Source organism: Pseudomonas sp. GW821-FHT07G10 (assembly GCF_059418545.1).
Map to the genome: position 1 here is coordinate 1 of NZ_JBWKQB010000034.1, position 55,667 is coordinate 55,667.

Below are 55,667 nucleotides of genomic sequence, written 5' to 3' on the forward strand. Positions count from 1 at the left end.
TCACGGTTGACTGTGGTTCGCACCTTCAGTCTGGCACTCAAGATGCCGAAGTGAGGAGGAGTCCATCCCATTGCTTTGGGTCGGTTGCAGCCAATCGCGAGCGGCAGCTATCAGCCAAAAGCAGTCGCTCGCTTTAAGGACAAATCAACGCCTGTCAGATAAATTCGCACCCCTGGGTTTCGTAAATAACTTTTAGCCTTACATCAATGGAATTGTATAGCTCACGATCAGGCGATTCTGGTCCTGGTCGCGGGCGATATCACTTCGGGACATCGCGTTCCGCCAGCCGAAACCGACGTTCTTCAACGCACCGCTCTGGATCACATAGTCCAGAGAGATATCGCGCTCCCATTCGCTTGCGTCCTTGCCGCTGGCAGTCTGAATATTGTCGCCCTTGAGGTACATCACCGATGCCTTCAAGCCTGGAGCACCCAGAGCAGCGAAGTCGTAGGCATACTGCGCGAACGCGGTCCGCTCACCCGCCTGGATGAAGGTCTGAATGGTGCGGTCGGTGTAAAGATAAAGACTGGCACCTGCCTCTCCTTTATCGACCAGGCCACCCTGATTGAGTTGCGCAAAGTTGCTGTTATCGGAAACGCTCTGATAGCCCGCCGTAATCGCATGGCCGCCCAACGAATAAATGAACGCCGCGCTCCAGGTATCGTTGTCGATTTCACCGGTACCGCCTTTGGTGAAACCGCTGAACTTAAACCCACTGGCGCGACCGGCCGCACTGCTGTTCTTGCCATCGGACGTGGTCTTGAAATAACGCAGGTCGGTTTTCAGCGAACCGTATTCACCGAGCGGCAACACATGCAGCAAACCAGCGAAGTGCTGTTGGTAATAGTCTTCGAGATTGGCGTAGTAATACTGAGCGGTCAGATCCTTCGTTAGTTTGTAATCGCCACCGGCAAAGGTAAATTTATTGCTTTCCTGCGTGCCGCCCGCAACGGCCAGACCTGCACTATCGCTGGAAGCACGCCCGGTGGCGTGTTCAAGTCGGCCGGCGGTGAAGGTCAGGTTATCGATTTCATTGCTGGTGACTTGCCCGCCCTCGAAGGTTTGAGGCAACAGACGGCCATCGTTGGAGACCAGTATCGGCAATTTCGGTTGTAAGGTGCCGTAACGCAGTTCGGTCTTCGAGAAACGCATCTTGGCGGTCGCACCGACACGACCCCATTGGTCCACGGCCTTGTCGCCGTCGCTGGGAAACATCGAGCCGCCGACATGACGACCCGTGCCGCTGTCGAGCTTCAATCCCAGCAGGCCAATAGCATCCACGCCGAACCCCACGGTGCCGTCGGTAAACCCGGATTGATAATTGAGCATGAAGGCCTGCCCCCACTCTTCGGTCTTCGAAGGCGCGGCGGCACCGTCGCGGTTATCGTTGTTGAAGTAGAAGTTGCGCAAGCCCAACTGGGCTTTGCTGTCTTTAATGAAATCAGCAGAGGCCAACGGGCTCATGGCAATACCTAGGCTGCCGGTCAAAAAACTTAATACTTGAAACGTGGCTTTCATCGGGACGAACTCCAGCGCGGGACCTATGTTCCGGGCACATTGAAAAGACAGCAGAAAGCATCCGGCCAATCAGCGAATTGACCAGTGCGCTAAACAATCATCGAGAAAAACTTCACCAACACACAGAAAGAGATAGTCGTTACGACCTCCGAAGAAACCCGGCAGAAAAGCGCCTTGAAAGTCCCTGTGTGATCAGTCGATCAATCCATGAGCGTCATAAAACGGATACGGCCCCGGATATTCACCGAACACCGCGTTATGGGTGATCAACCCCTGTTGCGCATGCCAGCGATGCAAGAGATACCCGGCCGGCTCCAGATTGAAATGCGCCGGGGCGGTTTGCTGTAGATCCAGCACGATTTGATGCGAGGTACCGGGGCACACACAACTCAGGCTGCCACCGAAACGCCGTTGCATCGGCCGGTGCAAATGCCCGCACAGCAAGCGCTCCACCTGCGGGTGACGGGCGATGAGCTGCTCCAGCGCCGCCGCATTGATGAACGGCTCGCGGTCCATATGGCCGATACCGCTGATAAACGGTGGGTGATGCAGAACCAATAGCGTCGGTACATCGGGACGACATGCCAGTTGTTCATCGAGCCAGAGCAACTGGCTGTCCAGCAACTGACCGCCATGGGCGCCAGGGATCGTCGTGTCCAGACCGATCAGGCGCACCGGATACTCCTCAACCACCCAATCCAGTGGTGCGCTGGCCGACATCGGCAAGTAAGCATGATCGGCAAATGCCGCCAGCAAATGCTCGCGATTGTCGTGGTTGCCGGGCACGAGGTAGCAAGGCATTTGCAGGCGCGCCAGTTCGGGATGCAGCACGGCATATTCAGCAGGACGACCGAAGTCCACCAGGTCGCCACTGATCACCACGATGTCGGGACGCGGATGGCTGGCATTCAAATGATCGACAGCACGACGCAACGCGCCAAGGGTATCGACGACGCCATAAGTCAGTCTTTGACCGGCTTTAAGGTGCAGATCGCTGATCTGCGCAATGAGAAACGGACAGTTCAAAATAAGTTCTCTGAAAACAACAGCATCACGAATGCAGGGTGAACAGGGCTTGCGGCTCTATGGCCAGGGCAATCAGGGCGCCGGGCGCGTGAATGACGTCGTCGGTGCTGTCCACCAACAACGGCTGTGCGGCGTCGACGTCCACCAACAGGCGGCTTTGGGCGCCCTGGAAAAACTGACCCACCAGACGTCCGCGCAGATGGCCTTGACTGTCCATCACCCGCAAATGTTCGGGGCGGCAATACACCGTGGCGGGCAGATTGGCGCCATGCCATGGGAGTTCGCCGCCGCTGACTTTCAAGCCATGGGTCGTGCGCTCGATCACCGAAAACGCATTGAGGTTGCCAACGAAACCGGCGACAAAAGCGTTGGCCGGCTGCTGATAGATTTCCCGCGGGCTGGCCAATTGCGCGATGCGGCCGTGCTCCATGACCAAGATGCGATTCCCCAGCGCCATGGCTTCTCCCTGGTCGTGGGTGACGAACACCGCGGTGATTCCCAAACCGCGTAGCAACTGATCCAGCTCGCTGCGCAAGCGTTCACGCAACTGTGCGTCCAGCGCCGCCAGCGGTTCGTCGAGCAGCAACACCCGCGGCCGGGGTGCCAGCGCGCGGGCCAGTGCGACACGCTGGCGCTGGCCGCCGGACAACTCGTGAATGCTGCGCTTGCCGTGATCGTGCAGGCCGACCAGCTCGAGCAACTCCGAGCAACGCTTGTTGCGTTCAGCGGGCGACAGGCCGCGAATTTTCAGGCCATAAACGATGTTGCCGGCCACATCCAGATTTGGAAACAGCGCGTAGTTCTGGAACACCATGCCCACGTCGCGACGCTCGATGGGCAGACGTGTGACCTCGCGGTCGCCAAAAAATATATGACCCGCGTCCGGGCGTTCCAGACCGGCGATCAGGCGCAAGGTGGTGGTTTTGCCGCAACCGGACGGGCCGAGAATCGCCAAGGTTTCCCCGGCTTCGATGGTCAGATTCAGATCATGCACAGCAACGGTGCCGTCAGAGAACGCCTTGCGGCAACCCTCCAGGCGAATAGTGGTTCCGGTCATCGACTCTCTCCACGGGAAAGACGGGCGCTGATGGTCTGCAACGCAATGAGCAGCGGCACGATCATCAACAGGAATATGAGGGTATAGGCGCTGGCGACTTCCAGCCTGGCCGAGGCATAGCTGTCGGCCAAGCCTACCGGCAATGTCTTGGTCATCGGGGTGTGAAGCATCCAGGTCAGGTTGAACTCGCCCAACGACAGGGTGACGACCATCAACGCCCCGGCGAGAATCCCCGCCCGGCAGTTGGGCACCACCACGCTGAAGAAACGCCGGATCGGCCCGGCGCCAAGGCTGGCCGCCGCTTCCTCCAGCGTTGGCAGGTGCTGACGTTGCATCACTGCCATCACCGGGCGCACCAGAAATGGCAGCGTGAACAGCACATGGCCGACGAGAATGAACACCCAGCTGCTACGAAACTCACCGAACTGACCATAGGTGAGCAGCAACGCCAAAGCGCTGGCCAGACCTGGCATCGCCACGGGCAGTACCATCAGCTCTTCGAACGCGCGGCTGAAGCGATTGTTCATCCGCACCAGCGCGTAAGCCGCCGGTACACCAATCACGCAGACACATAGCGCGCAGGCCGCTGCCAGTTGCAGGGATAGCCAGACGGTTGGTGAGTAGGTCTGCCAAACCTGTATCAGCCAGTCGAATGTAAGTCCGCTGGACAGGCCCACGAAATAATTGCGCGTCAGCCCGGCCAGCAGCGACATCAGCACGGGCACCAACATGAAGGCGCAAACCAGCAAGGTAAAAGCCAGTTGCCCGACAAACAGCGTTGAGCGTTTCACAAGACAGTCCCCGATTGTTTGACCAGCCGCCGGGCCAGCAACAGTACGGCCCAGGTCACCGCACCCAACACCACCGACAGTGCAGCGGCCACGGCGAAGTTGGCGTAATTGGTGAACACGTTGTAGATCGCCACCGGGGTCACGTTCAGCCGAGTGCCCAAGGTGAAGGCCGTACCGAATGCGCCCATGGAGGTCGCGAAACAGATAGCCCCACATGAGACCAATGCCGGCGCCAGGCCGGGCACTATGACATCGCAGACCACTCGCCAATGACCCGCCCCCAGTGAATGGGCTGCTTCTTCCAGGCTACGATCCAGGCTTTCGCAAGCCGCCATCACCGTGAGGATCACCCGCGGAATCGAGAAGTACAGATAGCCGATGAACAACCCTGTCAACGAGTAGGCAAAAATCCAGCGCTCCCCCGCCAGCTCGAGGCCAAGCGTGGCGAACAACCCCTGACGACCGGCCAGCAGAATCACCAGAAAGCCGACCACCACGCCGGGAAACGCCAATGGGAAGGTCAACAAGGCGACCAGTGCCGAGCGGCCGAAGAAGCGCTGGCGAGCCAGAAACACACCACTGATGCCGCCCACCAGCAGCGCCGCAAGGGTCACCACGAGGGCAAGAATGCAGGTCTGCGCCAGACTGCCCAGATATTGCGCGCTGGTCAGCACCTGCCAATAACCGCTGTCGCTGCCGTCGCGGCTTTGTCCACCCAGCACGATCAGGTGCGCCAGCGGCAATAACCAGAACGCGAACAGCACCGCTGCTGCCGGCGCCAGCGCCCAGGCAGCGGTCGGCCGCAAACGCGGCACGATGGCCCGACCCGACCTGCCTTCCTGAGCTTTTACTTGCGAAGCCGTCACTTACTTGACCTCACTCAGATAACGCGCGGAGAAGGCTTCCTGCACCGCCGCCATGTGTTCGTAATTGACTACGCCGGCCCGGGCATAGTCGCTGTCCGGCAGGAACTGCGCGGCGACGTTGGCAGGCATCTTCATCGCCCGCACTGGTCGCAGGTACGCTTTGGCCCACAGCGCCTGGCCTTGATCGGACAAGACAAAATCCAACACCTTCTCGGCGTTGGCCCGATGCGGGGCGTTGCCGACCATGCTCATCACGTAAGGCACGCTGATGCTGCCTTCCTTGGGAATCACGAACGCGACGTTGGCGTTGTCCTTGTAGCGAGCGCGATAAGCGTTGAAGTCGTAATCGACCAGAATCGGCAACTCGCCGGACAGCACCCGCGCATAAGCCGTCTGCTTGGGCACGATGGGCGAGTTTTTCGCCAGTTTTTGGAAGTAATCAATGGCGGGTGCGAAGTTATCCAGGGTGCCACCCATGGCCTGGTTGATGGCCACGGCAGAGACGTAACCCACGAAGGCGCTGGACGGATCAAGATAACCAACCATGCCTTTGTATTGGGGTTTGAGCAGGTCGGCCCAGCTTTGTGGAACCGGCAGGCCACCCAGCGCATCGACGTTGACCATGATGCCCAGGGTGCCGGAGTGAATCGCAAACCAGTGCCCCTCAGGGTCCTTCAAGCCCGCTGGAATCTGGTCCCAACCCTTCGGCTTATAAGTGCCGACCACCCCGGCTTTTTGCGCCTGCAAACCGAACGTCACGCCGTAATACACCACGTCAGCCACCGGTGCGGCTTGTTCGGCTACCAGTTGCGCCAATGACTGGCCGGAATTCTTATTGTCCAGCGGGACCTGCACGCCGGTGGTGTCGGCAATCGCCTTGAGCTGTGCGCCCCAGTCCGCCCATTCCGGAGGGCAGTTGTAGCAAATCGCCGTTTCGGCGGCTTGGGCCAGGCTGGCCACGCCGTATAGCAACAACGCCGCCAGGGTTTTACTGAAGCGGATCATCAAGCGTCTCCTCGTAGGGTTGAGTACTTTCGCCCGGCCGGATAAGGCAAGGCAGGCAATGGGAAACCGGTGCGGCGCCAGCGATCTGCGCCAGTAATTGATCGATCACGGTGCAGGCCAGCGCCTCGATGGGTTGAACGACGCTGCACAGCGTCGGGTGCATCTGAGTGCCGAGGGCGATGCCGTCAAAGCCAATGACCGAGAGCTGCCCAGGCACGTTCCAGCCGTTGCGCCGCAGTTCCGCGATCAGACTGATCGCCAGCAAGTCGTTGGAGCAGACCAGCGCACTGGGTGCCTGCGGGCCGTGCAGTAACGGCTCGATGGCGGCGAAGTCAGCCTGGGTATGGGCGGGCATTTCGATCACCGGCAGGCTGTCGAGGCCGGCCTCACGCATAGCGTCGCAATAACCGGCGTAACGCAGGCGAGAGCGGTCGGACTGCAAGGCTGGACCGGCGACCATGCCGATCTGCAAGTGTCCTGTTTCCAGCAGATAACGGGTGGCGAGCGCCATGCCTGCGCGGTTATCCACCGATACGGCGCTGTAGTCAGGATTGTCGGGCTGGTGATAGGCCAGCACAAAAGGCGTGTCTTCGCTGGCAAGGCTTTGCAGCACGCGGCTGCTCTCGGCGTCGGTCACGGTGAGGACCAGACCATCGACCCTCTGCCGCAACAACTCCTCAACCACCGCGCTTTCGCGCTCGCTGCTGTAGTCGGTAGTTGCCAGCAACAGGTTGTAACCGTGTAAGCGTGCAGCCTGCTCCATCGCCTGAAACTGCTCGGCGAACACCGGGTTGAGCAGATTGGGCACCACCACACCGATCAGGTTGGTGGTTTGCAAGCGTAGTTGGCGGCCGAGGCGATTAGGCCGAAAACCCAGCTGACGCGCAGCGGCGAATACTTGCTCTCGGGTGGCCGGACGCACCACTTCGGGGGAGGCAAAGGTTCGCGCGGCGGTCGCCCGCGAAACACCTGCCAGCCGTGCAACCTCTTTCAAATCAGTCATTGTCACTCGCTTGAGATCGATCTCATTTGCGAGAACAGTACTCAGGAAACATGGCATTCCCGCGATGAGTAGATGACGTTTAGATGTCAGAAACGACGTTCATAGACTGAGCAGCATGGTTGATGCCCGAACTTCGTGCCTGTCTTCGACCACCGGCACACTTATTCGAGCGATCATGCTGCGTTGAAAACATGCTCGTGCGCGAGTCCGATCGGAATGCTCATTTACAACCAGTAAAGTCGAGCGCGACCCCGGCCGTTCCTCGCCTGTCTTCGCCTTGCCTGATCGCCGCTCGGCGACTTTTCATACAAACCCTGGACCGGGCTCAAGCCAGCAGCTCGGTGATCCATCGGGCCTGCCGAGCGACGTCCTGAACCTTCTCCTCGGGCACGGCCTGCCGCGCCCGGGCGAAGTTTGCCAGGGTCTGCTGTTTCTGGCTCAGCATCCGCTGCCACTTGACCAGGAACGCCGGGCTGCGTGCCTGCATCTGCAGCGGGCCGAAGTACAACTCCTCGGCGGTGTACATCACCGGCCCGGCGCGCTCGGCGACGATGATTTCGTAGTCGAAGCGATTTTCCCGCAGCACTTCCTCGCAGAGGATGCGGTAACCATTTTCCATCAGCCATTGGCGCAGTGGCTGCTCGCCGCCGTTGGGCTGCAGAATCAGGCGCTCCTGTCCGTTCAGGCGCGCCTTGCCGCTGTCGAGGATGTCGCGGATCGTCTCGCCGCCCATGCCGCAGATGCTGATCGCCGTGATCCCGTCTCCCGGCTCGATCGCCGCCAGGCCATTGGCCAGGCGCACGGTGATCCGCAGGTCTTGGCCGCTCTCGCGCACGGTGCGTTTGGCCGAGTGGAACGGCGTCAATGCCACCTCGCCGGCCACCGCCGCCGCGATGGCACCACGGCGCATCAACGCCACCGGCAGGTAGCCGTGATCCGAGCCGATATCGGCCAGGCGCGCACCTGCTGGCACATGCCCCGCCACGCGCTCCAGGCGCATGGACAATGTCTGTTCGTTCAACTGCAGCCCCTTTTCACCACGAACGTCCGGCACCTATGGCCGGATTGGGGCGTGATTCTGTCGAGCAACGCTGTGCATTTCAAATATATGCGACCAGGGCCATGGCTCGACCCGTACCTGCCGCTTGCGTATCGGCCCAAAGCGAACCCTGGTTATTGGCCGCTTTTGGCCGACCTTTGCGGAGCCTGAGAGGCTGCAAAGGGTCGATTGCTGCCCTTGGCGAGAGGCAGGAAACGGCCATCTCCAGTCGTTCCTCTGCGCGCTCAGACGGACAGTCAAGCGTCGGCTCCGCCCGGATAGCGGACTTTCAGTCGTCACTCGAACTCGCGTCGCCATCGTCTGAATCGGCGAACATTCCAGTCTTACTGACTACGGGCAGCGACTTCTGACAGGTTACGTTGCTCGCTCTTTGCAAGGATCTCGCGAAGGCGGGCGATATTGATAGAGCCACTTGCTAAGTCGATGATGACATTGTGGTCGAGCGTGAGCTTCATAACTCGGACCTACCTCCGACTGGATTCTGAGAACCGAAGGATACGCACTCACCCACGGTGTGCCGATTGAGCTGGCCATGCTTGCATGGCGACGTCTGCGATCGCCTTCAGCTTTTGCGGGCCGCCTCCGTCTCGTGCCTGGACGGCCATTCCGCGGGTCACGGCGCTGTAGAAGGCAGCAAGTGCGGGCACGTCGGTGTCAGGCGGTAAGTCGCCGTCTTCGACCCCCTTGCGCAACCGCTGCGCCATCATCTCTTCAGCGTTTGCGCGGTGCTTGGCCATCGTCTCACGAATAGAAGCGAATTCGGGGGGCAGCTGAGTGCCGGCCAGAGAGATCATGCAGCCCGATGGGTGGTTGTTTCGAGTGAATTCCACGACGGTAGCATCGAGAAGCTTCTTGAATGCTTCTCGCGTGTCGGCCGTGCCGAACAGTCTGCCAGCAAACCAGACTTCGGACATGCTCAAGTATGCTTCAGTCGCTTCCTTGTAGAGCTGCTCCTTGCTGCCGAACGAGTTATAGAAGCTCGAGGGGCTGATCCCCATGGCCTGGATCAACTGGTCGAAGGAGGTTCCTTCGTATCCCTGCTCCCAGAAGAGCTTCATGGCTCGGCTCAGAGCTTCCGTACGATCAAAGGTTGAGGGCCTGCCGCGGCTGCGCCGGGGTTGCGTATCTTTTTTTGTAGTCATGGTTCCAAAAATACTTGACATGCTGTAGAGACGAACCGACTCTACCATAATGGAGCGATCGCTCCAATAATCAAATCCTTGCGGAAGGAGTCTATGATGCAGCGAATTGTTCACGCCAACCATGGCGAGCCCGCCGAGGTGCTCACGCTGGAAGCATTTTCCGATGCTCCTTCTCTTGTGAGCGGAGCGGCGCTTGTGCGTGTGTCCGCCGCACCGGTTCATCCGGGCGACTTGCTGGGCGTCTCCGCTTCCCCCGCCTTCGGGGCGGCTCCCCTCATCCCGAGGGGAGGTCGAGTGCCCGGCGTCGAAGGTGTAGGGGTGGTGGAAGCGCTGGCCGCTGACATCGACCCTTCACACCGGATTCAGGTCGGCACACGTGTGGCCTTCTTTCCCGTCAACGGCGCCTGGAGCTCCAGGATCGCCGCGCCTGTCCAGTCGCTGATACCCGTGCCCGATGAAGTGAGCGATGAGGTCGCAGCGCAGATGTTGGTCAACACGTTGACTGCACGCCTTGCGATGCGGGCTGGTCACAACGCGTTGCCTGAAGACAAGCGCGAAGATGTCACGGTTATTCAGACGGCTGCCAATTCCGCCGTCGGAAAGCTGCTCACTCATCTGCTCGTCGAAGTGGGCGTCAATCCGATCCTGCTCGTAGGCTCCAGGGCGAGCGCGCAAGCGCTTAAAGCTGCTCGCCCCAACCTTTCTGTCATCGTCACGGAGAACCAGGGCTGGAAGGACGAGCTTCGCGATGCGCTTGCGAACAAGCCCGTCTACGTGGCGTTCGATGGCGTCGGCGGCGCGCTATTGCCCGACGTAGCGAGCTTCCTCGCTCGCGGCGGAACGATCATTAGCTACGGCTCCCTGGGCGGCGCTACGACGGACATTCGTTCCATCGCCCCTCGAGCGCTGACCATCAAGGGTGTGTCGTTGTTCAGTTGGCAATTCGAACCTGCGGCGGTGCACGATGCAGACGTGGCCAAGGCGCTCGAGCTCGCACGCAACTTCCCGAGCCTTTTCCCCGTAGCGGAACGATATCAGGCGAGCGACTACCTGGGAGCGCTCGAACATACGTACCGCAGGGGAAGGGCCGGCATGGTGCTGCTCGCGTTCTAGCGCTACGCGTCCTGCGTAATGTGAGGCGCTCCTCGTCATGAGGGGCGGCTTGGTAGCGTTCACCCCGGTTTTTGCACGATTTCGAAATGAGCCCCGAGAGCCGAAGTATTGCCTCTCGGCTTTCCAGCTAAGCATCTTATGAAAGGACGTAAGCCATGCGTGCTATCCAGAACACCGCTTTCGGCGACCCCGTCGAGACTCTGAAACTCGTTGACCTTCCGGAGCCGGCCAACTCCGGCCCGGATGAAGTCCTGATCGCGATGGAGTATGCCCCCATCAACGGCAATGACCTGGCCGTCATCACCAATCGCTTCGTCTACTCGACTCCACTGCCCTCGATCGTGGGCAACGAAGGCGTCGGGCGAGTTCTGCAGGTAGGCTCGAATGTCTCCAACGTGAAGGTCGGCGACCGCGTGTTGCCCCCGCTTTATGCGTTGACCTGGCGCGAGCGCCTAGTGATCCCGGCCAAGGGGCTGATTGCGCTGCCTGCCAACGTCGATCCACGTCAACTGGCCATGCTGCGCATCAATCCTCCCACGGCCGTACTTCTGCTCGGGCGCTTCGTTGACCTCAAGGAAGGCGACTGGATCGTGCAAAACGCGGCCAACTCCGGCATCGGCCGCACGGTGATCGCGTTGGCGAAGAAGCGTGGCCTGCGGACCATCAACTTCGTACGTCGTCCGGAACTGGTCAAGGAACTGGAAGAAGCTGGTGGGGACGTCGTTCTCGTCGATGAGCCTGGCGCCGTCGACAAAGCCAAGGCCGCGGTCGGTCCGGGCAACGTCCGTCTGGCCATCGACGGCCTGAGCGGTTCGGCTGCGGTGCGCCTGATCGACGTGCTGTCGCAAAACGGTACGCTGGTGAGCTATGCGTTCACAAGCGGCGAGCTGGTCACGCCGCTCAAGGTCGTGGACCTGCATCTGCGCGGCATCGTCGTGCGCGGCATATACATCGACCTTCCCGAATACCTGCCATACATCATGGACGCAATCAAGGAGTCTGCCGAACTGATGGCTCGCGGCGAGCTTGACCTGCCTGTGGCTGCCGTCTATCCGCTTGCGGACTACCAAAAGGCCGTCGCTCACGCAATCAAGGGTGGCAAGGTGCTGCTCGACTTGCGCTCATCGAACTGACCTGCCTGTTCTGTTAAGTGCCGTGCTTCTGGACGAGCATGGCTTCGTTGACTTACGTTGCCGCTGAGGTGTCGAAATGAAGATTGGTTTTATTGGAGCCGGGGCTGTAGCGCAGTCCATCGCCAGGAGCGCCATTCAAGCAGGACATGAGGTTGTCTTGAGCGCTCGTCGTGGGCCGCAGGCTTTGGGCGATATAGTGGCCGGACTCGGTCCGAAGGCGTCGGCAGATACGGTCCAGGAGGTGGCCCGGCTCGAGCTGGTCATGCTCGCCGTTCCATGGCTTCAAGTCCCGTCGGCCCTGGATGGGCTGCCCAATTGGGCAGGTCGCATTTTGGTGGATACCACCAACCCTTTTACGCAACTCGAGCCTGAGCTCGTTCTGGCGGACTTGGGGGGCACGGGCGCCAGCGAGATCGTCGCGGCACACGCGCCAGGGGCTCGCGTCGTGAAGGCGTTCAATGCTATCCGCATGGAGCACTACGACAAGGGCCCGAAGTTTCATGACGGAAAGCGCGTCATCTTCGTCTCCGGTGACGACAAGGACGCAAAGGCGGTGGTGATCGGACTCGTCAACGATTTTGGCTACGCACCAGTGGATCTTGGCGGTCTGGTTTCGGGCGGTCGCATGCAGCAAGCGGGTGGTCCGATTGCTGGCCACGACTGGGTCGTCGCATAGGACTGCAAGGTATGCAAACCAATGTCGCGTTATTTCGGGAAGCAGAGCGGCTGGATGTCCGGTTGTCTTTGTGATCTGCCGTTGGCGGGACGCCGCTTCGAACGTCGGCAACGGGTCGACAGCTGCCCATCGCGACAGGCAGCTATCGGCAATATCTGACATTCGCGAAGGTCTGTGAGCAGGAACAGCGCGGCGATCTGAAGCGGTGTGTGGCCCAGTGGTTGGAGGTGCAGCACAAACTTGCGCAGTGCACCGTCGCTTAGGGTGGGGCCCAGTAATTGCCAGTCACCAGCAGGCAGGAGGATTGCCCTCTCCCCCACGGGAGAGGGCGGGTGCCAGCCTTATGTGTGATGAATTTCCCGGTCCTTGGTTTCCGGCAGGAAGAACGTGCCAAGAATGGCCGTCATCACGGCGATGACGATGGGGTACCACAGCCCGTAGTAGATATCACCCGTGGCCGCCACCATGGCGAACGCCACCGTAGGCAGAAAGCCGCCGAACCAGCCATTGCCGATGTGGTAGGGCAGCGACATCGAGGTGTAGCGGATGCGCGCCGGGAAGAGCTCCACCAGCCAGGCGGCAATCGGGCCGTAGACCATGGTCACGTAGATCACCAGGATGGTCAGGAGCAACAGCACCATCGGGTAGTTGGTCTTGGCCGGGGCGGCCTTCTCGGGGTAGCCGGCGTCCTTGAGGGCGGTGCCGAGGGTGACGGTGAAGGCGTCGTTGCGGGTCTTGAAGTCGGCGGCCGGCATGCCGGTACCTTCGAAGCTCGGGATCAGCTTGTCGCCGATGCGGATTTGCGCGACGGCACCCGGCTCGGTCTTCTCGTTGGCGTAGGGGATGGCCTTTTTCGCCAGCAGGCTCTTGGCGAGGTCGCAGGAGCTGGTGAATTTGGCCTTGCCCACAGGGTCGAACTGGAACGAGCATTGGCCGGGATCGGCGACCACAGTAACCGGGTTCTTCTCCTGCGCAATGAACACGTCGGGGTTACCGAATTCGGTCAACGCATGGAAGATCGGGAAGTAGGTCAGCGCCGCGAGGATGCAGCCGGCCATGATGATCCCCTTACGGCCGATGCGGTCGGACAGGCTGCCGAACACGACGAAGAACGGCGTGCCGATCAGCAGGGAGCCGGCAATCAGCAAGTTGGCGGTCTGCGGGTCGATCTTGAGCGTTTGCAGCAGGAAGAACAGTGCATAGAACTGCCCGGTATACCAGACCACGGCCTGGCCGGCAGTGCCGCCGAGCAGCGCCATGATCACTATCTTGAGGTTGTCCCAGCGGGCGAAGGATTCGGTCAGCGGTGCCTTGGAGGACTTGCCTTCGGCCTTCATTTTCATGAACACCGGCGACTCGCTAAGCTGCAAGCGGATGTACACCGAGACGATCAGCAGCAGGATCGACAGCAGGAACGGAATCCGCCAGCCCCAGGCTTCGAAGGCTTCGGTGCCGAGAATGGTGCGGCAGGCAAGGATCACCAGCAGCGAGAGAAACAGGCCCAGGGTCGCGGTGGTCTGGATCCATGAGGTGAAGTAGCCGCGCTTGCCTTTCGGCGCATGTTCGGCCACGTAGGTCGCCGCGCCGCCGTACTCACCGCCCAGGGCCAGGCCTTGCAGCAGGCGCAGGGTGATCAGGATGACCGGCGCCGCCACCCCGATGGTCGTGTAGCCGGGCAGAAAGCCCACCACAGCAGTGGAGGTACCCATGATGACAATGGTAATGAGGAAGGTATGCTTGCGCCCGATCATGTCGCCCAGTCGGCCGAACACGACGGCGCCGAAGGGGCGTACGGCGAAACCCGCGGCGAACGCCAGCAGCGCGAAGATGAAGGACGTTGTCTCATTGACCCCGGAGAAGAAGTGCTTGGCGATGATCGCGGCGAGGGAGCCATAAAGGTAAAAGTCGTACCACTCGAACACGGTGCCCAGGGACGAGGCGAAAATGACCTTGCGCTCCTCCTTGGTGATCCCGCGGTGGGGCACGCTGCCCGTGGATGTATTGTCGATTACGGCCATGAGTCTTCTCCGTCTTGATCTTGTCGTAGGCCGGAGTACCACACTGCCTTTCTTTGCCGCACCCAGGCCCTAGGGCTGATATCACCGGATTATGGATTGCGCGAAGCATCGAAACAGGCTGACGGCCTTCCTTGAAGCATAATCTCCTTCGCGCATATATCCACTCGCCATCCCTCTCAAACCCAGACTGACGCGCTGTCGAATTGCTATTCAGACCTGCGAGATCTCACGCGAAGCGTCTGGGTGGCGTCCCGCTGATGCCTGCTTCTTCGGGGCGACCATCGTCTGGAACTTCGGTTTAATTCGGGCATTAGGCATATCAGCCTCGGCACTGTCGATTTCATGCCCCCTCGTTCGTCTACGCAGATGGGGCGCAGAGCTTGCCGGTAAAGATCAACCAGAGGCGTCGCCCCGCTATCCGGAGGGTCATGGCAAACTTCACTCAAGTCATGAACAAGCGCATCGTCGCACTTCTTCTGCTTACACAGAATTTAGTTGCGTTGCATCGACCGGTCGAATCCACAGTCGAAAGCGGCGCCCCGCCGCTTTCACATCAGAAGTTCGCCGGGGTGTTGGCACTGATGATTTCAGCCTCATCCGCCCCGATATTCCGAAACCGATGCGGCAGCGTCGTCGGAAAGTAATACCCATCCCCGGCATTCAGCACACTGATCTGCCCATCCACCGTCAACTCAACCGTCCCACGGGTAACCAGCCCGCACTCCTCCCCTTCCGCATGCACAATCGGCTCTTCGCCAGAACTGGCCCCAGGCGCGTACTGTTCGCGCAAAAGCCGCATCTGCCGGCTCGGCACCGAAGCGCCAATCAACAAAAGACGCAGGCCATCACGGCCCAGGTCGGGCTGCTCGTTGGCGCGGAAGACGTATTTGTGCTCTTGGGGCGGTTGATCGAAGGTGAAGAAGTCCGCCAAAGACATGGGAATGCTTTCGAGGAGCTTTTTCAGGGAACTGACAGAAGGACTGACTCGATTTTGTTCGATCAGGGAGATGGTGGCATTGGTGACGCCGCTACGCCGGGCCAGCTCGCGCTGGGACAGCTTGTAGCTTTCGCGTACTAATTTGAGTCGTGAGCCCGTGTCCATGACAGCCTTATGCGATAAATACTTAAGGGTTATGGGGGTGGATGGCGGGCGACTTTTGGCCGCGAAAAACACCGCTTCCCTGTCCCAGAAACGTGAAAGGCGGGTATTAAATCACGTTTGTTCGTGTTGCTCAGCAGCTTCGATAAACGGCTGGGTAAAAAGGCCGTTGGGCCTGCTGCCAGTCAGTTCAGACCCGCAAATTGTGGGAGCGAGCCTGCTCGCGATAGCGGTGTGTCAGGCGACATCAATGCTGACTGTGCTGCCCTCATCGCGAGCAGGCTCGCTCCCACACTTGATCAGTGATGCTTGCAGAGCCTGTGCACACCCGCCAATCCCTGTGGGAGCCGAGCTTGCTCGCGATGGCGGTGTGTCAGGCGACATCGATGCTGAATGTGTCGACCTCATCGCGAGCAGGCTCGCTCCCACATGGATTGCGCCGCTTAGATGCCGAAACGGTCACGCAGCGCGTAATACGCGGCGCCCATGGCGGTGAGCGGCGCCTGGAAGGTTCGGCCGCCGATCATCGGCATGTGTGGCAAGGACGCAAACGCGTCGAAGCGCTCGGCGTCGCCGCGGATCATTTCCGAGATCAGTTTGCCGGCCAGGTGCGAGCAGGTGACGCCGTGGCCGCTGTAGCCCTGCATGTAGTAGGCGTTCTTTTCGATACGGCCGAATTGCGGCATGCGCGACATGGTCAGCAGGAAGTTGCCGGTCCAGCGGTAGTCAATCTTCACGTTCTTGAGCTGCGGGAAGGTCTTGAGGATTTTCGGCTTGATCAGTTGCTCGATGTCATCCGGCTCGCGAGCGCCGTAGACCACGCCGCCGCCGTAGAGCAGGCGGTTATCGGCCGTGAGACGGTAGTAGTCGAGCAGGTAGTTGCAGTCTTCGACGCAGTAGTTGTTGCTGATCAGGCTCTTGGCCACTTTGGCCGACAACGGCTCGGTGACGACGATCTGCGAACCGCACGGCATGCTCTTGCGCGTCACGCGGGCGTCGAGGTCCTGGTTCAGGTAGGCGTTACCGGCAATCAGCAAGTACTTGGCCCGCACCACGCCCTTGGCGGTTCTGACGACAATCGGCTCACCGTAGGTGATTTCGAGCGCACCGGATTGCTCGAAGATTTTCCCGCCCAGGCCAATGATGGCGGCTGCCTCACCCAAGGCCAGGTTCAAGGGGTGTACGTGACCGCCCTGCATGTCCAGCAGGCCGCCGATGTAGTTGTCCGAGCCGACTTCTTTGGCGATGTCCTTGGCATCGAGCATTTTCAGGTTCTGGTTGCCGTAGCGCTCCCAGCTGCTTTTTTGCTCGGCCAGGCCTTTGAGCTGCTTCTTGTTCAGCGCCGCGAAAATACCGCCCGGCTTGTAGTCGCACTTGATGTCGTACTGTTTTATGCGCGAACGGATGATGTCCGCGCCTTCGAAGATCATGCTGCCGAGGATTTCTGCGGTCTTGTCGCCGTAGCGCTGCTCGATGACATCGACGTCACGGCTATAGGAGTTGACCAGTTGGCCACCGTTGCGACCGCTGGCGCCGAAGCCGACTTTGGCGGCTTCCAGCACCGTGACGCTGTAGCCCGCTTCTGCGAGAAACAGTGCCGAGGACAAACCGGTGTAGCCCGCGCCGATCACGCAGACATCGCACTCGACCAGTTGATCGAGCACCGGAAAATCGATGGTCTCGTTGCGGGTCGCGGCGTAGTAGCTGTTTACATGTTTTTGCATGATTGAATTCCCGAGCGGTCGCACGCAGATGCCGGCGACCGCTGCTGTGAAAATGTTAGAGCTTGATCCAGGTCGCTTTGAGTTCGGTGTACTTGTCGAACGCATGCAACGACTTGTCGCGACCGTTACCCGACTGTTTGAACCCACCAAACGGCGCAGTCATGTCGCCACCGTCGTACTGGTTGACCCAGACGCTGCCGGCACGCAAACCGCGAGCGAAGGTGTGGGCCTTGCTCAGGTTACTGGTCCAGACACCGGCCGCCAGACCGAAGATGCTGTCGTTGGCGATGTGCAGGGCTTCTTCAACGGTGTCGAAGGTGATGAGCGACAGCACCGGGCCGAAGATCTCTTCCCGGGCAATCGTCATCGCGTTGCTCACGCCATCGAAAATCGCCGGCTCAACGTACAGCCCGCCCGTTTCCTCGAGGGTGCGCTTGCCACCCGCGATCAGTCGAGCGCCCTGCTCCTTGCCGACTTCGACGTAACGCAGCACGGATTCCAGCTGGCGCTGATCGACCACTGCGCCGACCGCTGTCGCCGGGTCCAGGGCATGCCCCGGTTTCCAGGCTTGCAACGCTTCCACCAGCAATGGAATGAACTGCTCGCGGATCGAACGCTCGACCAGCAAACGCGAACCTGCGGTGCAGACTTCGCCCTGGTTGAAGGCAATGGCGCTGGCCGCTGCCTGTGCTGCCGCGCGCAAATCCGGCGCATCGGCAAACACCACGTTCGGGCTTTTCCCCCCTGCTTCAAGCCATACGCGTTTCATGTTGCTTTGCCCGGCGTAGACCAGCAGTTGCTTGGCAATCGCGGTCGAGCCGGTGAACGCCAGCACATCGACATCCATGTGCAAGGCCAGGGCCTTGCCAACGGTGTGACCGAAGCCCGGCAGGACGTTGAACACCCCTTTGGGGATCCCCGCGTCCAGCGCCAGCTGAGCAATCCGGATCGCCGTCAGCGGCGATTTTTCCGAAGGCTTGAGGATGAACGAGTTACCCGCCGCCAGGGCCGGCGCGAACTTCCAGCTGGCCATGATCAACGGGAAATTCCACGGCACGATGGCCGCGACCACGCCCGCCGGTTCGCGAGTGATGAGGCCCAACTGATCGTGCGGCGTCGCCGCTACTTCGTCGTAGATTTTGTCGATCGCCTCGGCGCTCCAGCGGATCGCATTGGCGGTCGCGGGTACGTCGATGGCCATGGAATCGCTGATGGGCTTGCCCATGTCCAGCGTTTCCAGCAGCGCCAGTTCTTCCTGGTGATCCAGAATCAGATCGGCGAAACGAATGAGGATGCGCTTGCGCTCTGCCGGGGCCAGTCTGGCCCAGACGCCGGACTCAAACGTGCGACGCGCAACCTGCACCGCCACATTCGCGTCGGCTTCGTCGGTGCTGGCGACGTTCGCCAGAAAGCGACCGTCCACCGGGCTCATGCACTCAAAGGTGTCGCCGCTGAGTGCCGAGCAGTATTGGCCGTCAATGAATGCCCGGCCTTCTAGTGTCAAGGACTGAAAGCGTTGCTCCCAGTCGCTGCGAGTAATTGCCATTGAAGTGACTCAACGCAGAGAAATAAGTAGTCGTCGGACTGATGCCATGTAGGAGCTGAGCTTGCTTGCGATGGCGGTGTGTCAGGCGACATCAGTGTTGACTGATCCGCCGCTATCGCGAGCAAGCTCGGCTCCTACAGGGGTTGTGTGTCGGGCACAACAAATGTGAACGACAGCTCCTACAGGTTGTTCGCCTCAGACCGTGTGCAAGTACCAGTTGTACTCAAGGTCTGAAATGGAGTTTTCAAACTCGGCGAGTTCGCTTTCCTTGCACGCCACAAACACATCGATGTACAGCGGGTCGATGTAGCGAGCCATGACTTCGCTGTCGTCCAGCTCGCGCAAGGCATCGCGCAAGTTGTTCGGCAGGCTCTGTTCGTTCTGCTCGTAGCTGTTTCCTTCAACCGGTGCACCCGGCTCGATCTGGTTGGTCAGGCCGTGGTGAATGCCGGCCAGGACCGACGCCATCAACAGGTACGGGTTGGCATCGGCGCCGGCGACCCGGTGCTCGATACGTACCGCATCGGCCGAGCCCGTCGGAACGCGTACCGCAACAGTACGGTTGTCGATGCCCCAGCTCGGCGAATTCGGCACGTAGAACTGTGCACCGAAACGGCGGTAGGAGTTGACGTTCGGGCAGAGGAAGGCCATCTGCGCCGGCAGGGTCTCGAGCACACCGCCGATCGCGTGACGCAATGCGGCGTTCTGCTCGGGATCCTCGCTGGCAAAGATGTTGTTGCCTTCTTTATCAAGGATCGAAATGTGCACGTGCAGACCGTTGCCCGCCTGGCCCGGGTAAGGCTTGGCCATGAAGGTGGTGTCCATTTCATGGTCGTAGGCGATGTTCTTGATCAGACGTTTGAGCAGTACCGCGTAATCGCACGCTTTGATCGGGTCGGCAACGTGGTGCAGGTTCACTTCGAACTGCGCCGGAGCACTTTCCTTGACGATGGCGTCGGCAGGAATGCCTTGCTCTTTGGCACCTTCCAGAATGTCCTGGAGGCAGTCGACGTATTCGTCCAGATCGTCGATCAGATACACCTGAGTCGACATCGGACGCTTGCCGGACACCGGCGAACGTGGCGACTGCGGACGGCCGTTCACGTTGTCCTGGTCGATCAGGTAGAACTCAAGCTCGAATGCGGCGCAGATGGTCAGGCCCATTGCATCGAACTTGCTCACGACCTGACGCAGCACTTCGCGAGGATCGGCGAAGAAGGGTTCACCTTCGAGTTCGTGCATGGTCATCAGCAGTTGCGCGGTCGGGCGCTTCTGCCAGGGTTCGATGCACAGGGTTCCGGGGATGGGATAGCAGATTCGGTCAGAGTCGCCGATATCCAGGCCCAGACCTGTGCTTTCTACTGTAGAGCCGTTGATATCCAGGGCAAACAGCGAGGCCGGGAGGTTAATGCCTTTTTCGTAGACCTTGTGGAGACTGGTGCGCTCGATGCGCTTGCCGCGCACCACGCCGTTCATATCCGCAATCAGAAGGTCGACGTACAAAACCTCAGGATGTTTCTTAAGGAATGCGTTCGCTTCGTTGAGCTGAACGGCACGCAGGGGTACCGACATGATGCACCTATTATGTTAATTATTATGTTCACCGCCCTTTCACGAGCCCAGTCAATCCGAAAGGCAAAGTGAAGTCAATAGCGAACAGAGCACCATCAGCGTTGAATTTATTTGCCGTGTCAGCCGCTCATCAACCGTTTTACTGCCTAAAGCCCGCGCCAGCTCAAATCCTCAGCTCCTTTTCCGTTTAGAATTTTTTACATGAGAGTTGTTAATTAAAATCAACAAGGCTAAGCTCCGGAAAAGCTCGTTCAAGTGTGAAACTTCGAGGTGATAAAAATGGCACTCAAGCCATTGATCGGCGTTACTGCGTGCGTCAAAGATATTGGGCTGCATCCCTACCATGTCAGCGCAGACAAGTACGTACGTGCTGTCAGCGTTGCTGCACTGGGGCTCCCGGTAATCATTCCTTCCCTGGCTGAACTGACCGATATAGACGGTCTGCTCGAGCATCTGGACGGCCTGCTGTTTACCGGCTCGCCTTCCAACGTGGAGCCATTCCACTATCAGGGCCCAGCCAGCGAACCGGGGACGGCACACGATCCTCAGCGCGACGGCACCACCCTTCCCTTGTTACGTGCAGCCGTGGCGGCGGGCGTTCCAGTGCTCGGCATCTGCCGCGGCTTTCAGGAAATGAACGTGGCGTTCGGTGGCAGCCTTCATCAGAAGGTCCACGAAACCGGCACCTTCATGGATCATCGCGAAGCCGATCATCCTGACCTGGCCGTCCAGTACGCCCCGGCGCATGCCGTCAATGTTCAACCTGGCGGCGTGTTCGCGGCACTCGACCTGCCCCCGGTGATTCAGGTCAATTCCATTCACGGCCAAGGCATCGACAGGCTGGCACCCGGTTTACGGGTCGAAGCCATCGCGCCCGATGGATTGATCGAGGCCTTCTCTGTTGATAGAGGGCCTGTCGAGCACGGCCAGGCATTTGCCGTTGGCGTGCAATGGCACCCGGAATGGCAGGTCCTGTCGAACCCTCCCTACTTGAGTATTTTCCAGGCGTTTGGCGACGCGTGCCGGCAACGCGCGGCGCTGCGTAATACGCGCTGACTTAAAACTCGATTAATCAATTTACTGCCCTCGTGAGTCTGGCGGGCGCGCCCTTGCGCATCCGTGACTCACGAAAACAACAAACCGCAATAACAACAAGTACGACCAGGCAGCCAGGACGGCGGCGCCGAATTAGCCCGACCGGCACGGGTAACCCTGTAGGAGCCGAGCTTGCCCGCGAAGAGGCCCTGACAGTCGACATCAATGTTGACTGTCAGGCCGCCATCGCGAGCAAGCTCGGCTCCTACAGGGGCCGCTGGCGCGGGTTTGCAATCAACTATTAAGTCAGGCTGCTTTGGCCGGACTACTGACACCGGTTGGGAGTTTTACATGGCAAACGCCTCCAGCACTTACAGGAAGGCTCTAGAAGGCAACCCGCACCCAAAAAAGGTGCTGGTTAAAGTCGACCGCGTAACCAAGAAATTCGACGAGACAACTGCCGTCGACGATGTCTCCCTGGATATCCACCAGGGTGAAATCTTCGCGATGCTGGGTGGCTCAGGCTCAGGCAAATCGACACTCCTGCGGATGCTGGCAGGCTTCGAGCGCCCGACCGAAGGGCGGATCTACCTCGATGGCGTAGACATTACCGACATGCCGCCCTATGAGCGGCCCATCAATATGATGTTCCAGTCCTACGCCTTGTTTCCGCACATGACCGTGGCGCAGAACATTGCCTTTGGCCTGAAGCAGGACCGGCTCCCCGCCAGCGAAATCGAAGCCCGCGTCGAAGAAATGCTCAAGCTGGTTCATATGACCCAGTACGCCAGACGCAAGCCGCATCAACTCTCTGGTGGTCAGCGTCAGCGAGTGGCGCTGGCGCGCTCCCTGGCCAAGCGACCAAAGCTGCTGCTGCTCGACGAGCCCATGGGCGCACTGGATAAAAAGCTGCGCTCGCAGATGCAGCTCGAACTGGTCGAGATCATCGAGCGGGTCGGCGTGACTTGCGTAATGGTGACTCACGATCAGGAAGAGGCCATGACCATGGCCCAGCGCATCGCCATCATGCACCTGGGCTGGATTGCCCAGATCGGTAGTCCGGTCGATATCTACGAAGCCCCCGTCAGCCGCATGGTGTGCGAATTCATCGGCAACGTGAATGCGTTCGACGGTTTCGTCACCGAAGACCAGGAAGGTCACGCCATCATTCAGAGCCCGGACCTCGAGCAGAAGATTTACGTGGGCCACGGCGTCAGCACTTCTGTGCAAGACAAGTCTGTCACCTATGCCATTCGCCCAGAGAAGTTGCTGGTGACCACGATCAAGCCCGAGGCCCGCTACAACTGGTCCAAAGGCAAGGTTCACGACATCGCCTACCTGGGTGGGCATTCGGTCTTTTATGTGCAATTGCCCGGTGGAAAGATCGTTCAGTCGTTCATGGCCAACGCTGAACGCCGCGGCGCACGCCCGACGTGGGACGACGAAGTCTATGTGTGGTGGGAAGACGACAGCGGCGTGGTACTGCGCTCATGATCACTATCAATAAGCGGATTCAGCGCCTGATACCGAGTGGTCGTAAAGTCGTCATCGGTATTCCCTTCCTGTGGCTGTGCCTGTTTTTCATGCTGCCGTTCTTCCTGGTGATGAAGATCAGCTTCTCCGAAGCAGCCTTGGCCATTCCTCCCTACTCGGAGATCTACACCTTCGCCGAGCAGAAATTCCAACTGTTTCTGAACATCAGTAACTATGCGCTGCTGGTCGGTGATGAGCTGTACATCTCTGCCTACCTGGGCTCGCTGAAGGTCGCTTTTTTCAGCACGCTGATGTGCCTGTTGATTGGCTTCCCGATGGCCTATGGCATCTCCAGGGCCCGCAAGGAGACGCAGACCGTGCTGATCCTGCTGATCATGATGCCGACCTGGACGGCGATCCTGATCCGGGTTTACGCCTGGATGGGTATCTTGAGCAATAATGGTCTGCTGAACGCATTCTTGATGTGGACCGGTCTGACTCAGCAGCCCATAGAAATATTGAACACCAACACCGCGGTGTACATCGGGGTGGTGTACGCCTACCTCCCCTTCATGGTGCTGCCGCTCTACGCCAACCTGGTGAAGCACGACGGCAGTTTGCTGGAAGCCGCCTCGGACCTGGGCTCGAGCACCTTCAACAGTTTCTGGAAAATCACCGTGCCACTGGCCAGGAACGGCATCATCGCCGGCTGCATGCTGGTGTTCATCCCGGTGGTGGGTGAATTCGTGATCCCGGAACTGCTCGGCGGGCCGGAAACCCTGATGATCGGCCGCGTGCTGTGGCAAGAGTTCTTCAACAACCGTGACTGGCCGGTGGCATCCGCCCTGGCCGTGGTGATGCTGGCGATTCTGATTGTGCCGATCATCCTCTTCAACCGCAGCCAAGCCAAAGAGATGGAGGGACGGGCATGAACCGTTTCGGGTTTTCAAGACTGATGCTGGTATTGGGGCTGTTGTTCATCTACGCGCCGATGCTGATTCTGGTGATCTACTCGTTCAACGCCTCAAAGCTGGTGACCGTGTGGGGCGGATGGTCGGTGAAGTGGTATGTCGGCCTGCTGGACAATACCCAGCTGATGGGCTCGGTGGTGCGCTCACTGGAAATCGCCTGCTACACGGCCATTGCGGCGGTGGCGTTGGGCACCCTGGCGGCCTTCGTGCTGACCCGCGTGACCCGCTTCAAGGGGCGCACGCTGTTCGGTGGCCTGGTGACCGCGCCCCTGGTGATGCCCGAAGTGATCACCGGTCTGTCGCTGTTGCTGCTGTTCGTGGCCATGGCGCAGCTGATCGGCTGGCCGCAAGAGCGTGGCCTTGTCACCATCTGGATCGCCCACACGACGTTCTGTGCGGCCTATGTGGCGGTGGTGGTCTCGGCACGCTTGCGTGAGCTGGACCTGTCCATCGAAGAAGCGGCCATGGACCTTGGTGCGCGGCCGTGGAAGGTGTTCTTCCTGATCACCATCCCGATGATCGCGCCATCGCTGGGGGCGGGCGGCATGATGTCCTTCGCCCTGTCGCTGGACGACCTGGTGCTGGCCAGCTTCGTGTCGGGTCCGGGTTCGACGACCTTGCCGATGGAAGTCTTCTCGGCAGTGCGTCTGGGCGTGAAACCCGAGATCAACGCCGTGGCCAGTCTGATTCTGCTGGCTGTCTCTTTGATCACGTTCCTGGTCTGGTATTTCGGTCGCAGGGCCGAAGCCAATCGCAAACGCTCGATTCAAGAAGCCATGGAACAGACCACGAGCGAATCCTGGAAACAACCTGAGCAACAACTAGCGGGTGCGGCAGCCTAGGCTGCCGCGTTTCAATGATGGCGCCGCGAATTACATGATAAAAATGGAGTTGTACGCATGAAAATGTTTGGCAGGACTCTGCTTACACTGTCCTTATTGGGCGCGGTCGTCACTTGCGCCCAGGCCAATGACAAGGTGCTACGCGTCTACAACTGGTCGGATTACATTGCACCGGACACCGTCAAAAAGTTCGAAGACGAGACAGGTATCAGTGTCGTCTACGATGTGTTCGACAGTAATGAAACCCTTGAGGCCAGGTTGCTCGCCGGCAAGTCGGGCTACGACATCGTCGTGCCCTCCAACAGTTTTCTGGCCAAGCAGATCAAGGCCGGGGTCTATCAGCCACTGGACAAGTCAAAGCTGCCCAACTGGAAAAACCTCAACCAGACACTGTTGAAAAATGCCTCCGTCAGCGACACCGATAACAGCCACGCCTTCCCCTACATGTGGGGCTCGATCGGTATCGGCTTCAACCCGCAGAAGGTCAGGCAGGCCTTGGGCAAAGACGCACCGGTGAACTCCTGGGACCTGCTGTTCAAACCGGAAAACGCGGCAAAACTGAAATCCTGCGGCATCAGCTTCCTGGACTCGCCTACCGAGATGTTGCCGGCCGCCCTCCACTATCTGGGCTACCCGGTGAACTCCCGGGACAAGCAGCAGATCGCCGAGGCCGAAGCGCTGTTCATGAAAATCCGCCCATCGGTGGCCTACTTCCATTCATCCAAATACATCTCGGATCTTGCCAACGGCAACATTTGCGTAGCCGTTGGTTACTCCGGAGATGTGCTCCAGGCCAAGGCGCGCGCCAAGGAAGCAGGTGACGCCGTGAACATCGCCTACAGCATCCCGAAAGAAGGTGCGGGCAGCTTCTATGACATGGTCGCCATCCCCAGGGACGCGGAAAACGTCGAAAACGCCTACCTGTTCATGAACTTCCTGATGCGCCCGGACATCATGGCCCAGATCACCAACAGCGTGGGTTACAGCAACGCCAACTCAGCAGCCACACCGCTGGTTGATGAGGCGATTCGTGACGATCCAGGTTCGTATCCACCGCAAGAGGTAATGGCCACGCTCTATGCAATACCCGACCTGCCCATCGCTACCCAGCGGTTGATGACGCGCGGATGGACACGAGTAAAACTGGGCAAATAGACAACCTGCGCGCCTTTGCGGGCGCGATACGCAACTCCGTTCATGCAGCGACTTACCAACGCGGCATCAACATGAACGGCTTCACCTGGCCTCCCTCGGTTCAGGTGTTTTTTTGGGCGCCCTCGGGCGCCTTTTTTCCTTTTGGCCCCGAAACCCGGGACGACTCAGGTGGACATCGCTGACTGATCACTGAGGAGCGGCTTCAGCGCAGCCGGACTTGCTGTACATCCCGGTATGCTCTGGGGAACCTTTATGGATGTCCTCCGTTGAAACATACATATCGACCTGCGCCTGACAGCGCCCGCTTTGCGTCAAGACAACATTGCCGGGCGCGTGGTCAATTGGGCAGGCACTGCCTCTTTTGAGCACGATATAGGCGTGTTTTTCATCATGACTCAGCAGGCTCTGCACAGAGAAGGCACACTGACCCAGGGTCATTTTCTCACCTGACAGCTGGAACTCGGGAAGTGCCTGCTCCTTCGAAGAAGGATTCCATGTCCCTTCTGCCCAACTTCCAGAGACAGACTTTTCGATGCCAGACGAAGTCTTCTCAGACGTTTCGTTTTGATTGCAGGCGCCTGAAAAAAGGACGCCGAGCAAAACGAAAGGCGCGACTGAAAACCTGACGGCTCGGCTCATGTCCTGCCTCCGGCATCGGATGTCTCAGACCCTACTAGCCAGTGTGTCCGGAGCATCCGTTGCTCTTGCGAGCACCCGACCGGGTTCTCCAGTACACGACAGTGCTCCATCCGGCAATTGTCTGACATTGCCGGTTTAGCTGGAGCGACCGGGCGCCCTACTGCTTCATCGTGTCTTTGCTCATATCATCCTTTTTTTCCATGCTGTCTTTTTTCATGGCGCCACTCTTCATCTTGTCGCCCTTGGTCTTGTAGTGGTGCTTGGTCTTCGCGGTAGAGCTTTTCATTTCATCCTTTTTCATCGTCCCCTTGTCCATCGACTCCTTGTACATATCACCCGTACCTGTTTCAGCTGCAATCAGCGGGGCGGCGGCCAGCCCCAGAACAACGGCGGCAACCGCAGTAGCAATCAGCTTTTTCATGTCACTCTTCCTCTATAGTTCGCGTTAACGACAGCCGCAACGCGCCGATTTTCAGGACAGTCGATCACTCAACTGCCACTGAACCAGTTGTAACCCTGATCCTCCCAATAGCCACCGGGGTAATCATTGGTCACAAAAATCTCCACAACATGTTTGGGGTTCTTGAAACCCAGTTTGGTCGGCATACGCAGCCGCAGGGGGTAACCGTATTCCGCCGGCAACACCTGATCGTCATAGCTCAGGGTGAGCAGAGTCTGCGCGTGTAGAGCGGTGGGCATGTCGATGCTGGTGTAATAGTCATCGGCGCATTTGAGTCCGACATATTTGGCACGGGTGTCGGCGCCCACACGTTGCAGAAACGTCGAAAAAGTCACCCCACCCCATTTGCCGATGGCGCTCCAACCCTCCACGCATATCAGGCGCGTGACCTGACTGGTTTGCGGCAACTGGTTCAGCTCGGCGAGGGTCCAGCTATGTTTATCCTGGACCAGACCGCCAACCGCGAGTTTGAAATCATCGCCTTCGATGTCCGGGATGCCATCGCGGTCGTAATAGGCGTTGAACGGAAAGGGGCGTGTCATCATCGACTCAGGATAAGTCGGTGCCAACCTGCGCGGATCGAATAGCGCCGCCTGCACCTTGTCGTTAAAGCGCGAGACCATTTTCAGCATGGACTCCACGGAGTCGTCGTCATCGAGACGACAGCCCGTCAGCAAGGCAATCCCACCCAGCGTCCAGACATGGCGAAGAAATTGTCTACGCGCGGGCAGGTCGAGTTCCAGCGCCACCGACTGGACGATGGCGGACTCATCAAGCCCGTCTTTTTTAATTTTCCTGACCATGGTTCAGTGTCCGCGCAGCATGGCAACCAGTGTGCGCGGCACGAGGGCCACCATCACCAGATGCACCACGATAAAGGCGACCAGCAAGGCCATGCAGACAAAATGCACGATACGCGCCGAGTCATAACCCCCCATCAGCTCCCTGAGCAGCGGAAACTGCACCGACTTCCAGATCACCAGGCCCGAGAGCACGAGCACAATCAGATCGAGTACGACAAAGAGGTAAGCGAGTTTTTGCAGGGAGTTGTATTGCCGCAAGTCAGCATGGGTGAGTTTGCCCCTGAGGGCGGCCAGCAAATCATGAAAGACTTCGCCAGGGCGTATAGGGAAAAACTTGTAGGCGATGCGGCCGGAAAAAATATTGAGCAGAAGGTAAAGAATGCCATTAATGACCAGTACCCACATCGCCGCAAAATGCCAAAGCAGTGCACCCGCCAACCAGCCACCCAAGGTGATGCCGGCGGGAATCTGAAAGGAAAAAATCGGAGAGGCGTTGTAGATACGCCAGCCGCTCATCACCAGGATGATGACCGCGATGACGTTGACCCAGTGGGTCAGCCGGAGCCAAATCGGGTGAATAGTCTGGGAGCTACTCATAATCCCTATCCTGCCGGTACAGTGCCGGCCAATCCCCCCGGCCACCACGAAGTGTGCTGGCTCAATCCCCCTTTTTAACCGGCGACTCCACTGGAGTCGCAAACAGCGCCGACCTGTCGACGCATCTACCAAGACTAGCATCGGCTTTTAGTTAGTCGCCGTTTTTTATTACTCGTCCGGGCATTTGGCGCACTCAACGCCACACCGCAGGCTAACCCAGGCCTGCGACTGACCAGCTGTGCGGATGACGCTCAGCCGATGAAAATAAAAAAGGTGCCTGACGTCGGCACCCAAGGCCAGCCTCTCAACCAAAGGAGTCCATAGAGAGGAGGCAGTACAACAACTGTAGCTCACAGAACCTGTGACGGTGAGTCCGCTGCGTGAAGTTGTGCAGCAGATCCAGCTCGACTCCGTTGCCGAAGCCGCAATAATAGCGCGCCGAAATCAACCCGGTTGCCGCCGACCTGCGGCGAATGCAAAAAAACACCTCGATGACGTTTTTTGATTGTGTGTGTGCCGCTTTGGTCCTTGCCCTGTTGGCGTATCTCTACGATTCTGTATAGACCGTCAGGGCGGTTCGCGGCCGCCCCAAGTTCAGCACTGGAGAGGCCCGCATGAAGACCGTTGCCCAACTTCTGAAGTTAAAGGTCAAGCACAACCAGCAAGTCCACACCATCGCCCCGGACCAGATGGTGCTGGAAGCCCTCATGATGATGGCCGAGAAAAATGTCGGCGCACTACCAGTGTTAGAGCATGGCCTGGTGGTCGGCGTTATCAGCGAACGCGACTATGCGCGCAAGCTGGTCCTGCATGGGCGGTCCTCGGTCGGCACGCCTGTCAGAGACATCATGAGCTCGCCCGTGGTGACGGTGGACTCCCATCAAACCATCGAGACCTGCATGGGCATCATGACCGACAGTCATTTGCGCCATTTGCCGGTGGTGGAGAACGGACAATTGCTGGGGTTACTGTCCATTGGCGACCTGGTCAAAGAAGCCATCGCCGAGCAGGCCGACCTGATCCGGCAACTGGAACAGTACATCCGCGGAGACTAGTTGAGCGTCCAGTGGAACATCCCGTCGTCGCCAAACGTTGGGGAATGACACGCACACACTGCGCGAACAAATCAACGTCGGATCGATTGTCGCTGGACGCCTCCAGGAGCAGATTGGAACTCGCTGAAGCAGCAAACCACCGGCTCGTTCACAGATGCCGGCTGTTGATCAGCGTCGGCTCAACGACAGTGGGTGATTGCAACGATGAAGCGCTTTCGCAGACACGCGGAGTCCCATAGAAACGACCGGATCGGCTGGCTTCGCGCCTCGGTACTGGGTGCCAACGATGGCATTGTATCGACCGCGAGTCTTTTGATCGGGGTTGCCGCGGCCCAGGCCACCCACAGCACATTGCTCATCACCGGTATTGCCGGGCTGGTGGCGGGTGCGATGTCGATGGCGGCGGGAGAATACGTCTCTGTGCACTCCCAGGCGGATAGCGAACGGGCCGATCTTTTGCGCGAACAAACAGAGCTTGAGACCAACCCGCTGGCTGAACACTATGAGCTGGCGAGCCTCTACATGGATCGCGGCGTTGAACCTGAGCTGGCCAGAAAAGTGGCTACGCAATTAATGGCACATGATGCACTGGGCTCCCATGCTCGCGACGAACTGGGCATTTCCGATGCGTTCAGCGCCAAACCGCTGCAGGCGGCACTGGCCTCGGCGGCCAGTTTTTTTGTCGGCGCAGCATTGCCCCTGGCCGTCACGTTCCTCGCTCCGACTCAGAGCGTTATTCCATGGATATCAGGCATGTCACTGGTATTCCTGGGAACATTAGGCGCTATTGCGGCCAAGGCTGGCGGTGCCAGCCTGCTGCCGGGGGCATGGCGAGTGACACTGTGGGGAGCCCTCGCCATGGCGATTACTGCGCTGGCGGGCATCTCATTCGGTGCAGCGGTCTGACTGAACCGGACTGGGCGCCATAGCGATCATCGTGATCGACCGCACGTTGACACCCATCCCGGCAACACCCACCCGCCTAGAACACCGACCACCCGATCCGCTGACTCAGCAACTCCAGAGCGGCCATACCGGCCAGCGAGTTACCGGCAGCGTTCAGTTCCGGTGACCATACGCAGACGGTAAACCGCCCCGGCACCACCGCCACGATGCCACCGCCCACACCACTCTTGCCCGGCAAGCCGACGCGATAGGCGAAGTTGCCGGCTTCGTCATAGAGGCCGCTGGTGGCCATGATCGAGTTGACCTGCTGGGTTTGACGCGGGGTCAAAATTTGCGCGCCGCTGTGTTTGCAAAAACCGTCGTTGGCCAGAAAGCAGAACGCGCGGGCCAGATCCACACAACTCATGCGCAGTGCGCAATGGCTGAAGTAGCTGCGCAGCACCGCTTCAACATCGTTGTGGAAGTTTCCGAACGATTGCATCAGGTAAGCCATGGCCGCGTTTCGGGCGCGGTGCTGGTATTCCGACTCTGCGACTTTCCCGTCAACCAGCACCTGCATGTTGCCGGACAAGCGTCGGACGAAATCACGCATCGACAACGCCGGTGCAGCAAAACGTGACTGGTTGATATCGCAGATCACCAGTGCGCCAGCATTGATGAACGGGTTGCGTGGGCGTCCGCGCTCGAACTCCAGCTGCACCAGCGAGTTGAACGGCTGGCCGGAGGGTTCGTGTCCCAGTCGCTCCCAGATCGCTTCGCCGGAATGATCGATGGCCTGCACCAGACTGAACACTTTCGAAATGCTCTGCACCGAGAACGGTGTATGCGCATCGCCCGCGCAAAAAAGCTCGCCGTCATTGCCATAGACGGCAATGCCCAATTGTTCGGCCGGCACATTACTTAACGCCGGGATGTAATCAGCCACCTTGCCCTGACCGATCAGGGGGCGAACTGCATCAAGGATTTCGTTCAACAGCGCTTGCATGCTTGGGGTCCGTATCCACTCCCCGTGCGGCTGCGGGGATACTTTCGCTAGACGCCGGGGACAATCTCAAGATCACAGTTGTGGTTGCATAACGAAGGCGATGGACCGACCCGTAGTAGCTGCCGAAGGCTGCGTCCGGCTGCGCAGCAGTCGTAAATCCTGCTTCCACGGTTTGTCTGGAATACCGCAGTGCCTGATTTTACGACTGCTGCGCAGCCGGACGCAGCCTTCGCCAGCTGCTACGGATTGAGGCAAGCCCGCAGCCGCTTCGCATTGGCTCCAAAGCAGACTATCTTTTCCTGCCTGCACCTTGTTCTTAAAGCGGTTCATATCCGGTATTGGAATAGGTATTCAACATGATCGACGGCCAGCTCAGCAACCCTCTTGACACCCTTTACCACATGATGGCCGAGCAGCCATTGCTGGTCCTGACCGGCGCGGGCATCAGCACCTCTTCCGGGATACCGGACTACCGGGACAACGAGGGCGTACGTCGAGGCAAGGCACCGATGATGTATCAGGAGTTCCTCAGTGCACCGGCATCGCGGCGGCGCTATTGGGCGCGAGCGATGCTGGGCTGGCCACGGATCCGCCAGGCTCGACCGAATGCCGCCCATGAGGCGCTCGCCACGTTGCAAGCAAAGCAACGTATCGCCGGGCTCATCACGCAAAACGTCGATACCTTGCATGATCAAGCGGGCAGCCAGGATGTGATCGAACTGCACGGCAGTCTGCATAAAGTCGTTTGCCTGGATTGCGGACAACGTATTGATCGGCATGCGATCCAGATCGTCATGGAAGCGCAAAACCCCTATCTGGCCGGGGTCGACGCCGTTCAGGCACCTGATGGCGATACCCTGCTGGACCCGGCTTTCGAAGCACGATTCCAGGTCCCCCACTGCCCCCACTGTGACGGCGAACGGTTAAAGCCGGACGTGGTGTTTTTTGGCGAGAACGTCGCCCAAAGTACCGCCGCCAAGGCCATACATTGCGTCGAGCAGGCTGCGGGATTGCTGGTGGTGGGATCGTCGCTGATGGCTTACTCGGCCTTTCGCTTGTGCCGCGCGATGGCCGAACAGCACAAGCCGCTGATCGCGATCAACCTGGGTAAAACCCGCGCCGACGATCTGCTGGACCTGAAAATCGAGGCATCTTGCGAGCAACTGTTACCGCTCATGGCTGAACGTCTCAGCCACTGAAACCGTGGGTCTCCTACGGCCAGAAAGCACGGATATAGTTCTCAGGCGCGTGATCGGCAAGCCGCCGACTGGACATACCGAGCGAAATCGTCATCGCCGACACGGCAGCAGCCAAGGGTGATCAACGCATCAGCCTCGGCCGGCAAAGCCAGTAATTTCCAGCGCGACTTCACCGGGCCACGGCCCGCGCTTGTATACCGTGTCCCCGGCTTCCGGGCGATACAGCGCCACGTAAGTGGGGTCATACGCCATCTGCACCATGCAAAATGCCCTCTGCTGCTCCCGCGAAATTGCACTCCACTTGACCACCTGATTGCATTGGTACAGACCACTCGTTTGATCGATCACCGGCTGTTTTGAACAGTTGCCACTCTGGATTGTGGTCGGTTGGAGAATTGTACGCAGGCCACTCCCGCGAGAATGGTCGCGATGGCGAAGCCTGCGCTCATGGAAATCGGCTCACCAATCGCGATCCCGATGAGCAGAGCGACCACCGGCGGGATATAGCTGACGGCCGACGCAGCCACAGCGCCGAGCGTTTCAACGATGCGGTAATAGGCGATATAGGCAAAACCGGTACCCAGCAATCCCAAGCCGAAGACCAGGCCAACCCACGCCCGTGTGTCGTCGAATACCTGGGTGATGCCTTCAAGTGGCGTGACCAAAAGCAAAAAGAATAACGCCAGACCGATCTGGTAAGACGTCAATGCCACCGCTGGCAAGCCGAGCGGGCTGATAAACCGTCGAGCATAAACGAACGAACAACCCACGCTGAGCGAACCGATCATCATGTAAGCGATTCCGCTCGGATTGATTACGCCTTCAGCCGACCACGGCTGCGCAATGAGCAGAACCCCCATGAAACCGAGCGCAATGCCCAACACCTTCAGCCCATTGAGTGGCTCGCTACGCAGAAATAGCCAGGCACACAGGAACGTGAACAGCGGAATAGCTCCACCGAGCATGCCGGCAACGCCCGAGGGCAACAAAACAGTGCCTTTGGCGAAGGCGTAGTAATAGACAGCGGTCGCCAGCAAGGACATGACCACGAAATGATGCCCATGGCGCCAATGCGCCCAACGTAATGCGCCCTTGTACAGCGCGAAGGCGAGGACTGGCAGGAAACCGAAAAGCACACGCAGCAACGTGATTTGCACCGGTGAGATGCTGTGGCCGGCCCATTTGACGAAAATGAAGTTGCTGCCCCATACCAGGCCAAGCAGCACAAACAGGACAAAAGAGGTTTTCTTCATGACACTGGCCCTTTGATCATGCGATTTAATTTCTATCGGCTGGGCTTCTGTTCGCTAACTTTCCTGTTAGCTTGAATAGCCTGTTGGTCAGACTAACAGTGCAGTGACCGCACTACCGATGCAGTATTTCTTCCTTGATCCAGTAGAATTTCTATCATCATGTCCAACGATACCCTTCCCCTGCCGCCTCTCAATGCCGTACGTGTATTCGAGGTTGCAGCCCGCCATCTGAACTTCCGGCTGACCGCCGAGGAGCTGGGAGTCACTCAGGCAGCAGTGGCCCAGCAGATCCGTGGCCTGGAGGCAAATCTGGAGCTGAAGTTATTTGAGCGATTGCCCCGTGGGTTAATGCTGACCGATGCTGGCCAGCGCTACAGTGTGAGCATCCGCCATGCTCTGGAATTGATTTCTGAAGCCACCCAGACGCTTCGCCCGGAGCCTGCGCACCTGACCGTCAGCGTGACACCCACCTTCGCTTCGAAATGGCTGATTCCGAAGCTGGCATCGTTCACCCAGTTGCATTCGGACATTGATCTGCGCGTACTGGCCACTGAACGCCTGTCGCACTTTCAGACTGATGGCGTCGATATCGCCATACGTTACGGTAGGCCACCCTTCGGCCCTGGTCTCAATAGCGAGATGCTGCTGGAGCAACGAATCGTGGCGGTCGGCAGCCCCGCGTTGATTGAATCAATCGGGGTGCCACGCGACTTTGACCAATTACAGCGCTACCCGCTATTGCATGACGCCCACAACTTTTGGCCGCAATTTATCGCGCAGATTTTTGAACACCCGGTGCAGGCTGCACCGAAAAATCTGCGTTTCAACCAGACCTCACTGGCGATCGAGACCGCAATCGCCGGCCAGGGGCTTGCCTTGGCCAATGACTTCTTCGTCCAGGCAGACATTGATGCCGGTCGGCTGACCCGACTGTTTGAATCTGAACTGCATACCGACGCTGGGTATTACTTGCTCTGGCCCCGCAAAGCGAAATCCCCTTCCGCCCTGGCGACTGTTCGGCAATGGTTGATGGATCAACGGTAGTACTGCGTCAGTTATTGCAACTCGAATCGTCGGTGATCATTGTTCGTAGAATGACCCGATCGCAGCGAATGACTACTATGGGTCGTTCTCTGCCGGTCATGTCCGCGAAACGTGCTGGTCAAATCCGTTGCAAATGACTGGTCAGGCCGAATGCAAATGGGTGGGCAAGTCTGTGCAATTACCCAGAGAACGCGCCAAGGGCTTTTTCGGTTATGGCTCCCTGATCGAGAACCGATCGCCTGCACCAGCCTGAGCCAGGACGATTTCTCCCATGCACCGAGCCGTAAGCTGCACTTTGCGTGTCCGAGCTGAAAAAAGCGGATTCGCTTGAAGTGACGGAACGAAAGACTTCGGAGGGCATTCGGCGAAATGATTTGTTACCTGGATACCATTTTTCACCCATTTGGGGCGCACTGGGCCATTTCGTAGCACACGGTGAGTACCACGCCGATCTAAAGATCATCGCTTCTTGAGTCGAAACTCCTTTCCAATTAAGAGCTTGAAGCAGTGCTACGCAGCCTGGCACGGTTTCTGCTGTTTTGAATCTATGGATAATTGGATACAAAACTGCAAAAGGTGACTTTATGCAATTCGCTCCCGCTTACGTTGAACGTCAGCCCCTGACCGCCGAGGAGGAGGCTTACAACTTTCTGCTGGAAGCGATCTGTGGCGGCCGTTACCGCAAAGGCGACCGGTTGATCGCCGAGGATATCGCCACTGAGATCGGCATGAGCCGCATGCCGGTGCGCGAAGCCTTCCGACGCCTCGATGCTCAAGGCCTGGTGACCTTGCGGCCTAACCGCGGGGCGATAGTCAGCGGTCTGAACATCGACGAACTGCACGAAGTCTTCGAGATGCGCAGTGCCCTTGAAGGCCTGGCCATCCGCGTCGCCGTGGGCAAGATCGGCGAGCGTCAGCTTGCGGCTCTGGAACGCATGCTGGACGAGATGGATGACTACCGCGACGAAAGCGCGGAATGGGTCAGCCGTCATAGGGCTTTCCATGAATACCTGTGCAGCCTCAGCGGCCGTCCGCGTCTGATGAAGCAAATCTCGGCCCTGTACTCGCTGATCGAGGCGCCCATGCGTCTGTGGCTGCAGCACGGTGAAAAGCCCTTGAGTGCCCGCCAGGAACACGCGGTGATCCTTGATGCCATTCGCTCAGGCGATGCCGACCAGGCCGAGTCGGTGGTGCGTCAGCACATCGAAGGCACAGTGCCGGCGCTGATTCAGTTCCTGCAATCGGAAAAATAGAATCGGGCTCGAGCCCGACCGTGTGTTGACTTTGAGTACTGCCCCGTTACTAAACAACTGGAGTGTCTGGTCATGCATAAACGCCGTGTGTTGCTTGCTGCTGTATCCCTGGGACTCTGCGTACAGGGGGCATTCGCCACGCCCCAAGTGCCGGAACGACTGCAAAAGGCCGAAAAACTCACGTATTGCTCGGGCATGGACTCGCCACCCTTGGTGTCTTTCGATGAGGCGCAAAAACCCAGGGGCCTGACTGTCGATCTGGGGCTGGAAATCGCCAAACGGCTGGGAGACAAACCGGTGCAATGGCGGGTCATTCCATTCTCCGGGTTGCTGCCGGCATTGCTCGCCCAGCAGTGCGACATGATCGTTGATCAGCTGTTCGACAAGCCCGAACGCCGGGAGGTGATCGACATCGTCAACTACATGTATTCCAGCCAGTCAGTGGTCGTTCCCAAAGGCAATCCCAAGGGCATCAAAACCCTGGATGGACTGTCTGGGCACAAGGTGGCAGTGCTCAATGGCTCCACGATCAAAACCTTGTTGGACGCCGAGAACGAAAAGCTCACCAAGGCCGGCAAGACACCGATGAAACTGGTGGTTTACAACAGTGACACTGACGCCTTTCAGGCGCTGCGTATCAGTCAGGTGGACGCTTACGGCACCACCGTAGAAACAGCAGGTTACTACGCCGCAATGGCGCCTGATTTATTCGAGGAGGGGGTGCCAGCCTTCAGCCGGATTCTTACGGGTTTAGGGACCCGCAAGGATGATTCCCAGCTCACCACCGCAGTACAGCAGATCATCGGTGACATGCGCAGCGACGGCAGTTACGTGCAGTTGTTGAGCAAATGGCATGTTTCCAGCGACACACTCGACTGAGGCGAGCGCTCGATGAATTTCAATTGGGATGTGTTCTGGCAATACCTGTTGCAGCCCAGCGGGGTGTACCTCACTGGGCTCTGGTTGACCTGCCTGATCAGTGTGCTGGCAATGGCGTTGGGCTGTGTGTTGGGGCTGGCAGCGGCGCTGATGCGTCTGTCGCGCAACCCGTTGCTCAACCTGCCGGTACGGTTCTATGTGTGGCTGATGCGCGGCACGCCGCTGTTGGTGCAAATCGTTTTTCTCTATACCGCATTGGCGGCCGGCGGCATCTTCCGTTTCGAGGACGTGGAACTGTTTGGTTTGGTGGTGCCGGGCAATATTCAGGCAGCGATCATCGCCTTGGGCCTGAATGAAGGCGCCTACATGGCCGAGATCATTCGTGCCGGGATCGGTGCCGTCGACAAGGGGCAGTATGAGGCTGGGCGTTCGCTGGGCATGACCTTCGCCAAACTGATGCGGCGTATCGTTTTGCCTCAGGCGTTCCGGGTCATCGTTCCGCCGTTGGGCAACGAATTCAACGTGATGCTCAAGAATACGACGCTGGTCAGCGTGATTGGCGTGCAGGAGTTGCTGCTGAGTACGCAAATGGTCACGTCGGCGACATTCCGGGTATTTGAACTGTACCTGGTGGTGGCGATTTATTTCCTGCTGCTGACCACCCTCTGGGGCTTCTTCCAGCGTTGGCTGGAAGCGCGTTTCGGACAGTCCGATCGACCTGCACCACCAGCGGCTGGTAGTCGCATGTTTGGCCGCGGCACGCTCAAATTGCTGAGGGGGCGTTAAGCATGGCGCACAAAAGTGAAGAACTGATTATCGAGGCCCTGGACATTCATAAGTCTTTCGGCAACCTGGAGATTCTCAAGGGGATTTCCTTGCAGGTGCGGCGCGGTGAAGTGGTGGTGTTGATCGGTGCATCGGGGTCAGGCAAGACCACCTTCATTCGCTGCATCAATCTGCTGGAAGACATTCAAGGCGGGCGCATACGCGTCAACGGTCGCTCCATGGGCTACCGCGAGCGCGCCGACGGCAGCCTGGTGCGCGACTCCGAGCGCAACATCGCTCGCCAGCGTCGGGATATCGGAATGGTCTTTCAACGTTTCAATCTGTTCCCCCACATGACCGCGCTGGAAAACATCATTGAGGCACCGATCCAGGTGCTCGGTGTGCCACGCGCCGAAGCGTTGGAACAGGCCCGGGCCTTGCTCGCCCGGGTCGGTCTGGCGGACAAGGCCATGCATTACCCGTCGATGTTGTCCGGTGGGCAGCAACAGCGCGTGGCGATCGCCCGGGCGCTGGCGATGAAACCTCAAGCCATGCTGTTCGACGAGCCCACCAGCGCCCTGGATCCGGAAACCGTCGGCGAGGTCCTGCAGGTGATGAAGCAGTTGGCCGATGACGGCATGACCATGGTAGTGGTCACCCATGAAATGGGTTTTGCCCGAGAAGTCGCTGATCGCGTGGTGGTCCTCGATCAGGGCGAATTGATTGAGCAGGGGCCGCCGGAGCAGATCTTCAGTCGACCGACACACCCGCGAACCCGGGCCTTTCTCAGCCGCGTGCTGTGACCTTCTCAGTCAGGGTTTTTTACCCGGCAATGGAACCGGATACCTGCGGCCAATGAATCTTTGTTTGGAAGAGCTTTTGCCATGTTGAAATTTTCTGCCCACGAATATCCCTATCCGTCGCAACGTCAGAATGTGTTTGCCCGCCGTGGCATGGTCGCGGCTTCACAGCCACTGGCCGCCGAGGCCGGCATCGAAATCATGCGCAACGGCGGCAATGCCATTGATGCCGCGATCGCTACAGCGGCGGCGCTAACGGTAGTTGAACCCACCGGCTGCGGCTTGGGCGGCGACGCCTTTGCTCTGGTCTGGAGCAAAGGCCAATTGCACGGACTGAACGGCAACGGCCAAGCGCCGGCGGCACTGACGATCGATGCAGTCAAGGCGTGTGGTCACGAGCAGATGCCGCTTTATGGCTGGACGCCGGTCACGGTGCCCGGTTGCCCTTCGGCCTGGGCGGAGTTGTCCAGACGGTTCGGCAAGCTGCCCTTTGCCGAGTTGCTGCAGCCCGCGATCAGTCTGGCCCGGGAGGGCTTCCCAGTGTCGCCGGTGGTCGCCCGACAATGGCAGACTGCTCTGGATGAATTCAGCCCCCATCGAGACCCGGTGCTAGACGCCTGGTTCGACACCTTCCTGATTGATGGCCGTGCGCCAAAGGCCGGTGAATTATTCCGCAATCCGGCGCAAGCCCGAACGCTGGAAGAACTGGCGAATAGTGCTTGCGAAAGCCTCTATCGCGGCGCTCTGGCTCAGCGGCTGGATGCCCATTCCCGCACCACCGGCGGCTACCTGCGAGCCAGCGACCTGCAAGACTACCGCGCCCAATGGGTGGACCCGATCAGCATCAATTACCGCGGCTACGATGTGTGGGAAATCCCCCCAAGCGGGCAAGGATTGGTGGCCCTGATGACCCTGAAAATCCTCCAGGGTTTCGACTTCGATCACCGAGACAGCCAGCAGACCTGGCATCGTCAATTGGAAGCCATGAAGCTGGCCTACAGCGATGGCCTGCATTACATCACCGATCCGCTGCACATGCGTGTGGCGGTGGCTGATCTTCTCAGCGACATCTATAGCAGCCAACGCCGTGAACAGATCGTTGATCAGGCTCAGACACCTAAGCCCGGCGATCCTCACGCCAGCGGTACGGTGTACCTGGCCACGGCAGATGCGCAGGGCAATATGGTGTCCTTCATCCAGAGTAACTACCACGGCTTCGGTTCCGGCGTGGTGCTGCCAGACAGCGGCATCGCCTTGCAGAACCGCGGACAGGAATTCAGTCTCGACCCTGAGCACGCCAACTGCCTGGCACCGGGCAAAAAGACCTTTCACACGATCATTCCTGGTTTCATCAGTAAAGGTGACGCGCCGGTGGGACCGTTCGGCGTTATGGGTGGCTACATGCAGCCCCAAGGCCATGTGCAGATGGTCATGAATCTGCTGGATTTTGGTCTCAACCCCCAAGCCGCGCTGGACGCACCGCGATGGCAATGGCTGGGAGGCATGAAAGTCGGCATCGAGCAGGGGGCGTCGAGGGACTTGGCCGCTTCGCTGGCCCGGCGCGGGCATAAGGTTCAGGTCGATTGCGACCTGATCAACTATGGCCGAGGGCAGATCATCATCCGTGACCCGGACACCGGTGTGTTGTGCGGCGGCACCGAGCCGCGGGCCGATTCCCATATTGCTGTGTGGTAACGGGTAGCTGAAAACAAACAAAGACGACTCGGTCTCTTCTGCGTGAAAAATATGCTGTGCATCCGTGCGCGGAACTGATGCACAGCGTGGCCTCGCGTGCTCTCTCGCTTTGTTTGACTGGACGTAGTTGGGGCGCGGTGGGTTCAGCGGAGATTGCTGGGGCTTAGAGGGGCTGCTCGCTCGCATCCCCAGAAACGACAAAGCCCTGAAAACACTTCAAAACCACTGATTGCTAAAGCAATCAGGATCCGAAAATAGCTCACTAGGTCGAAGGGACGGATGCTTTGCTGCCCAAGCGGATCAGTTCATTGGAAAAACACAGGCCGACGATGATTAGTGCCGCCCCTGCGTACAGGCTTTCGCGCGGTACTTCATTGAGCGCCACAAACGCCAGCAGCGCGGCGAACAACGGCTCGGTCAGCTCCAGCGCCTGCACTTGGGATGGCTTGAGATACTCGATGGCCTTGGTGGTGCAGAAGAAACCCAGGATTGTCGGCAGCGCGGCCAGCGCCAGCAGAGCGGCGATCGCCAGCGGCGACAGCTCGCCGATCGCGAAACCATCGGCCGCAGCAGGCATCAGCAGGTACAGGCTGCCAAAGAACAACAATTGCCGGGTGAAGTGCAGCCCCCCCGACACACCCATCCGCTTCATGGCAACCGAAAAGGCCCCATAGCCGCAGCCGGCCATGGAGGCTAGAACAGCACCTTGTAAGGTAAAGCCCTGCTGCAGGTCGGCGCCGAAGATCACCGCGATCCCAGCGATAGCCAGTGCGGCGCCCACGGTAGCGTTCGCGGTGATGGCATCCTTGAGGAAAATGCGCCCGAGAATGATCGAGGAAATTGAGGCACTGGCCATCAGCACAACCACCACACCTGCTGCAGCGTAATGTCGATAGGCGGACGTTTCGAAGTGGAACAGCACAAAGATGCCGAGGAATGCGCAGATAGCCGCCTGAGTCCATTTGGTCTTCGACGCCGGGCGCTTGAGGAAAAGCAGTAAGATCGAGAGAAGCATGCAACCCAGTACGGTCTTGATGACAGCGACACTGCTGGCGGTGAAGCCATTACTCATGAGTACTTTGCTGAGTACACCGATCGTTGCGTTCAGTGCCGCGGCGGAGAGGGCAAATATGATGCCTTTGCTGAAAGTAGATTGCATTGATGACGATCCCTGTCGCTGATTTGTCGTTCGATAGAATGCCGCCCCACATCGACGGGACGTTTACTCCCATGCATCGCCGTGAAGTAGTGCTGAAGCGGATGGCTGAGGCGATTACGGGTGGCGAGAAAAATGACTTTGGCCTTGGCAATCATCGGAATATGCTCGGCGAGTTTGATAAATCAAGTCAAGGCCTTGAAGGTAGTCAGATACGGCAACAGCCAATAAAGCAGGTAGCCTTTGGCTCTGAGGACCAGCGTCAGGTACAAAGCGAGAAAACCCTGACAGACCAGCACTGAAATCAGCTCACCCTTGGCCAGAAGCGACACTCACCTAAGGGCAGCCACCGGCAAGGAGCACCCCCTCCTCAAGCGTTAAGCCACTTACTCCTTCCGGGCAGATTCCGGAGCGGGGATAATGCGCCCTTTCAGTCAATCGGGTGAATTAATCGCCCAGCGCAAGCAGGGGGCTCGGGAGATCATGGCTCATATCGGAATGCCTCGCTGGAAGTTGCCTCTGGTGGCGCGAACCTTCATGAGCTTGATGAAGAAACATCGAAGCTCGATCCCACTGTTTAATAACATTGCCAATACCCTCGCCCATCTTGACGAGAGAGGACTGATTCTGGCGGTGGTATCTTCTAATTCCCAAGAAAATATCACGCAAATTTTGGGCTCCAGCTGTCGACATATCCGGGCCTTCGAGTGCGGCGTCTCCATTTTCGGCAAGGCGTCTCGCTTACGCCGTGTCATGCGCAAATTCGACGTGGCGCGAGAGGAAGTTATCTACATCGGCGACCAACCTACGGATGGTGAAGCAGCAGCGACTGCCGGTATCGCCTTTGGTGCGGTCGCCTGGGGATATGGAGCATATGATGCATTCCACCGTCTTCAGTCCCATGAGTGGTTCGCCGATGTGAGCGAATTACGGCGACTAGCAGGAAGTGATACGCACCTTGAGTCATCCGCAAGTTTATAGGCTTGACCACTGAGTGGCGATTTCAGCCGATTCCAACAATCAGCCTCTGGCCGAGAGCTGTCTTTCGCAAAAGTCCGCCTTGGGTCGATAGGCGCCCTTCCTGATAGACGGAAATCGGCCAATCCCAGCCATTCGTCGAGGACACACCGGTGTCCGATGTTGCGTCTCGAGCGGTCGTTCGAGCAGTACACCAACGCGCGAAGATAGCGCATCAGCGCCGCGTGCCATGCTCCGGCGGCGAGCGACGATTCCTCTTCCCCGCCACGCGCTCGCGGTTCGCGTCAGCGTATTCGCGGATCATGTCGGTCAGTGCGCGTAGTCCCGCTGGCACATGATGCCGGCCCGGATAGTACAGGCATAGCCCGTCTAGCGGCGGCGTCCAGTCTTCAAGCACCCGCACAAGCGTGCCGGCCTCCAGATCCGCGTTGACGTGCCATTCGGTCAAATACGCGAGGCCGAGGCCTGCGCGCGCCGCCGCCAGCATCAACCCCGGCTCGTTCAGCGTCAGCGCGCCGTCACCGTCGATGCGCACCGTCTCGCCGTGCCGCTGGAATTCCCACTGATAGATTGACCCGCTCGGCATCCGGCTGCGGATGCACCGGTGTGCACTGAGGTCCACAGGCGCGCACGGCGGCTTGTGCTGCGCAAAATACGCGGGGCTGCCAACGACGGCAAACCGCTGCCTGTCGCCAAAAGGCACCGCGATCATGTCCTGCGGCACGCTTCCCATCAGGCGGATGCCCGCGTCGAACCCTTCGACCACGATATCGATCAGCCGCCCTTCAGTGACGATGTCGAGCTTCATCTCGGGATAGCGCTGCAGGAATGCGATGAAGGCCGGCATCACCTGATTCGCCGCACCCACTGACGTATTGATCCGCAATGTGCCCGACGGCGTGTCGCGGAAGCTGCCGGCCTGCTCGAGCGCGGCATGAATGGTCGACAAAGCGGGCGCGATGCTGTTCACGAATTGCGCTCCAGCTTCCGACAGCGACACGCTGCGGGTCGTACGATTGAAGAGCCGCACACCGATACGCGCTTCGAGCGCCGCGACCGCGTGACTAAGCGCGGACGTCGACACGTTAATTTCGTTTGCTGCGGCGCGGAAACTGCGATGGCGCGCGACGGCCAGAACGGCTTCCAGTTCGCTCAGACCGGATGTCCTCATTATCCTAAATCCTTCAACAGGTCATCCTCAATTGTACGGCTAGTCAGTGTAATGGCGACGATCTATCTTGTGCCTCTGACAACATTTTTCGGGGCCAACCATGCAAATCATCGACAAAATCTACATCGACGGCGCATTCGTCACACCGCATGGCAGCGAGTTCTTCGACCTCGTCAATCCGTCTACCGAGCAGGTAATTGGCCGCGTGCGCCTTGCCGACGCCGAGGACGCGTGCGTCGCCATCGCTGCGGCGAAGCGGGCATTCCCAACGTTCTCCCGTACGGACAAGTTCGAGCGTGTTGATATGCTCAAGCGCATGCATGCGGCTGTGGTCGCGAAAGAGAACGAGCTTTTCGAAGCCATTGTTGAGGAATATGGCGCACCTGTGTCGCGCGGCCGCTGGATGGCCCAACACGCGAGCAATGTGCTGCTGGAAGCGGCGAAGGTGCTTGAAGACTACGCGTTTGTCCGCCGCGCCGGGTCCGCCAAAGTGGTGATGCAGCCACTCGGCGTCGCCGGACTGATTACGCCTTGGAATAGCGACGCGGGCTTTATTTGCGGCAAGCTCGCGGCGGCGCTCGCCGCCGGCTGCACAGCCGTGGTCAAGCCAAGCGAGATGAGCGCCATTCAGACACGAGTCATCACAGAGGCGCTGCATGAAGCGGGGCTCCCACCGGGGGTGTTCAACATCGTCACGGGACTTGGCGAAACGGTAGGCGCGCAGATCAGTTCGCACCCCGACGTCGCCAAGCTATCGTTCACAGGATCAACGGCAGTCGGCAAGACGATTCTGCGCACTGCCGCGGAGACGCTTAAGCGCGTGACGCTGGAGCTCGGCGGCAAGTCCCCGGTGATCGTGCTCGACGATGCGAACTTCGACGAAGCCGTGCCGCTTTCGCTTCAGGCGGGCTTCTTGAACAGCGGGCAGGCGTGCATTGCTGGCACGCGCATTCTGGTGCCGCAGGCGCGGCTCTCAGAGTTCGAGAAGAAAATCGTGGACGCAGTCGCAGACATTCAGTCCGGCGACCCGCGCGACCCGCGCACGAGTATCGGCCCGATGGTGAGCCAGAAACAATGGGACCGAGTGCAGCGCTATATCCGCATCGGCATCGACGAAGGCGCGCGCCTGATCGCCGGTGGTGAGGGGCGTCCACACGGCGTCAACAGAGGCTGGTTCGTACGCCCTACCGTCTTCAGCCATGTGACGAACGATATGACCATCGCGCGTGAGGAGATATTCGGTCCGGTGCTCTCGATCATCGCGTACCGCGATACGGAGGACGCAATCGCGATTGCCAACGATACGACCTACGGCCTGCAAGCCTACGTATGCTCATCCGACGCCGGTCGAGCAAGCGCAGTGGCCTCGCAAATCGAAGCGGGACGCGTGCTTGTCAACACGCTCGCGCACGAACCGGCTGCGCCCTTCGGCGGGTTCAAGCATTCGGGTATCGGCCGCGAGAGCGGAACGTTCGGGCTTGAGGCGTTTCTCGAGCCGAAGGCGCTGCTTGGCGTATCGTGATCGAATGCGCGCCGGGTGGCCTCTGGACCTGACAACCTTGCCCTCCGAAGGGCCGGTCAGGCGACGCGGAGCGGACATTCGCCAATGTTGAGCCGAATGACCTCGAAGGGGCAATAGGCGCCCTTCCTGATAGACAGAAATCTGCCACTAGCGGGCGTTGAGCGTTGTTTCTGGCTTTTCTCCAAACCGGGCATTGATGCGGATTTACTGCCTTCAATGGTGTCCGGTACATTAACCGTAATATCGAGACAGCTCGGAAAGGACTCGCCGTGAAAAAAAAGCTTACGCGCGACACAATTTGTCCCTACTAATAAGCATGTCCGAACGCCGGCGTCCGCTGATTACCTGCCAGGCGTCCAAACGGAGGCAAACGATGACTCGGGTTCGCGTTGAGGGTTTCACCATCTCGCTCGACGGATACGGAGCAGGTCCGAATCAAGACATCAACAATCCGCTCGGCGTTGGCGGGACGGAACTGCATCAGTGGCTAGTCCCAACACGCACGTTCCAGCGGGCCTTGTTCGGCAAGGACGGCGGTACGACCGGGGTTGACGATGATTTCGCCGCCCGTGGCTTTCAGAATGTCGGGGCCTGGATTCTTGGGAGGAACATGTTCGGACCCATTCGTGGGGACTGGCCGGACACAAACTGGAAAGGCTGGTGGGGAGATAGTCCACCGTATCACGTTCCAGTCTTCATCTTGACCCATCATGCTCGTCCCCCCATCGAGATGGAAGGCGACACGACGTTCCACTTCATAACAGGAGGCATTCGCGAGGCGCTCGACCGTGCACGCGAGGCCGCTGCCGGAATGGACGTTCGAATCGGCGGTGGGCCGGACACAATCCAGCAGTATCTTCGTGAGGGCCTCATCGATGAACTGCACATTGCTATCGCGCCGGTCCTGCTCGGCCGGGGAGAATCGCTGTTCGAAGGGGTTGACTTGCGGGCTCTGGGATACGAATGCGTTGAATTCGTAGCGTCAGGGAAGGCCACGCATGTCATCCTGCGACGCCAAGGGCACACGGACGCCTAACCACTCGCTGAAGACCAACGTCCCTGACGGGCAGCGGCCTTAGCTCGGACGTCAGTGTCAGCTTCTCGAAATTTGAATGACCGCTTGCAGGGTTTCTGCCTGGCGACAATGGGTCGACTGCGGCCCTTGGTGACAGGCAGAAATCGGCCAAAAGCAGACATTGATGACGGCGTGAACCAACTGCTGGAGGTAGTCAGTCAAAAACGATGACTATCGTCATCCAATACAGGATCTGCCCATTCCCCTACCCCTTGTATCGTAGAGCGTTGGCTACAAGTGCGAAGGCTGGCAAGGACTGCCTCCGGCTCGGGTAGTAAAGGTGATATCCGGGAAAAGTCGGCGACCAGTCTTCAAGAACACGGACTAACCGGCCATCCTCGACATAGGCCTGGACAAGATCCTCGGGCGCATATGCCAGCCCGTATCCTTCCACAGCGGCGGCCATTGTTTGGGGTGAGGTGTTAAAGATCATCTGCCCAGACACCTGAACATGCAGCGCCTTACCGGTCTTTGAAAACTCCCAGGCATACAAACCACCATGAGTGGGCAAACGCAGGTTCGCGCAGTTATGAGTGGTCAGATCTTGGGGAATCTGTGGTTTCGCACGATGAGCAAAGTAACTCGGCGCTCCCACCACAGCCATTCGAAAGTCAGGGGAAATCCTGACTGCGATCATGTCCTTTGCCACTTGATCGCCTATACGCACTCCGGCGTCGTAGCGTTCAGCGACGATATCGATCAACCCGTAGCCAATGTTGATCTCCAGAGTCAGATCGGGATATTCCGGCAGCAACCTGGAGAGTTTCGGCCAGAGAATGGTAGAGGCCGCATGGTCGTGCGAGGTTATCCGGATAGTTCCGGCCGGCTTGTCGCGCAGCTCTCCTAACGCGGCAATTTCGGCTTCTATTCCCTCGTAGTAAGGCACAAGGCTGACAAGCAATCGCTCGCCGGCTTCGGTCGGCGACGCGCCGCGTGTGGTGCGGGTCAGCAAGCGGATACCAAGACGTTCTTCAAGACTGCGGATGCTATGGCTGATAGCGGATTGGGACACACCCAGATGGGCCGCGGCTCTGGTGAAACTGCGCTCGCGCGCAACGGTGATAAACACCGCAAGGCTGTTGAAATCGCTCTGTACCATTATGAATTTATCTCATACCGGTTATCGCAGTATGCCACTTCTTGAATGGATCAGATCTTTTTAAAGTAGCTGCATCCCCAATAACCAAACAGTTTGTGGGTTGGTTTCCAATACCCTCAAAGGAGATGGATGATGCAAAAGCGAAAAATCGGCAGCAACGGCCTCGAAGTTTCAGCCATTGGCCTGGGCTGCATGGGCCTGACATTCGGCTATGGCCCCGCCACTGACAAAGCGGACGCAATCAAACTCATCAGGGCGGCCTTTGAGCGTGGTGTCACCCTCTTCGATTCGGCAGAAGCCTATGGGCAAGTCAACGAAGAAATGGTGGGCGAAGCCGTTCAACCATTTCGCGAGCAGATCGTCATCGCGACAAAATTCGGTTTTAAGGACGGCAATCCCGCCGCTGGGCTGGACAGTCGACCTGAGCGCATCCGTCAGGTGGCGGAAGAATCACTCAAGCGCCTGAAGACCGACTGCATTGACCTGTTTTACCAACATCGCGTCGATCCCAATGTCCCTATGGAAGATGTTGCCGGGGCCGTGCGCGACCTCATTACCGAAGGCAAGGTCAAATACTTTGGCATGTGTGAAGCTGGCGTAGACGCTATCCGTCGTGCCCATGCAGTGCAGCCGCTGTCGGCACTTCAAAGTGAGTATTCGATGTTCACCCGTGAGCCTGAGCTGGAAATAATTCCAACTCTCGAAGCGCTCGGGATTGGTTTCATTCCCTTCAGCCCGTTGGGCAAAGGTTTCCTGACCGGGAAAATAGATGCCGGTACGACCTTCTCTAGCGGTGATGTACGGAATAATCTGCCTCGATTTGCTGACGGTGCCCGCGAGGCGAACCACCATCTCGTCGCCCTGATCGGTGAAATCGCCCAGCGCAAGCAAGCAACCCCCGCCCAGATTGCACTTGCCTGGCTGCTGGCACAAAAGCCGTGGATTGCGCCTATCCCCGGCACCACCAAGCTGCATCGCCTTGAAGAGAACGTAGGCGGAGCAACCGTGCAATTGACCGCAGAAGACCTTCGTGAACTCGGTGAGGTTCTGGCCAAGGTGCCTGTACAAGGTGAGCGCTACAACGCGCAGATGATGAAAACCATCAACCGCTAAGCGTTCTTCAGCGCCTGACGGTGTTTCTTCAGAAGCACCGTCACGCACTCGTTTCCCTCTATTCACCTGCACGAGCGATTAATCACTATGAAGTCAGACGAAGTGAACTTCGCCGTACCGGCATTTGCGCGCTACACCCAGGACGTGCTTTTGGAAGAGATATGGCAGCGTCCACAATTGCTGCCCCGGGATCGCAGCATCGTGACTGTAGCCGCCTTGATTGCGCGGCATCAGCCAGCCGAAATGGCTCGCCAATTCGATTTGGCGTTGAACAATGGCGTCACGCCCACCGAACTGAGTGAAGTCATCACTCATTTGGCATTCTATTCAGGCTGGGGCAATGCCACATTGGCAGCATCCATCGCCAAAGACGTATTTGAGGCCCGCGATATCGTGCCAACCGCATTGGCGGATGTACAAGACAACATGCTCCCAGTCGACGAAGCCTTTGAGCAGATGCGCGTGGCGGCGGTAGAACAGATGATCGGCCCTGCATTTGAAGCGCTTGCAGGCTATACAACTTCGGTACTGTTCCATGACCTGTGGCTGCGCCCGGCACTGACACCCCGTGACCGCAGTCTGGTCACGGTCGCAGCCCTGGTTGCAGTGGGGCAAGCCGCTCAAATCCCTTTTCATGTGAACAAAGCCATGGACAACGGCCTGACCCAAATTCAGGCCGCTGAAGTCATTACGCATCTGGCCTTCTACGCCGGCTGGCCGAACGCAATGTCGGCGGCAGCAATCGCCAAAGGAATATTCGAAAAGCGCTCCGAGTAAATCGCTGGGCAAATCCGGCGCTGCACGTCGAATGGCCAGCCGTGAATCGGTCATTTCTCGCCCGCCAAGGGCTTCTCTACATCCAGGGTAAAAACATGCAAAGCACCAAATCCGAAGAGCGGCACATCATCTGCGAACTTCGCTGCGATGATTGCAACACCGAGCGGGTCAAAGCCTTGATCCTGCAATTTGTTGAGCCGGCAAGAGCGGAACCCGGTTGCCTGTATTACGACCTCTATCAGAGTTTCGAAGCACCCAATACGTTTTACATTATCGATGGCTGGACAAACCAGCAGGCGGTCGAAGAGCACGCTGGCAACCAACATGTCGCCAGCGTTATGGAAGAGCTACGTCCACTGCTCACTTACGGCCCCGTTATTACCCTTAATGCTCGTGTCAGTGACTGAGGCCAATCGTCTGATGGTACTTATGGCAGCGCTAACGGTTATGCACCTCAGATTTCACCCATAGCGGTCGCTGGATAGTGTCCGCTATGGGTCGCGAGTTGCCCTTCACTACCGGCGGCTCTCGTTCCGAAGTGGTCATCGAACCTCGTGGCATCCATTTTTCCCCCTGCTGACTCTTTCAATCCCACCTTCAAGGACCGAACCTGTGATCGCATCCCCCACCAAACTCCTCTTCCTGCCCGGAGCCTCAGGTAACACCCGGTTTTGGCATCCGGTTGCTGAGCGCTTGGCCCACCCGGCGCAGCAGGTCCATATCGGCTGGCCCGGCTTTGGAGACACTCCGCCCTTGCCTAGCGTGACTGGCATGGATGATCTGGTGGCTCGCGTGCTGGCCGAGATCGACCGGCCCACAGCGCTGGTGGCACAGTCCATGGGCGGCATAGTCGCTGTGCTTGCGGCGCTTGAACGCCCTGAGCTGATCACGCACCTGACGCTGACCGTTACCTCTGGTGGGGTGGATATGTCTGCTCTGGGCGCGCATGACTGGCGCCCGGATTTTGCTGCCGCCAACCCGACACTGCCGAGTTGGTTTCTCGACGACCGCACCGACCTCACGCTCCGGTTGGTCGAGTTGCGCATGCCAGTCCTGCTCCTCTGGGGAGATTCTGATCTGATCAGCCCCGTTCGCGTCGGCCAGCGCCTTGCTCAACTGTTACCCCGTGCTGAACTACACGTTTTCCCTGACGCCGATCACAGTCTGGGCTTTACTCACGCAGCCGAAGTGGCGAGGTTGATCGAGAGACATCTGACCTGCTGGTGAGCGGAGCATTTGTTGCCACCGCGTCGGACTGATTGTGCGGCCCCGTGCGTTTCAAGACCTCTCGGATAGCGGACAGACAACCGGAGGCATATCGCTCCTAACCTCGCCGGATACTCTGCGCAAACCGCGTAGAGATGAAAAAAAATCAAAGCATAGTTAAAAGAGTACGAACCAACATTGAGTCTATGACATGTGATTTCGCACCACGTTGACCACCTGCTATGGGTCGTTTTCTGCCGACTGTGACAGGCAGCAATCGGCCCAGGCTGTGTAAAAACGCAGGCGTCGTTTTGCGGTCCTCGCTTCTACGTTAAATCTGCAAACGTCCAGTTAGTTAGCAGATTTGGATTTTGCGCAGGAGCGTGTTTTTCTCGCCGATTTTGATTGCTGCACCAGCCCGGAAGTGTTTTTACACAGCCTCGACCAATAGCAGCCTCTCATGTGAGGCTGCGAAACCTCGGGGGCTCAAGCATCTGGATTGAGCGTCTCCCTAAGTTCCGCCCATTTCAACAGTGCATCCAATGCCGGACACAGCGCCTGGCCCCACTCTGTCATGCGATATTCCACTTTAGGCGGTACTTGCGGATAGGCGGTGCGATGCACGATGCCATCCGCTTCCAACTGGCGTAACTGCTGGGCGAGCATTTTCTGGGATATCTCGGGGATTAGCTTTTCCAGCTCGGAAAAGCGTTGCACCTGGCCACCAAAGAGGTGGAACAGGATCACCAGCTTCCAACGTCCTTCGAGTTGCTTGAACACTGCTTCTACTTCGCTAGCCGCAGTAGAGGGCGTATAGATTTTTCTCATATTTCCCTAGCTTACTTTTTCGTGGGTTCTTGCCATCGGGTATGGCCGAAAGCGAACATGTGGATGAAGAAATCCTTACATCAGTGAGGTGAAATCGCCATGAAAATCGAATTGCCTGAACCGCTCGCCAGCTACCTTGCGGCCGAAAAGATTACTGACACCGAGGTGTTGGAGCGCTGCTTCGCCAAAGATGCCACCGTGCGCGACGAAGGCCAGACGTACAAGGGGTTGGAGGCCATCAAATCCTGGAAGCAAGCCTCGCAGGCCAAGTATCAATACAGCATCGAACCATTGAGCAGCTCGCAGGAAGGACAGACCGTGACCCTGCTCGCTCGGCTTACGGGGAACTTCCCTGGCAGCCCTGTCGAGCTCTCTTACACCGTTGTACTCGTCGACGACAAGATCGCATCCCTGGAGATTCGCTGATGAGCATCGCACTGGAACTCGAAGACCTCCGGGCGCTGGTCACCGGCGGAACCAAAGGCATTGGAGAAGCCGTCGTCTCCCGACTTCGCGAGGCTGGCGCAAAAGTCCTGACAGCTGCGCGCTCGCGTCCCGAGCACCTTCCCGAGGACCTCTTCGTCGCGGCGGACATCACCACCACCGAGGGTTGTGCCAGCGTCATTGATGCCGTCCATGATCGTCTCGGCGGGCTCGATATCATCGTTCATGTCGCAGGTGGATCATCGGCTCCCGCCGGTGGCTACGCGATGCTCGATGACCAGGAATGGCAGCGGGCTCTGGACCTGAACCTGCTCTCGGCAGTTCGCCTCGACCGAGCACTACTGCCCATGCTGCTCAAGCAGGGTTCGGGCGTCATCATCCATGTCACTTCTATCCAGAGCCAGCTGCCGCTACCTGAATCCACCCTGGCGTATGCCGCTGCCAAGGCCGCGCTTTCGAACTACAGCAAGGGTCTCTCCAAAGAGGTCAGCCCCAAGGGCGTGCGTGTGGTCCGGGTGTCACCGGGATGGGTGGAGACGGAGGCCTCAGTCGCCTTTGTGAAGGAAATCGCGAGGCAGAACGGCACCGATTATGAGGCTGGCCGCCAAATCGTGATGGGCTCGCTGGGAGGTATCCCGATCGGACGCCCCGCCAGACCAAAGGAAGTCGCTGATCTCATCGCATTCCTTGTCTCGCCGCTTGCGAGCTCCATTACTGGTACTGAATACGTCATCGATGGTGGAACGGTTCCCACAGTGTGATGCCTTCCTTTAGTTAGCATGAAGTAAGGCAGTGAGCGTGCCCCGCACTATCTTATAGCCACCCATATGAATGAGGCGAAAACTAGCCCGACATAGAGGGGAAGTGAAAAAAGTGAGTCCGTGTCCTTTTGATTGAGCGTCCGCAATGGGTCGATTGCGGCCCTTGGTGACAGGCAGAAATCGGCCAAAAGCAGTCCGTCGGGGTGCCTAAAAAACCGGCGTGATTCGAGTTTCCTCAACCAGGGTATTCAAAGTCTCGGCGCGCTCAAACCACCTGCCGCAACAGTGGTCACTAAGTGGCACAACCTCCGCGATGAAACTACGCTGATGAAACACTTATTCCCCTCCTGTGGAATTGGAAAATGAAACGGATTTTTTCTGCCACTATCGTCTTCACAGTGCTCGTCGCATTTTCAAATACAGTGTCTGCTAAAACATAATTAAGCGGTATTAAGGAGGCGTATGCGTAATCCATCAACTTCAAAGCTTGTGCAGGAAATTTCTGGTGATGCTTTTTATCGCAGATGGACAGTTTGGCTTCCGTTATTGTTCACCTCTGTAACTATTTTTGGCGGGTATAGTAAAGATGTTATGGGGCTTCAATGGGTGGCGTGGCTTGCCGGGATGGCCGAAGCCAATATTTCATCAATAAACGTTTGGGCCGGAAAATCGCCATTTCCTGAGACCACACAATTAATATTTTTACTGGCTTGGTTGTTTAGTTTTTATTACGCTTTTCTTATCGCACGATGGAAGCCCTATCGGGAAATGTATGTTCGTTCACTTGCCGGGTGGAGGCGTCATCTGAAAGCATTGCCGGGGTTGGTGATGATTTGTATTGGACTATTTTTCTTGAATGTTACGCTTCCGGCAGAGCCGAATTGTACGAGGAAGTGTTTCTATGAGTCAGAATTTATTCAAGTGATCTATTCCTCTGGGATCTCTATGCTTTTGGGGTATGGGTTTGCGCTGATTTATTGGTGTTTGGCTAACTTCGCAAGAGCTTGTTTCTGTGGGGGGGAGAAAAATGAGTAGCCAGGAAGTTAGTTATTCTGATTTTGAGACTCATGGACCTGTTACAGCCGACAGCTTTCAAGACCGTCTCCTTTTGGCCGCTTTCTGTCTGTCACCACCGTCAGCTATGGGTCGTTCCCTGCCGGTCAATGCCACGAAACGAGTTGGTCAAATCCGATGCAAATGGCTGGTCAGGTGAAATGCAAACGGGTGGGCAAGTCCGTGCAATTACCCAGCTCCCGGCCCATGTCCTGATGACCTGATTAAAGCAAAGGGTTTTGGGAAAGCAATCACGACACTGAAAACCGCTCCCCAAGCCTTTCATCCTGCAAGATATCAAATAGCGCCTGAGCCGCCGCCGATAACTCATGACCCGGTTTGGTCAGCACACCGATCGCTCTCATCAGCGGATCGCGCAGGGTGATGCAACGCGCGCCCAGCTCATGCATCTGCCCGGCACACAACGCCGGCACCGCGCTCACCCCCAACCCGCTGGCAACCATCCGCCCGACCGTCGCCAGCTGGTGACTCTCCAGTTCAACCGGGAGTTTCATGTTGCGGGCCTGCAGGTGTTCCTCAAGCATGACGCGCACCGTCGAGGGCCTTTGCAAGGTAATGAAGGGCAGCTTCAACAGGGATTCCCAGTCGGTTTCCCCGCAGTCCGCCAGCGCTGAATCACTGGGCACCACGGCCACGAACCGGTCGATATACAAGGGCGTGAACGCCAGCGACGAACTCTGCTGTGGTTCGAAGGCCACCCCCAGCTCCACCTGACGATCGCGGACCATTTCCAGCACCTGCTCGTTGATCACGTCGTTCACCGTGACGTTGACCTTGGGGTAACGCGCACGAAAGGCTTTCAGGATCGGCGGCAGCAGATTGCCGGCGAACGATGGCATCGCCGCAAGAGTCACCCGGCCTTGTTGCAGGGTGAAGCGTTGACGCAGTTCGTCCTCGGCATTATCCCAATCGGCAATCAGTCGTCGAGCCAGCGGCAGCAGTGCCTCACCTTCCGGGGTCAGCGTGACATTGCGCGTGGTACGGCTGAACAGTCGACCACCCAAGCCTTCTTCCAATGCCTTGATCGTCAGGCTGAGGGCCGACTGCGAAAGATGCAGACGCTCGCAGGCCACGGCAAAACTGAGGCTTTGCGCCACGGCGAGAAAGGCGCGGATCTGCTTGACGGTCATCAGTGACGCCTCCAGGGATCGATTGTTTAATTTTATCTATTAATCAACCTTAAAAATCAACTTAACAAATAAATTCTCCAGAGCAACACTCTTGCCCATACGGCTAGCCAGCCGCCCACAAAGAATAAAAGAGGATGGTGCATATGGCAGGTTTCGATAAGCGCGTGGCTTCCTACGAGGAAGCGTTGGCCGGCCTGGAAGACGGTATGACCGTCATCTCCGGCGGCTTCGGTCTGTGTGGTATTCCGGAAAACCTGATCGCCGAGATCAAGCGCAAAGGCACTCGCGAACTCACCGTGGTCTCGAACAACTGCGGCGTCGACGGTTTCGGCCTCGGCGTGCTGCTGGAAGACCGGCAGATCCGCAAGGTGATCGCGTCCTACGTCGGCGAAAACGCCCTGTTCGAGAAGCAACTGCTCAGCGGTGAAATCGAAGTCGATCTGACCCCGCAAGGCACCCTGGCCGAAAAAATGCGCGCAGGCGGCGCCGGCATCCCGGCGTTCTTTACCGCCACCGGATACGGCACCCCGGTTGCCGACGGCAAGGAGACCCGCGAATTCAAGGGTCGCCCGTACCTGATGGAAGAATCCATCACCGGCGATTTCGCCATCGTCAAAGGCTGGAAAGCCGACCACTTCGGTAACGTGATCTACCGCCACACCGCACAGAATTTCAATCCGCTGGCCGCCACCGCCGGCAAGATCACCGTGGTCGAAGTCGAAGAAATCGTCGAACCGGGCGAGCTGGACCCAACGCAGATCCATACCCCTGGCATCTACGTTGACCGGATCATTTGCGGCACGTTCGAGAAGCGCATCGAACAGCGCACCGTGCGCTCCTGATCCCTTCCCTTCCAGCCCGAAGCTCTTGATAACAGAGCATGGAGAAAAATAATGGCTCTTACCCGCGAACAAATGGCTCAGCGCGTCGCCCGCGAAATGCAGGACGGCTTCTACGTTAACCTCGGCATCGGTATTCCGACCCTGGTCGCCAACTACATCCCGGAAGGCATGGAAGTCATGCTGCAATCGGAAAACGGCTTGCTCGGCATGGGCTCCTTCCCCACCGATGCTGAAGTCGACGCCGACATGATCAACGCCGGCAAGCAGACCGTCACCGCCCGTATCGGTGCGTCGATTTTCTCTTCGGCCGAGTCTTTCGCGATGATTCGCGGC

57 protein-coding genes and 1 pseudogene (1 of these 58 running past the window's edge) are annotated in these 55,667 nt (G+C 58.5%); 30 read left to right on the forward strand and 28 right to left on the reverse strand.

Translation table 11 applies throughout. The features are described 5' to 3' along the window. Nucleotides 1-198: 198 nt before the first annotated feature. The 10 genes from AC07O1_RS26390 to AC07O1_RS26435 all read right to left on the reverse strand — a co-directional run bounded on the left by AC07O1_RS26390 (nt 199) and on the right by AC07O1_RS26435 (nt 9,384). Nucleotides 199-1,518: an OprD family porin gene (locus tag AC07O1_RS26390; RefSeq protein WP_495090707.1), complete on the reverse strand. Its 1,320-nt coding sequence runs from the start codon at nt 1,516-1,518 to the stop codon at nt 199-201. A gap of 192 nt (nt 1,519-1,710) precedes the next feature. After that, the gene (locus AC07O1_RS26395) at nt 1,711-2,544 is read right to left on the reverse strand and encodes a phosphodiesterase (RefSeq protein WP_495090708.1); all 834 of its coding nucleotides are present in this window, start codon (nt 2,542-2,544) and stop codon (nt 1,711-1,713) included. Nucleotides 2,545-2,569: 25 nt separating this feature from the next. Next, nucleotides 2,570-3,601 (reverse strand): ABC transporter ATP-binding protein, encoded by a 1,032-nt coding sequence (locus tag AC07O1_RS26400; RefSeq protein WP_495090709.1) that lies wholly within the window; start codon nt 3,599-3,601, stop codon nt 2,570-2,572. Further along, nucleotides 3,598-4,392: an ABC transporter permease gene (locus AC07O1_RS26405; protein WP_495090710.1), complete on the reverse strand. Its 795-nt coding sequence runs from the start codon at nt 4,390-4,392 to the stop codon at nt 3,598-3,600. The genes AC07O1_RS26400 and AC07O1_RS26405 overlap by 4 nt, the downstream gene beginning before the upstream one ends. Further along, nucleotides 4,389-5,207, reverse strand: a complete 819-nt coding sequence (locus tag AC07O1_RS26410) for an ABC transporter permease (protein ID WP_494993101.1) — start codon at nt 5,205-5,207, stop codon at nt 4,389-4,391. Before AC07O1_RS26410 ends, AC07O1_RS26405 begins: the two co-directional genes overlap by 4 nt. 51 nt (nt 5,208-5,258) lie before the next feature. Further along, on the reverse strand, nt 5,259-6,263 hold the full coding sequence (locus tag AC07O1_RS26415) for an ABC transporter substrate-binding protein (protein WP_495024161.1): 1,005 nt from the start codon (nt 6,261-6,263) through the stop codon (nt 5,259-5,261). Beyond that, nucleotides 6,247-7,266 (reverse strand): LacI family DNA-binding transcriptional regulator, encoded by a 1,020-nt coding sequence (locus AC07O1_RS26420; RefSeq protein ID WP_495012364.1) that lies wholly within the window; start codon nt 7,264-7,266, stop codon nt 6,247-6,249. Before AC07O1_RS26420 ends, AC07O1_RS26415 begins: the two co-directional genes overlap by 17 nt. A gap of 325 nt (nt 7,267-7,591) precedes the next feature. Further along, nucleotides 7,592-8,287 (reverse strand): tRNA (adenine(22)-N(1))-methyltransferase, encoded by a 696-nt coding sequence (locus AC07O1_RS26425; protein ID WP_495090711.1) that lies wholly within the window; start codon nt 8,285-8,287, stop codon nt 7,592-7,594. Between the two features lie 362 nt (nt 8,288-8,649). Next, complete coding sequence (locus tag AC07O1_RS26430) at nt 8,650-8,781, reverse strand: hypothetical protein (RefSeq protein ID WP_454743288.1); 132 nt, start codon at nt 8,779-8,781, stop codon at nt 8,650-8,652. Between the two features lie 48 nt (nt 8,782-8,829). Beyond that, a complete protein-coding gene (locus AC07O1_RS26435) occupies nt 8,830-9,384 on the reverse strand; it encodes a TetR/AcrR family transcriptional regulator (RefSeq protein WP_495090712.1) in 555 nt (184 codons plus the stop codon). A gap of 180 nt (nt 9,385-9,564) precedes the next feature. Here AC07O1_RS26435 and AC07O1_RS26440 point away from each other — a divergent pair, with 180 nt between their 5' ends. The 3 genes from AC07O1_RS26440 to AC07O1_RS26450 all read left to right on the forward strand — a co-directional run bounded on the left by AC07O1_RS26440 (nt 9,565) and on the right by AC07O1_RS26450 (nt 12,390). Continuing rightward, nucleotides 9,565-10,581 carry a zinc-binding dehydrogenase gene (locus tag AC07O1_RS26440; RefSeq protein ID WP_495090713.1) on the forward strand — a complete coding sequence of 339 codons (1,017 nt, stop codon included), beginning with the start codon at nt 9,565-9,567 and terminating at the stop codon, nt 10,579-10,581. Between the two features lie 155 nt (nt 10,582-10,736). After that, nucleotides 10,737-11,714 carry a zinc-dependent alcohol dehydrogenase family protein gene (locus AC07O1_RS26445; RefSeq protein ID WP_495013610.1) on the forward strand — a complete coding sequence of 326 codons (978 nt, stop codon included), beginning with the start codon at nt 10,737-10,739 and terminating at the stop codon, nt 11,712-11,714. Between the two features lie 76 nt (nt 11,715-11,790). Continuing rightward, nucleotides 11,791-12,390, forward strand: coding sequence for an NADPH-dependent F420 reductase (locus AC07O1_RS26450; protein ID WP_495013609.1), 600 nt, complete (start codon nt 11,791-11,793; stop codon nt 12,388-12,390). A 167-nt stretch (nt 12,391-12,557) separates the two neighbouring features. Here the strand turns inward: AC07O1_RS26450 and AC07O1_RS26455 are convergent. The 6 genes and pseudogenes from AC07O1_RS26455 to AC07O1_RS26480 all read right to left on the reverse strand — a co-directional run. Then, nucleotides 12,558-12,685 (reverse strand): annotated as a pseudogene (locus tag AC07O1_RS26455) (organoarsenical effux MFS transporter ArsJ); the annotation flags it as partial. Between the two features lie 46 nt (nt 12,686-12,731). Next, complete coding sequence (locus tag AC07O1_RS26460) at nt 12,732-14,408, reverse strand: MFS transporter (protein WP_495090714.1); 1,677 nt, start codon at nt 14,406-14,408, stop codon at nt 12,732-12,734. A 553-nt stretch (nt 14,409-14,961) separates the two neighbouring features. Continuing rightward, nucleotides 14,962-15,510, reverse strand: a complete 549-nt coding sequence (locus tag AC07O1_RS26465) for a cupin domain-containing protein (protein WP_019689637.1) — start codon at nt 15,508-15,510, stop codon at nt 14,962-14,964. Nucleotides 15,511-15,950: 440 nt separating this feature from the next. Next, nucleotides 15,951-17,234 (reverse strand): NAD(P)/FAD-dependent oxidoreductase, encoded by a 1,284-nt coding sequence (locus AC07O1_RS26470; RefSeq protein ID WP_494992470.1) that lies wholly within the window; start codon nt 17,232-17,234, stop codon nt 15,951-15,953. Between the two features lie 52 nt (nt 17,235-17,286). After that, nucleotides 17,287-18,777 (reverse strand): aldehyde dehydrogenase, encoded by a 1,491-nt coding sequence (locus AC07O1_RS26475; RefSeq protein WP_495090715.1) that lies wholly within the window; start codon nt 18,775-18,777, stop codon nt 17,287-17,289. Nucleotides 18,778-18,972: 195 nt separating this feature from the next. Continuing rightward, nucleotides 18,973-20,349, reverse strand: a complete 1,377-nt coding sequence (locus tag AC07O1_RS26480; RefSeq protein WP_495090716.1) for a glutamine synthetase family protein — start codon at nt 20,347-20,349, stop codon at nt 18,973-18,975. Between the two features lie 279 nt (nt 20,350-20,628). Here AC07O1_RS26480 and AC07O1_RS26485 point away from each other — a divergent pair, with 279 nt between their 5' ends. From AC07O1_RS26485 to AC07O1_RS26505, 5 genes are all read left to right on the forward strand, one after another. After that, on the forward strand, nt 20,629-21,405 hold the full coding sequence (locus AC07O1_RS26485) for a gamma-glutamyl-gamma-aminobutyrate hydrolase family protein (RefSeq protein ID WP_494992159.1): 777 nt from the start codon (nt 20,629-20,631) through the stop codon (nt 21,403-21,405). A 330-nt stretch (nt 21,406-21,735) separates the two neighbouring features. Beyond that, complete coding sequence (gene potA, locus AC07O1_RS26490) at nt 21,736-22,878, forward strand: polyamine ABC transporter ATP-binding protein (protein ID WP_495090717.1); 1,143 nt, start codon at nt 21,736-21,738, stop codon at nt 22,876-22,878. 29 nt (nt 22,879-22,907) lie between these two features. Beyond that, a complete protein-coding gene (locus AC07O1_RS26495) occupies nt 22,908-23,789 on the forward strand; it encodes an ABC transporter permease subunit (RefSeq protein WP_495090738.1) in 882 nt (293 codons plus the stop codon). Beyond that, nucleotides 23,786-24,670 (forward strand): ABC transporter permease subunit, encoded by an 885-nt coding sequence (locus tag AC07O1_RS26500; RefSeq protein ID WP_494992161.1) that lies wholly within the window; start codon nt 23,786-23,788, stop codon nt 24,668-24,670. Before AC07O1_RS26495 ends, AC07O1_RS26500 begins: the two co-directional genes overlap by 4 nt. 57 nt (nt 24,671-24,727) lie before the next feature. Further along, complete coding sequence (locus tag AC07O1_RS26505) at nt 24,728-25,825, forward strand: polyamine ABC transporter substrate-binding protein (protein ID WP_495090718.1); 1,098 nt, start codon at nt 24,728-24,730, stop codon at nt 25,823-25,825. A gap of 186 nt (nt 25,826-26,011) precedes the next feature. On the opposite strand, the gene AC07O1_RS26510 is transcribed toward AC07O1_RS26505, so the two are convergent. From AC07O1_RS26510 to AC07O1_RS26525, 4 genes are all read right to left on the reverse strand, one after another. After that, a complete protein-coding gene (locus AC07O1_RS26510; RefSeq protein WP_495090719.1) occupies nt 26,012-26,464 on the reverse strand; it encodes a hypothetical protein in 453 nt (150 codons plus the stop codon). 157 nt (nt 26,465-26,621) lie between these two features. Then, on the reverse strand, nt 26,622-26,885 hold the full coding sequence (locus AC07O1_RS26515; protein WP_494992164.1) for a hypothetical protein: 264 nt from the start codon (nt 26,883-26,885) through the stop codon (nt 26,622-26,624). Between the two features lie 68 nt (nt 26,886-26,953). After that, nucleotides 26,954-27,727, reverse strand: a complete 774-nt coding sequence (locus AC07O1_RS26520; RefSeq protein ID WP_495013583.1) for a molybdopterin-dependent oxidoreductase — start codon at nt 27,725-27,727, stop codon at nt 26,954-26,956. A gap of 3 nt (nt 27,728-27,730) precedes the next feature. Next, complete coding sequence (locus tag AC07O1_RS26525; RefSeq protein ID WP_495090720.1) at nt 27,731-28,324, reverse strand: cytochrome b/b6 domain-containing protein; 594 nt, start codon at nt 28,322-28,324, stop codon at nt 27,731-27,733. Nucleotides 28,325-28,938: 614 nt separating this feature from the next. Between AC07O1_RS26525 and AC07O1_RS26530 the strand changes: the two genes are divergently transcribed. Next, entirely contained in the window at nt 28,939-29,379 is a 441-nt protein-coding gene (locus tag AC07O1_RS26530; protein WP_494992167.1) for a CBS domain-containing protein, read from the forward strand. Nucleotides 29,380-29,583: 204 nt separating this feature from the next. Further along, nucleotides 29,584-30,285, forward strand: a complete 702-nt coding sequence (locus AC07O1_RS26535; protein ID WP_494992168.1) for a VIT1/CCC1 transporter family protein — start codon at nt 29,584-29,586, stop codon at nt 30,283-30,285. Nucleotides 30,286-30,361: 76 nt separating this feature from the next. Here the strand turns inward: AC07O1_RS26535 and glsB are convergent, their stop codons facing one another. Then, nucleotides 30,362-31,270 carry a glutaminase B gene (glsB, locus tag AC07O1_RS26540; RefSeq protein WP_494992169.1) on the reverse strand — a complete coding sequence of 303 codons (909 nt, stop codon included), beginning with the start codon at nt 31,268-31,270 and terminating at the stop codon, nt 30,362-30,364. A 356-nt stretch (nt 31,271-31,626) separates the two neighbouring features. On the opposite strand from glsB, the gene AC07O1_RS26545 reads away from it, so the two are divergent. Next, nucleotides 31,627-32,469, forward strand: coding sequence for an NAD-dependent protein deacetylase (locus AC07O1_RS26545; RefSeq protein ID WP_494992170.1), 843 nt, complete (start codon nt 31,627-31,629; stop codon nt 32,467-32,469). A 129-nt stretch (nt 32,470-32,598) separates the two neighbouring features. Here the strand turns inward: AC07O1_RS26545 and AC07O1_RS26550 are convergent, their stop codons facing one another. Then, nucleotides 32,599-32,730 (reverse strand): hypothetical protein, encoded by a 132-nt coding sequence (locus AC07O1_RS26550; protein ID WP_495090721.1) that lies wholly within the window; start codon nt 32,728-32,730, stop codon nt 32,599-32,601. Between the two features lie 83 nt (nt 32,731-32,813). Continuing rightward, on the reverse strand, nt 32,814-33,722 hold the full coding sequence (locus AC07O1_RS26555) for a DMT family transporter (protein ID WP_495090722.1): 909 nt from the start codon (nt 33,720-33,722) through the stop codon (nt 32,814-32,816). Nucleotides 33,723-33,881: 159 nt separating this feature from the next. On the opposite strand from AC07O1_RS26555, the gene AC07O1_RS26560 reads away from it, so the two are divergent. The 6 genes from AC07O1_RS26560 (at nt 33,882) to AC07O1_RS26585 (ending at nt 40,158) form a co-directional block, all read left to right on the forward strand. After that, nucleotides 33,882-34,766, forward strand: a complete 885-nt coding sequence (locus AC07O1_RS26560; RefSeq protein ID WP_495013586.1) for a LysR substrate-binding domain-containing protein — start codon at nt 33,882-33,884, stop codon at nt 34,764-34,766. A 584-nt stretch (nt 34,767-35,350) separates the two neighbouring features. Continuing rightward, entirely contained in the window at nt 35,351-36,019 is a 669-nt protein-coding gene (locus tag AC07O1_RS26565) for a GntR family transcriptional regulator (protein ID WP_495013587.1), read from the forward strand. Between the two features lie 72 nt (nt 36,020-36,091). Further along, on the forward strand, nt 36,092-36,898 hold the full coding sequence (locus AC07O1_RS26570) for an ABC transporter substrate-binding protein (protein WP_495090723.1): 807 nt from the start codon (nt 36,092-36,094) through the stop codon (nt 36,896-36,898). A 12-nt stretch (nt 36,899-36,910) separates the two neighbouring features. Beyond that, nucleotides 36,911-37,684, forward strand: a complete 774-nt coding sequence (locus AC07O1_RS26575) for an amino acid ABC transporter permease (RefSeq protein ID WP_007941905.1) — start codon at nt 36,911-36,913, stop codon at nt 37,682-37,684. A 2-nt stretch (nt 37,685-37,686) separates the two neighbouring features. Beyond that, nucleotides 37,687-38,466, forward strand: a complete 780-nt coding sequence (locus tag AC07O1_RS26580) for an amino acid ABC transporter ATP-binding protein (protein ID WP_108232517.1) — start codon at nt 37,687-37,689, stop codon at nt 38,464-38,466. Nucleotides 38,467-38,547: 81 nt separating this feature from the next. Then, nucleotides 38,548-40,158 (forward strand): gamma-glutamyltransferase family protein, encoded by a 1,611-nt coding sequence (locus AC07O1_RS26585; protein WP_495090724.1) that lies wholly within the window; start codon nt 38,548-38,550, stop codon nt 40,156-40,158. A gap of 262 nt (nt 40,159-40,420) precedes the next feature. Here AC07O1_RS26585 and AC07O1_RS26590 read toward each other — a convergent pair whose 3' ends face one another. After that, complete coding sequence (locus AC07O1_RS26590; protein WP_495090725.1) at nt 40,421-41,317, reverse strand: DMT family transporter; 897 nt, start codon at nt 41,315-41,317, stop codon at nt 40,421-40,423. Between the two features lie 2 nt (nt 41,318-41,319). Here AC07O1_RS26590 and AC07O1_RS26595 point away from each other — a divergent pair, with 2 nt between their 5' ends. Together AC07O1_RS26595 and AC07O1_RS26600 are read left to right on the forward strand one after the other, a co-directional pair. Then, the gene (locus AC07O1_RS26595) at nt 41,320-41,616 is read left to right on the forward strand and encodes a hypothetical protein (protein WP_495013590.1); all 297 of its coding nucleotides are present in this window, start codon (nt 41,320-41,322) and stop codon (nt 41,614-41,616) included. Nucleotides 41,617-41,734: 118 nt separating this feature from the next. After that, on the forward strand, nt 41,735-42,295 hold the full coding sequence (locus AC07O1_RS26600) for an HAD hydrolase-like protein (RefSeq protein WP_495090726.1): 561 nt from the start codon (nt 41,735-41,737) through the stop codon (nt 42,293-42,295). 211 nt (nt 42,296-42,506) lie between these two features. On the opposite strand, the gene AC07O1_RS26605 is transcribed toward AC07O1_RS26600, so the two are convergent. After that, a complete protein-coding gene (locus AC07O1_RS26605; RefSeq protein ID WP_495090727.1) occupies nt 42,507-43,463 on the reverse strand; it encodes a LysR family transcriptional regulator in 957 nt (318 codons plus the stop codon). Nucleotides 43,464-43,563: 100 nt separating this feature from the next. Here AC07O1_RS26605 and AC07O1_RS26610 point away from each other — a divergent pair, with 100 nt between their 5' ends. Together AC07O1_RS26610 and AC07O1_RS26615 are read left to right on the forward strand one after the other, a co-directional pair. Next, entirely contained in the window at nt 43,564-44,985 is a 1,422-nt protein-coding gene (locus AC07O1_RS26610; protein ID WP_495024172.1) for an aldehyde dehydrogenase family protein, read from the forward strand. A 373-nt stretch (nt 44,986-45,358) separates the two neighbouring features. Further along, nucleotides 45,359-46,021 carry a dihydrofolate reductase family protein gene (locus tag AC07O1_RS26615; protein WP_495090728.1) on the forward strand — a complete coding sequence of 221 codons (663 nt, stop codon included), beginning with the start codon at nt 45,359-45,361 and terminating at the stop codon, nt 46,019-46,021. Between the two features lie 244 nt (nt 46,022-46,265). On the opposite strand, the gene AC07O1_RS26620 is transcribed toward AC07O1_RS26615, so the two are convergent. After that, entirely contained in the window at nt 46,266-47,159 is an 894-nt protein-coding gene (locus AC07O1_RS26620) for a LysR family transcriptional regulator (protein WP_495090729.1), read from the reverse strand. A gap of 132 nt (nt 47,160-47,291) precedes the next feature. Between AC07O1_RS26620 and AC07O1_RS26625 the strand changes: the two genes are divergently transcribed. The 4 genes from AC07O1_RS26625 (at nt 47,292) to AC07O1_RS26640 (ending at nt 50,276) form a co-directional block, all read left to right on the forward strand. Beyond that, nucleotides 47,292-48,272: an aldo/keto reductase gene (locus AC07O1_RS26625; protein ID WP_495027920.1), complete on the forward strand. Its 981-nt coding sequence runs from the start codon at nt 47,292-47,294 to the stop codon at nt 48,270-48,272. Nucleotides 48,273-48,359: 87 nt separating this feature from the next. Then, nucleotides 48,360-49,049 carry a carboxymuconolactone decarboxylase family protein gene (locus AC07O1_RS26630; protein ID WP_495090730.1) on the forward strand — a complete coding sequence of 230 codons (690 nt, stop codon included), beginning with the start codon at nt 48,360-48,362 and terminating at the stop codon, nt 49,047-49,049. 95 nt (nt 49,050-49,144) lie between these two features. Continuing rightward, on the forward strand, nt 49,145-49,456 hold the full coding sequence (locus tag AC07O1_RS26635; protein ID WP_495090731.1) for a putative quinol monooxygenase: 312 nt from the start codon (nt 49,145-49,147) through the stop codon (nt 49,454-49,456). 205 nt (nt 49,457-49,661) lie between these two features. Beyond that, entirely contained in the window at nt 49,662-50,276 is a 615-nt protein-coding gene (locus AC07O1_RS26640) for an alpha/beta fold hydrolase (protein ID WP_495090732.1), read from the forward strand. 465 nt (nt 50,277-50,741) lie between these two features. On the opposite strand, the gene AC07O1_RS26645 is transcribed toward AC07O1_RS26640, so the two are convergent. After that, nucleotides 50,742-51,083: a winged helix-turn-helix transcriptional regulator gene (locus AC07O1_RS26645; RefSeq protein ID WP_495090733.1), complete on the reverse strand. Its 342-nt coding sequence runs from the start codon at nt 51,081-51,083 to the stop codon at nt 50,742-50,744. A gap of 99 nt (nt 51,084-51,182) precedes the next feature. Here AC07O1_RS26645 and AC07O1_RS26650 point away from each other — a divergent pair, with 99 nt between their 5' ends. From AC07O1_RS26650 to AC07O1_RS26660, 3 genes are all read left to right on the forward strand, one after another. Continuing rightward, nucleotides 51,183-51,509 carry a nuclear transport factor 2 family protein gene (locus AC07O1_RS26650; protein WP_007985564.1) on the forward strand — a complete coding sequence of 109 codons (327 nt, stop codon included), beginning with the start codon at nt 51,183-51,185 and terminating at the stop codon, nt 51,507-51,509. Continuing rightward, entirely contained in the window at nt 51,509-52,288 is a 780-nt protein-coding gene (locus AC07O1_RS26655; RefSeq protein ID WP_495090734.1) for an SDR family oxidoreductase, read from the forward strand. The genes AC07O1_RS26650 and AC07O1_RS26655 overlap by 1 nt, the downstream gene beginning before the upstream one ends. Nucleotides 52,289-52,750: 462 nt before the next feature. Beyond that, nucleotides 52,751-53,323: a hypothetical protein gene (locus tag AC07O1_RS26660; RefSeq protein WP_495090735.1), complete on the forward strand. Its 573-nt coding sequence runs from the start codon at nt 52,751-52,753 to the stop codon at nt 53,321-53,323. Between the two features lie 269 nt (nt 53,324-53,592). On the opposite strand, the gene AC07O1_RS26665 is transcribed toward AC07O1_RS26660, so the two are convergent. Further along, nucleotides 53,593-54,492, reverse strand: a complete 900-nt coding sequence (locus AC07O1_RS26665) for a LysR family transcriptional regulator (RefSeq protein ID WP_495090736.1) — start codon at nt 54,490-54,492, stop codon at nt 53,593-53,595. 143 nt (nt 54,493-54,635) lie between these two features. Here AC07O1_RS26665 and AC07O1_RS26670 point away from each other — a divergent pair, with 143 nt between their 5' ends. Together AC07O1_RS26670 and AC07O1_RS26675 are read left to right on the forward strand one after the other, a co-directional pair. Continuing rightward, nucleotides 54,636-55,334 carry a CoA transferase subunit A gene (locus AC07O1_RS26670; RefSeq protein ID WP_494992178.1) on the forward strand — a complete coding sequence of 233 codons (699 nt, stop codon included), beginning with the start codon at nt 54,636-54,638 and terminating at the stop codon, nt 55,332-55,334. Nucleotides 55,335-55,385: 51 nt separating this feature from the next. Further along, a protein-coding gene (locus AC07O1_RS26675; protein WP_494992179.1) for a CoA transferase subunit B crosses the window boundary here: on the forward strand, nt 55,386-55,667 show its beginning. 378 nt of this gene lie beyond the right edge of the window; the window shows 282 of its 660 coding nt (coding positions 1-282); it begins with the start codon at nt 55,386-55,388; its stop codon lies off the right edge, out of view.

Excerpts from the sequence above, each read along its gene's own strand:
- AC07O1_RS26390 (WP_495090707.1), bottom strand. The coding sequence starts at position 1,518 with ATGAAAGCCACGTTTCAAGTATTAAGTTTTTTGACCGGCAGCCTAGGT.
- AC07O1_RS26400 (WP_495090709.1), bottom strand. The coding sequence starts at position 3,601 with ATGACCGGAACCACTATTCGCCTGGAGGGTTGCCGCAAGGCGTTCTCT.
- AC07O1_RS26415 (WP_495024161.1), bottom strand. The coding sequence starts at position 6,263 with ATGATCCGCTTCAGTAAAACCCTGGCGGCGTTGTTGCTATACGGCGTG.
- AC07O1_RS26420 (WP_495012364.1), bottom strand. The coding sequence starts at position 7,266 with ATGACTGATTTGAAAGAGGTTGCACGGCTGGCAGGTGTTTCGCGGGCG.
- AC07O1_RS26430 (WP_454743288.1), bottom strand. The coding sequence starts at position 8,781 with ATGAAGCTCACGCTCGACCACAATGTCATCATCGACTTAGCAAGTGGC.
- AC07O1_RS26435 (WP_495090712.1), bottom strand. The coding sequence starts at position 9,384 with ATGAAGCTCTTCTGGGAGCAGGGATACGAAGGAACCTCCTTCGACCAG.
- AC07O1_RS26440 (WP_495090713.1), top strand. The coding sequence starts at position 9,565 with ATGCAGCGAATTGTTCACGCCAACCATGGCGAGCCCGCCGAGGTGCTC.
- AC07O1_RS26445 (WP_495013610.1), top strand. The coding sequence starts at position 10,737 with ATGCGTGCTATCCAGAACACCGCTTTCGGCGACCCCGTCGAGACTCTG.
- AC07O1_RS26450 (WP_495013609.1), top strand. The coding sequence starts at position 11,791 with ATGAAGATTGGTTTTATTGGAGCCGGGGCTGTAGCGCAGTCCATCGCC.
- AC07O1_RS26460 (WP_495090714.1), bottom strand. The coding sequence starts at position 14,408 with ATGGCCGTAATCGACAATACATCCACGGGCAGCGTGCCCCACCGCGGG.
- AC07O1_RS26465 (WP_019689637.1), bottom strand. The coding sequence starts at position 15,510 with ATGGACACGGGCTCACGACTCAAATTAGTACGCGAAAGCTACAAGCTG.
- AC07O1_RS26475 (WP_495090715.1), bottom strand. The coding sequence starts at position 18,777 with ATGGCAATTACTCGCAGCGACTGGGAGCAACGCTTTCAGTCCTTGACA.
- AC07O1_RS26480 (WP_495090716.1), bottom strand. The coding sequence starts at position 20,349 with ATGTCGGTACCCCTGCGTGCCGTTCAGCTCAACGAAGCGAACGCATTC.
- AC07O1_RS26485 (WP_494992159.1), top strand. The coding sequence starts at position 20,629 with ATGGCACTCAAGCCATTGATCGGCGTTACTGCGTGCGTCAAAGATATT.
- potA (WP_495090717.1), top strand. The coding sequence starts at position 21,736 with ATGGCAAACGCCTCCAGCACTTACAGGAAGGCTCTAGAAGGCAACCCG.
- AC07O1_RS26500 (WP_494992161.1), top strand. The coding sequence starts at position 23,786 with ATGAACCGTTTCGGGTTTTCAAGACTGATGCTGGTATTGGGGCTGTTG.
- AC07O1_RS26505 (WP_495090718.1), top strand. The coding sequence starts at position 24,728 with ATGAAAATGTTTGGCAGGACTCTGCTTACACTGTCCTTATTGGGCGCG.
- AC07O1_RS26510 (WP_495090719.1), bottom strand. The coding sequence starts at position 26,464 with ATGAGCCGAGCCGTCAGGTTTTCAGTCGCGCCTTTCGTTTTGCTCGGC.
- AC07O1_RS26515 (WP_494992164.1), bottom strand. The coding sequence starts at position 26,885 with ATGAAAAAGCTGATTGCTACTGCGGTTGCCGCCGTTGTTCTGGGGCTG.
- AC07O1_RS26520 (WP_495013583.1), bottom strand. The coding sequence starts at position 27,727 with ATGGTCAGGAAAATTAAAAAAGACGGGCTTGATGAGTCCGCCATCGTC.
- AC07O1_RS26525 (WP_495090720.1), bottom strand. The coding sequence starts at position 28,324 with ATGAGTAGCTCCCAGACTATTCACCCGATTTGGCTCCGGCTGACCCAC.
- AC07O1_RS26530 (WP_494992167.1), top strand. The coding sequence starts at position 28,939 with ATGAAGACCGTTGCCCAACTTCTGAAGTTAAAGGTCAAGCACAACCAG.
- AC07O1_RS26535 (WP_494992168.1), top strand. The coding sequence starts at position 29,584 with ATGAAGCGCTTTCGCAGACACGCGGAGTCCCATAGAAACGACCGGATC.
- glsB (WP_494992169.1), bottom strand. The coding sequence starts at position 31,270 with ATGCAAGCGCTGTTGAACGAAATCCTTGATGCAGTTCGCCCCCTGATC.
- AC07O1_RS26545 (WP_494992170.1), top strand. The coding sequence starts at position 31,627 with ATGATCGACGGCCAGCTCAGCAACCCTCTTGACACCCTTTACCACATG.
- AC07O1_RS26550 (WP_495090721.1), bottom strand. The coding sequence starts at position 32,730 with ATGGTGCAGATGGCGTATGACCCCACTTACGTGGCGCTGTATCGCCCG.
- AC07O1_RS26555 (WP_495090722.1), bottom strand. The coding sequence starts at position 33,722 with ATGAAGAAAACCTCTTTTGTCCTGTTTGTGCTGCTTGGCCTGGTATGG.
- AC07O1_RS26560 (WP_495013586.1), top strand. The coding sequence starts at position 33,882 with ATGTCCAACGATACCCTTCCCCTGCCGCCTCTCAATGCCGTACGTGTA.
- AC07O1_RS26565 (WP_495013587.1), top strand. The coding sequence starts at position 35,351 with ATGCAATTCGCTCCCGCTTACGTTGAACGTCAGCCCCTGACCGCCGAG.
- AC07O1_RS26570 (WP_495090723.1), top strand. The coding sequence starts at position 36,092 with ATGCATAAACGCCGTGTGTTGCTTGCTGCTGTATCCCTGGGACTCTGC.
- AC07O1_RS26575 (WP_007941905.1), top strand. The coding sequence starts at position 36,911 with ATGAATTTCAATTGGGATGTGTTCTGGCAATACCTGTTGCAGCCCAGC.
- AC07O1_RS26580 (WP_108232517.1), top strand. The coding sequence starts at position 37,687 with ATGGCGCACAAAAGTGAAGAACTGATTATCGAGGCCCTGGACATTCAT.
- AC07O1_RS26585 (WP_495090724.1), top strand. The coding sequence starts at position 38,548 with ATGTTGAAATTTTCTGCCCACGAATATCCCTATCCGTCGCAACGTCAG.
- AC07O1_RS26590 (WP_495090725.1), bottom strand. The coding sequence starts at position 41,317 with ATGCAATCTACTTTCAGCAAAGGCATCATATTTGCCCTCTCCGCCGCG.
- AC07O1_RS26595 (WP_495013590.1), top strand. The coding sequence starts at position 41,320 with ATGACGATCCCTGTCGCTGATTTGTCGTTCGATAGAATGCCGCCCCAC.
- AC07O1_RS26600 (WP_495090726.1), top strand. The coding sequence starts at position 41,735 with ATGCGCCCTTTCAGTCAATCGGGTGAATTAATCGCCCAGCGCAAGCAG.
- AC07O1_RS26605 (WP_495090727.1), bottom strand. The coding sequence starts at position 43,463 with ATGAGGACATCCGGTCTGAGCGAACTGGAAGCCGTTCTGGCCGTCGCG.
- AC07O1_RS26610 (WP_495024172.1), top strand. The coding sequence starts at position 43,564 with ATGCAAATCATCGACAAAATCTACATCGACGGCGCATTCGTCACACCG.
- AC07O1_RS26615 (WP_495090728.1), top strand. The coding sequence starts at position 45,359 with ATGACTCGGGTTCGCGTTGAGGGTTTCACCATCTCGCTCGACGGATAC.
- AC07O1_RS26620 (WP_495090729.1), bottom strand. The coding sequence starts at position 47,159 with ATGGTACAGAGCGATTTCAACAGCCTTGCGGTGTTTATCACCGTTGCG.
- AC07O1_RS26625 (WP_495027920.1), top strand. The coding sequence starts at position 47,292 with ATGCAAAAGCGAAAAATCGGCAGCAACGGCCTCGAAGTTTCAGCCATT.
- AC07O1_RS26630 (WP_495090730.1), top strand. The coding sequence starts at position 48,360 with ATGAAGTCAGACGAAGTGAACTTCGCCGTACCGGCATTTGCGCGCTAC.
- AC07O1_RS26635 (WP_495090731.1), top strand. The coding sequence starts at position 49,145 with ATGCAAAGCACCAAATCCGAAGAGCGGCACATCATCTGCGAACTTCGC.
- AC07O1_RS26645 (WP_495090733.1), bottom strand. The coding sequence starts at position 51,083 with ATGAGAAAAATCTATACGCCCTCTACTGCGGCTAGCGAAGTAGAAGCA.
- AC07O1_RS26650 (WP_007985564.1), top strand. The coding sequence starts at position 51,183 with ATGAAAATCGAATTGCCTGAACCGCTCGCCAGCTACCTTGCGGCCGAA.
- AC07O1_RS26655 (WP_495090734.1), top strand. The coding sequence starts at position 51,509 with ATGAGCATCGCACTGGAACTCGAAGACCTCCGGGCGCTGGTCACCGGC.
- AC07O1_RS26660 (WP_495090735.1), top strand. The coding sequence starts at position 52,751 with ATGCGTAATCCATCAACTTCAAAGCTTGTGCAGGAAATTTCTGGTGAT.
- AC07O1_RS26665 (WP_495090736.1), bottom strand. The coding sequence starts at position 54,492 with ATGACCGTCAAGCAGATCCGCGCCTTTCTCGCCGTGGCGCAAAGCCTC.
- AC07O1_RS26670 (WP_494992178.1), top strand. The coding sequence starts at position 54,636 with ATGGCAGGTTTCGATAAGCGCGTGGCTTCCTACGAGGAAGCGTTGGCC.